At 38.9% G+C, this 49,488-nt stretch carries 49 protein-coding genes; 38 read left to right on the top strand and 11 right to left on the bottom strand.

The genetic code is table 11. The features are described from left to right. Nucleotides 1–253: 253 nt before the first annotated feature. Both LJD61_RS18975 and LJD61_RS18970 read left to right on the top strand, forming a co-directional pair. Nucleotides 254–382, top strand: coding sequence for a cyclic lactone autoinducer peptide (locus tag LJD61_RS18975; protein ID WP_255229151.1), 129 nt, complete (start codon nucleotides 254–256; stop codon nucleotides 380–382). A 54-nt stretch (nucleotides 383–436) separates the two neighbouring features. After that, complete coding sequence (locus LJD61_RS18970) at nucleotides 437–847, top strand: hypothetical protein (RefSeq protein WP_255229150.1); 411 nt, start codon at nucleotides 437–439, stop codon at nucleotides 845–847. A gap of 137 nt (nucleotides 848–984) precedes the next feature. Here the strand turns inward: LJD61_RS18970 and LJD61_RS18965 are convergent, their stop codons facing one another. Then, nucleotides 985–1,554, bottom strand: coding sequence for a hypothetical protein (locus tag LJD61_RS18965; protein ID WP_255229149.1), 570 nt, complete (start codon nucleotides 1,552–1,554; stop codon nucleotides 985–987). 345 nt (nucleotides 1,555–1,899) lie between these two features. Beyond that, nucleotides 1,900–2,619, bottom strand: a complete 720-nt coding sequence (locus LJD61_RS20630; protein WP_255229148.1) for a LytR/AlgR family response regulator transcription factor — start codon at nucleotides 2,617–2,619, stop codon at nucleotides 1,900–1,902. Nucleotides 2,620–2,719: 100 nt separating this feature from the next. Here LJD61_RS20630 and LJD61_RS18955 point away from each other — a divergent pair, with 100 nt between their 5' ends. The 4 genes from LJD61_RS18955 (at nucleotide 2,720) to LJD61_RS18940 (ending at nucleotide 6,761) form a co-directional block, all read left to right on the top strand. Beyond that, complete coding sequence (locus tag LJD61_RS18955) at nucleotides 2,720–2,968, top strand: sigma-70 family RNA polymerase sigma factor (protein WP_255229147.1); 249 nt, start codon at nucleotides 2,720–2,722, stop codon at nucleotides 2,966–2,968. A gap of 19 nt (nucleotides 2,969–2,987) precedes the next feature. Then, entirely contained in the window at nucleotides 2,988–3,224 is a 237-nt protein-coding gene (locus LJD61_RS18950; RefSeq protein WP_255229146.1) for a BhlA/UviB family holin-like peptide, read from the top strand. Nucleotides 3,225–3,356: 132 nt separating this feature from the next. Further along, nucleotides 3,357–3,758, top strand: a complete 402-nt coding sequence (locus LJD61_RS18945) for a hypothetical protein (RefSeq protein WP_255229145.1) — start codon at nucleotides 3,357–3,359, stop codon at nucleotides 3,756–3,758. Nucleotides 3,759–4,736: 978 nt separating this feature from the next. Then, complete coding sequence (locus LJD61_RS18940) at nucleotides 4,737–6,761, top strand: methyl-accepting chemotaxis protein (RefSeq protein ID WP_255229143.1); 2,025 nt, start codon at nucleotides 4,737–4,739, stop codon at nucleotides 6,759–6,761. A 77-nt stretch (nucleotides 6,762–6,838) separates the two neighbouring features. Here the strand turns inward: LJD61_RS18940 and LJD61_RS18935 are convergent, their stop codons facing one another. Together LJD61_RS18935 and LJD61_RS18930 are read right to left on the bottom strand one after the other, a co-directional pair. Further along, nucleotides 6,839–8,578 (bottom strand): GGDEF domain-containing protein, encoded by a 1,740-nt coding sequence (locus LJD61_RS18935; RefSeq protein ID WP_255229142.1) that lies wholly within the window; start codon nucleotides 8,576–8,578, stop codon nucleotides 6,839–6,841. A 149-nt stretch (nucleotides 8,579–8,727) separates the two neighbouring features. Further along, a complete protein-coding gene (locus LJD61_RS18930) occupies nucleotides 8,728–10,359 on the bottom strand; it encodes an alkaline phosphatase (RefSeq protein WP_255229141.1) in 1,632 nt (543 codons plus the stop codon). A gap of 235 nt (nucleotides 10,360–10,594) precedes the next feature. Here LJD61_RS18930 and LJD61_RS18925 point away from each other — a divergent pair, with 235 nt between their 5' ends. The 3 genes from LJD61_RS18925 (at nucleotide 10,595) to LJD61_RS18915 (ending at nucleotide 13,174) form a co-directional block, all read left to right on the top strand. Next, complete coding sequence (locus LJD61_RS18925) at nucleotides 10,595–11,818, top strand: ATP-binding protein (RefSeq protein WP_255229140.1); 1,224 nt, start codon at nucleotides 10,595–10,597, stop codon at nucleotides 11,816–11,818. 80 nt (nucleotides 11,819–11,898) lie between these two features. Then, nucleotides 11,899–12,483, top strand: coding sequence for an RNA polymerase sigma factor (locus LJD61_RS18920; protein ID WP_255229153.1), 585 nt, complete (start codon nucleotides 11,899–11,901; stop codon nucleotides 12,481–12,483). Continuing rightward, nucleotides 12,449–13,174 carry a DUF4367 domain-containing protein gene (locus LJD61_RS18915; protein WP_255229139.1) on the top strand — a complete coding sequence of 242 codons (726 nt, stop codon included), beginning with the start codon at nucleotides 12,449–12,451 and terminating at the stop codon, nucleotides 13,172–13,174. Before LJD61_RS18920 ends, LJD61_RS18915 begins: the two co-directional genes overlap by 35 nt. A 108-nt stretch (nucleotides 13,175–13,282) precedes the next feature. Here LJD61_RS18915 and LJD61_RS18910 read toward each other — a convergent pair whose 3' ends face one another. Further along, on the bottom strand, nucleotides 13,283–13,855 hold the full coding sequence (locus LJD61_RS18910) for an HD domain-containing protein (RefSeq protein WP_255229138.1): 573 nt from the start codon (nucleotides 13,853–13,855) through the stop codon (nucleotides 13,283–13,285). Nucleotides 13,856–14,142: 287 nt separating this feature from the next. On the opposite strand from LJD61_RS18910, the gene LJD61_RS18905 reads away from it, so the two are divergent. The 6 genes from LJD61_RS18905 (at nucleotide 14,143) to LJD61_RS18880 (ending at nucleotide 19,674) form a co-directional block, all read left to right on the top strand. After that, nucleotides 14,143–14,559, top strand: coding sequence for a hypothetical protein (locus LJD61_RS18905; protein ID WP_255229135.1), 417 nt, complete (start codon nucleotides 14,143–14,145; stop codon nucleotides 14,557–14,559). A 202-nt stretch (nucleotides 14,560–14,761) separates the two neighbouring features. Beyond that, entirely contained in the window at nucleotides 14,762–15,103 is a 342-nt protein-coding gene (locus LJD61_RS18900) for a hypothetical protein (RefSeq protein WP_255229133.1), read from the top strand. A 48-nt stretch (nucleotides 15,104–15,151) separates the two neighbouring features. After that, entirely contained in the window at nucleotides 15,152–17,116 is a 1,965-nt protein-coding gene (locus LJD61_RS18895) for a M28 family metallopeptidase (protein ID WP_255229132.1), read from the top strand. 143 nt (nucleotides 17,117–17,259) lie between these two features. After that, nucleotides 17,260–18,195 carry an ABC transporter substrate-binding protein gene (locus LJD61_RS18890; RefSeq protein ID WP_255229130.1) on the top strand — a complete coding sequence of 312 codons (936 nt, stop codon included), beginning with the start codon at nucleotides 17,260–17,262 and terminating at the stop codon, nucleotides 18,193–18,195. Then, nucleotides 18,192–18,935 carry an ABC transporter ATP-binding protein gene (locus tag LJD61_RS18885; RefSeq protein WP_255229129.1) on the top strand — a complete coding sequence of 248 codons (744 nt, stop codon included), beginning with the start codon at nucleotides 18,192–18,194 and terminating at the stop codon, nucleotides 18,933–18,935. The genes LJD61_RS18890 and LJD61_RS18885 overlap by 4 nt, the downstream gene beginning before the upstream one ends. Beyond that, on the top strand, nucleotides 18,922–19,674 hold the full coding sequence (locus LJD61_RS18880; RefSeq protein ID WP_255229128.1) for an ABC transporter permease: 753 nt from the start codon (nucleotides 18,922–18,924) through the stop codon (nucleotides 19,672–19,674). The genes LJD61_RS18885 and LJD61_RS18880 overlap by 14 nt, the downstream gene beginning before the upstream one ends. Nucleotides 19,675–19,687: 13 nt before the next feature. Here LJD61_RS18880 and LJD61_RS18875 read toward each other — a convergent pair whose 3' ends face one another. Then, nucleotides 19,688–20,653, bottom strand: coding sequence for a peptidylprolyl isomerase (locus LJD61_RS18875; protein ID WP_255229127.1), 966 nt, complete (start codon nucleotides 20,651–20,653; stop codon nucleotides 19,688–19,690). A 248-nt stretch (nucleotides 20,654–20,901) separates the two neighbouring features. On the opposite strand from LJD61_RS18875, the gene LJD61_RS18870 reads away from it, so the two are divergent. Next, nucleotides 20,902–21,399: a hypothetical protein gene (locus LJD61_RS18870; RefSeq protein WP_255229126.1), complete on the top strand. Its 498-nt coding sequence runs from the start codon at nucleotides 20,902–20,904 to the stop codon at nucleotides 21,397–21,399. A gap of 23 nt (nucleotides 21,400–21,422) precedes the next feature. Here LJD61_RS18870 and LJD61_RS18865 read toward each other — a convergent pair whose 3' ends face one another. Continuing rightward, nucleotides 21,423–22,136, bottom strand: a complete 714-nt coding sequence (locus tag LJD61_RS18865; protein ID WP_408615892.1) for an EcsC family protein — start codon at nucleotides 22,134–22,136, stop codon at nucleotides 21,423–21,425. 141 nt (nucleotides 22,137–22,277) lie between these two features. On the opposite strand from LJD61_RS18865, the gene LJD61_RS18860 reads away from it, so the two are divergent. Continuing rightward, nucleotides 22,278–22,736 (top strand): YbaK/EbsC family protein, encoded by a 459-nt coding sequence (locus LJD61_RS18860; protein WP_255229124.1) that lies wholly within the window; start codon nucleotides 22,278–22,280, stop codon nucleotides 22,734–22,736. A gap of 41 nt (nucleotides 22,737–22,777) precedes the next feature. On the opposite strand, the gene LJD61_RS18855 is transcribed toward LJD61_RS18860, so the two are convergent. Both LJD61_RS18855 and LJD61_RS18850 read right to left on the bottom strand, forming a co-directional pair. Further along, entirely contained in the window at nucleotides 22,778–23,542 is a 765-nt protein-coding gene (locus LJD61_RS18855) for an SDR family NAD(P)-dependent oxidoreductase (RefSeq protein ID WP_333783156.1), read from the bottom strand. Between the two features lie 88 nt (nucleotides 23,543–23,630). Beyond that, nucleotides 23,631–24,344 (bottom strand): hypothetical protein, encoded by a 714-nt coding sequence (locus LJD61_RS18850; RefSeq protein ID WP_255229122.1) that lies wholly within the window; start codon nucleotides 24,342–24,344, stop codon nucleotides 23,631–23,633. A 90-nt stretch (nucleotides 24,345–24,434) separates the two neighbouring features. On the opposite strand from LJD61_RS18850, the gene uvrC reads away from it, so the two are divergent. From uvrC to LJD61_RS18745, 21 genes are all read left to right on the top strand, one after another. Beyond that, nucleotides 24,435–26,294, top strand: a complete 1,860-nt coding sequence (gene uvrC / locus LJD61_RS18845; protein WP_255229121.1) for an excinuclease ABC subunit UvrC — start codon at nucleotides 24,435–24,437, stop codon at nucleotides 26,292–26,294. 68 nt (nucleotides 26,295–26,362) lie between these two features. Beyond that, nucleotides 26,363–26,626, top strand: a complete 264-nt coding sequence (locus LJD61_RS18840; protein ID WP_255229120.1) for a PspC domain-containing protein — start codon at nucleotides 26,363–26,365, stop codon at nucleotides 26,624–26,626. A 131-nt stretch (nucleotides 26,627–26,757) separates the two neighbouring features. Next, complete coding sequence (locus tag LJD61_RS18835; protein ID WP_255229119.1) at nucleotides 26,758–28,101, top strand: ABC transporter substrate-binding protein; 1,344 nt, start codon at nucleotides 26,758–26,760, stop codon at nucleotides 28,099–28,101. Between the two features lie 143 nt (nucleotides 28,102–28,244). Continuing rightward, nucleotides 28,245–28,949, top strand: a complete 705-nt coding sequence (locus LJD61_RS18830; RefSeq protein WP_255229118.1) for a coenzyme F420-0:L-glutamate ligase — start codon at nucleotides 28,245–28,247, stop codon at nucleotides 28,947–28,949. Then, entirely contained in the window at nucleotides 28,949–29,866 is a 918-nt protein-coding gene (gene murB, locus LJD61_RS18825; RefSeq protein ID WP_408615878.1) for a UDP-N-acetylmuramate dehydrogenase, read from the top strand. The genes LJD61_RS18830 and murB overlap by 1 nt, the downstream gene beginning before the upstream one ends. Before the next feature lie 123 nt (nucleotides 29,867–29,989). After that, entirely contained in the window at nucleotides 29,990–30,724 is a 735-nt protein-coding gene (locus LJD61_RS18820) for a PHP domain-containing protein (RefSeq protein WP_408615890.1), read from the top strand. Nucleotides 30,725–30,746: 22 nt separating this feature from the next. After that, nucleotides 30,747–31,613: an RNase adapter RapZ gene (gene rapZ, locus LJD61_RS18815; protein WP_255229115.1), complete on the top strand. Its 867-nt coding sequence runs from the start codon at nucleotides 30,747–30,749 to the stop codon at nucleotides 31,611–31,613. Nucleotides 31,614–31,631: 18 nt separating this feature from the next. Next, nucleotides 31,632–32,642 (top strand): gluconeogenesis factor YvcK family protein, encoded by a 1,011-nt coding sequence (locus tag LJD61_RS18810; protein ID WP_255229114.1) that lies wholly within the window; start codon nucleotides 31,632–31,634, stop codon nucleotides 32,640–32,642. A gap of 81 nt (nucleotides 32,643–32,723) precedes the next feature. Then, on the top strand, nucleotides 32,724–33,248 hold the full coding sequence (gene lepB / locus LJD61_RS18805) for a signal peptidase I (protein ID WP_255229113.1): 525 nt from the start codon (nucleotides 32,724–32,726) through the stop codon (nucleotides 33,246–33,248). Nucleotides 33,249–33,261: 13 nt separating this feature from the next. Next, nucleotides 33,262–34,215 (top strand): DNA-binding protein WhiA, encoded by a 954-nt coding sequence (gene whiA / locus LJD61_RS18800; protein ID WP_255229112.1) that lies wholly within the window; start codon nucleotides 33,262–33,264, stop codon nucleotides 34,213–34,215. A gap of 32 nt (nucleotides 34,216–34,247) precedes the next feature. Next, nucleotides 34,248–35,513: a glucose-6-phosphate isomerase gene (locus LJD61_RS18795; RefSeq protein WP_255229110.1), complete on the top strand. Its 1,266-nt coding sequence runs from the start codon at nucleotides 34,248–34,250 to the stop codon at nucleotides 35,511–35,513. Nucleotides 35,514–35,662: 149 nt separating this feature from the next. Continuing rightward, the gene (locus LJD61_RS18790) at nucleotides 35,663–39,175 is read left to right on the top strand and encodes a DNA polymerase III subunit alpha (RefSeq protein ID WP_255229108.1); all 3,513 of its coding nucleotides are present in this window, start codon (nucleotides 35,663–35,665) and stop codon (nucleotides 39,173–39,175) included. A 62-nt stretch (nucleotides 39,176–39,237) separates the two neighbouring features. Next, nucleotides 39,238–39,435 carry a hypothetical protein gene (locus tag LJD61_RS18785; RefSeq protein WP_255229107.1) on the top strand — a complete coding sequence of 66 codons (198 nt, stop codon included), beginning with the start codon at nucleotides 39,238–39,240 and terminating at the stop codon, nucleotides 39,433–39,435. 67 nt (nucleotides 39,436–39,502) lie between these two features. Beyond that, the gene (gene pfkA, locus LJD61_RS18780; protein WP_255229106.1) at nucleotides 39,503–40,462 is read left to right on the top strand and encodes a 6-phosphofructokinase; all 960 of its coding nucleotides are present in this window, start codon (nucleotides 39,503–39,505) and stop codon (nucleotides 40,460–40,462) included. 12 nt (nucleotides 40,463–40,474) lie between these two features. Further along, nucleotides 40,475–42,229 carry a pyruvate kinase gene (gene pyk, locus LJD61_RS18775; RefSeq protein ID WP_255229105.1) on the top strand — a complete coding sequence of 585 codons (1,755 nt, stop codon included), beginning with the start codon at nucleotides 40,475–40,477 and terminating at the stop codon, nucleotides 42,227–42,229. Between the two features lie 42 nt (nucleotides 42,230–42,271). After that, nucleotides 42,272–42,697: an acyl-CoA thioesterase gene (locus LJD61_RS18770; RefSeq protein ID WP_255229104.1), complete on the top strand. Its 426-nt coding sequence runs from the start codon at nucleotides 42,272–42,274 to the stop codon at nucleotides 42,695–42,697. A 58-nt stretch (nucleotides 42,698–42,755) separates the two neighbouring features. Beyond that, a complete protein-coding gene (locus LJD61_RS18765; RefSeq protein WP_255229103.1) occupies nucleotides 42,756–43,760 on the top strand; it encodes an aldo/keto reductase in 1,005 nt (334 codons plus the stop codon). Between the two features lie 173 nt (nucleotides 43,761–43,933). Continuing rightward, nucleotides 43,934–44,512 carry a DUF1003 domain-containing protein gene (locus LJD61_RS18760; protein ID WP_303740835.1) on the top strand — a complete coding sequence of 193 codons (579 nt, stop codon included), beginning with the start codon at nucleotides 43,934–43,936 and terminating at the stop codon, nucleotides 44,510–44,512. Then, entirely contained in the window at nucleotides 44,466–45,836 is a 1,371-nt protein-coding gene (rlmD, locus tag LJD61_RS18755) for a 23S rRNA (uracil(1939)-C(5))-methyltransferase RlmD (RefSeq protein WP_255229102.1), read from the top strand. The genes LJD61_RS18760 and rlmD overlap by 47 nt, the downstream gene beginning before the upstream one ends. Nucleotides 45,837–46,431: 595 nt before the next feature. After that, complete coding sequence (locus tag LJD61_RS18750; RefSeq protein WP_255229101.1) at nucleotides 46,432–46,869, top strand: helix-turn-helix domain-containing protein; 438 nt, start codon at nucleotides 46,432–46,434, stop codon at nucleotides 46,867–46,869. Next, nucleotides 46,844–48,034, top strand: coding sequence for a macrolide family glycosyltransferase (locus tag LJD61_RS18745; RefSeq protein WP_255229100.1), 1,191 nt, complete (start codon nucleotides 46,844–46,846; stop codon nucleotides 48,032–48,034). The genes LJD61_RS18750 and LJD61_RS18745 overlap by 26 nt, the downstream gene beginning before the upstream one ends. Nucleotides 48,035–48,446: 412 nt before the next feature. Here the strand turns inward: LJD61_RS18745 and LJD61_RS18740 are convergent, their stop codons facing one another. Next, a complete protein-coding gene (locus LJD61_RS18740; protein ID WP_255229099.1) occupies nucleotides 48,447–48,704 on the bottom strand; it encodes a hypothetical protein in 258 nt (85 codons plus the stop codon). Continuing rightward, nucleotides 48,705–49,307, bottom strand: a complete 603-nt coding sequence (locus LJD61_RS18735; RefSeq protein ID WP_255229098.1) for a class I SAM-dependent methyltransferase — start codon at nucleotides 49,305–49,307, stop codon at nucleotides 48,705–48,707. It abuts the gene before it with no gap. Between the last annotated feature and the right edge of the window lie 181 nt (nucleotides 49,308–49,488).

Raw genomic sequence — 49,488 nt, 5'->3', positions numbered from 1 at the left:
ATCACCATGTTATAAAAAAAGATCATTGAAGATATTATTACTATAATAGAGCTTTTTCTTCGGAAGCCAAGTTTTCTCACCACCTTTAATATGAATTATTATATCTTTATTTAATTATATAGCAGCTCTGCACAGAAATAATATAAAAACCATGTTAAATATGACATTTCCTATACCACTTATGCATAATGAGTTCAAAATGGGAAAATAGTGTGATATATTGCAGGTAAGATACATATGGGAGGTGGTTGCTTTGAGAGTAAAGCATAATCTTTTGAGCATGATAGCATGTTTGGCTCTATTTATGGCAAAGACTTCCGTGGGAACATGCTGCTATTGGGTGCTTTATCAACCTAAGATGCCGGACAAGCTAAGACAGTAGAATTGAGTGAATGAGTTAGAAAGAAAACGAATAATAAGGGAGGGAGATGATTAAATGAAAGGCTATAGAAAAATGTTGTTCTTTACTTTAGTTGTTTTTGTTACATTATTTACATTAACGAACTTAACTTTTGCAGATTTATTTTGCAGGATGGACATTAATCATGTATCACCTAATTATCCAGTATATTGCCCTAATAACGCAAGTGGAGATGGTCGCCATCAAGGCTTTTCTTCACTTACTAAAGCTAAGATAAATGGAACAACATATAATGCTCACGAATGGGATTGTGTATGTGGTTCAGTAATTATTACAGTATGGGATTTGGGTAATTATTACTTTTATCCAGATGATGCTACTTGGACACATACACCGGGTTTTCCATATATTCCTGGATCATACCAGTATTGGGATGTAAAAAAATTACGCAGCGGCAACCCAATAGATTGGAAATTTCCATATTAATAATAGGATGATTTTCTTAATATAAATTATCTGGAGCTAAATATTTAGTTCCAGATAATTTATTATGGACTTTAGTCTATTGAGCACGGAATCATGTGAAACAATAAACCATCTGTAAAGAAGTGGATGGTTACAACTCACTCTCTGATCTTTATAGCTGAATACTCGATAGGCTTATTATCATAATTAGTAAATAGGTCTGTTACTCTTTTGAAATCATCTTTTTTAGGACCATCCATTACCACATAATACTCCCTCAATTGGAATAACTTCCATTGTTCATCCTCTTCTTTAAAAATGTACATCCTATAGAGTCGACTTGTACTATCGTCTACGGGCGCATTAATAAAGACAATTTTACTTGTTTTTTTTGAATCCGTGCACACCTTAGACACATTATAAATTATAGGGGTTTTTACTGACGGCGCATAAATTCCTCCAATACTATTTATTTTATCTATTTTTTCTATGTATGATTCATAGAAATAAGAGTGGAGTATTTTTTTAGCATTTGCCTTGTATTCATCTAGTTCTAACTCTCTAAGCTGTAATGATATTAAATTTTTTTCATTATCAACGGCTGCTTCAATGACATTATCGTCTTGTGATATTGCTATTGGCTTTGAAGTACAAGCTGTTGCTATATAAGTCAAAAAAACTACTAGCAATAATAATTTTTTTCTGCTATTGTTGTTGCCTTTATGCATAAAAAGTCTTCCTTTCTATAATAAATTTATAAAGCCACATATAGTATACATTAAACAAAATTAGAAAAGAAGATTAAACACCATACTAAATATGACATTTCCTCTACCACTTAAGCATAATTAGTTCATAATAGTGCTTTAATCTGATATATTGCATATGTATAGTAAGCAGTATCCCCTTTATTCGAGAGCGCCTATCTAATTTCTATCTGTTCATAGCTATTTTGCTTATTTTGATATATATTCCAGCAGATAATCCCAACAGACCTTAGCTATTCCTGCTGAAGCATTTACTTTATTGTCTATTTAAAAGGAACAAATAAAGTTCTTATACGAGTGGAATCATTATGAGAAAAGTGCTTTTTCAAAAGCTTTTCTAATATAAGGCTTGTATTTCCTGCTTACAGGTATTATTAAATCAGATTCATAAAAGGCTATTTGATCTGGTTTTAGTTCTTTAATTTTGCTTATATTTACTATATATCCCTGATGGCATTGGATAAAAGTCTTCATATTTAATTTTTCGATAAGGGCTGTCAGTGTGCCGTAAAATTCATATGGCGCGACAATTGTATGTACTATTATTTTCCTGAAGCTTTTTTCAAAGCATATTATATCATCATATCTTATAACAATATTTGAATTTTTATTGTTAATAACTAATATTTCATGTTTTTCTTTGTAGGTTTTGATTTCGCTAACGCGAACTAATATATCTCTCATCAAGGTTTCAAAGCGGCTGAATGTAACAGGTTTGATCAGATAATCAAAAGATCTTACCCTAAAGGCATCTAAAGCATAATCCGAGTATCCGGTGATATATACTATGACCGCATCATCAAATTGCTCTTTTAATTTAATTCCGGTTTCAATACCATTTAACCCTTCCATTTTGATATCTAGAAAAACTATATCAGGCTTAACCGTGCTTATCTTATTTAAAAGTTCTTCACCACATGTTGTATAAATAATATTTGTATCATCCAATCTCATGGAATCTATATAAGAGCTAAGAGTATCAATTTGCACAGAATCATCATCACATAGAAAGATGTTTAAATGCACATTTGCTCATCCTTTCCTTCCTATATTATACCATTTAAACATATTAAAAGGAAATATAATGAAAGTATGATGCTAAACATGACATTTTAGAAACTGTGTGATGAATCTAAAAGAATCTTTAGAATTAAATTTAGCCATGATATTGGATGAATCATACTATGAGCATGAAAGCAAAATATTTGTTGAGGATTTAATAAGTTATTTGCCAAGCCTGCAAAGAAGAGTTATAAAAGAAAAGTTTTTGTACGGGTATTCTTATAAGGAAATTGGGGACAGGCTAAACATTTCGCGACAAGTTGTAAACGGTATAAAGAACAGAGCTTTAAACAATCTGAGAAAGCTAATTTAAGAACAGGAGGTTGAGAGATATGGAAAATGAAATTATGAAAATTGCAGCATCCCAAGGAATATGGGCAGCTTTAAGCATTGTTCTTATTTTATATATTTTAAAGGCGCAGGAAAAACGTGATTTGAAGCAGGAGGAAAGAGAGGAAAAGTATCAGACGATAATATCAAATCTTTCAGAAAAATTCAGCATAATGGAAGAAGTAAAAAATGATGTAAAAGAGATTAAAGATTTTGTATTTAAAAAAGATAAATTATAAAAATTTTATAATAAAAGTGACATTTACATTTTAGAGTTAAAAGCGTCTTTGATGAGTGTATAACAATTAACCGGTTATTGCTTATATAAAATAATTCAATTATAAATTAAAATGAAAAGGAGAGAATTTATTATGGGATGGACATTAATAGATAGTAGTTATAAAGACTACACCGCTGCACAGATTGCAATTAAGATTAATAAGGAGAGACAAACTAATTTTTCTACTCTAGCTGCCGCTTTTGCTAGTGTTGCTATAGGGTTTTTAACCCACGATTTTTTCAATCAGCATGTACTAGACATTAAAAAGAGTGTAAAAAGTATTTTAGCCGCAATTGGAATCATAATAAGTATAGACTCAGCAGCTAATGCGCTTTTAAATAATTATGATTCTGCGCAATTAGAACCAATACTTGAGACAATTAACAATCAAGGTGGAAAAGTAAGAATATACACAGAAGTTTATGAATATTCAACTGGAAGTGGTAATAGTCAAACTTGGAAGACAGAAACAATTTATGAATACATAGGATAAGACCTATGTAAAGGAGCTGCTGCAAATAACCTAATAGATTAATTTGCAGCAGTTCTTTTTATAATTATAGGAGAGCCTTAATTTTCTGCAAATCTAAATTATTTAAGAGTATCAGGCTAAATAGAACATAGATAGCTTTAATAATTATTATAGTACGTAATAAGCATAACTATCGTATTAATTAGAACCATTATGAGAAAAATAATCATTAAAGCAGTTAAAATTATATTAAAATATTTTGATTTAATTTTTAAAAATTTAATAGAAATATTTCGTACAATACTGATAAAAAATACTATAAATGCATATATATATGTCTTTTTAAGCATTATTTGCAAGAATTCATTTACATACAATGGTCGACGCCATACTATAAATCCAAGTATTATAAATAAGATAATTTGGCATATATAAATTATGTCTGATAGTAAAGATGATAAATCCAGGTTTTTTTTTGAATTCATTATTTTACCCCCCGTTATAAAATAAGTACGCTCTCGAAAACTCTGAGAGCCTGAGTGATATATATTTCAAGGTTCAAAATTTCTGCTTCACCCCTACTTTTTCGACATAATTATCTTCAATTTTACCAGGGGCTTTAATTGAATCCCATTCATTAGTAAAAGTATTACCGGTAAATAAATAAAAATAGCCAAAAGCCATTTAGCTAGATTCAAGAAAACCACCTCCAATTAATACTTTTTAAAATGCATAGGAAATTTTAAAAATGTATGCTCCTCTTAATTATACCATAAATTCCATATAGAAATAAACTTAAGTATCATGCTAAATATGCCATTTCCTTTGCCGTTTAAGCACATCCTGACCTATTTGCAGCAAGGCCTTTTCCGAGGGGGCGGTAATAAGATGCTTAATCAATTAACATGGAGTTTAATAGGACTTAATATGGAATTAACAATGCTTAGCTATACTCATATATAGATGACAGGCATTAAGTATGAGCAAAGGACTGATGAGATGCTTAAGGGAGCAAAAAGATTTTCTGATATATCTATCAGGTTTAAGATATTGATAGTCGTTATAATTTCAATTCTTATTCCGGTAGTGCTTTCCACATATACATCCCGGCACATCGTATTACAGAAAATAAGCGATGAATGGGAATCCAGGCTATCAAATGGCTTGGACTCGGCAAGGTACTATTTTGAAGATTATCAGCAAAAGGCCAAAGATAATGCCTCCATACTTTCAAGCTTCTCAGAGCTGCGCAAATATACGATGGAAGGCAATAACCTTAGCGCTTCTCAATTTTTAGTTCAGTTAACAAGCGAGCTTGGATTGGATTTCGTTATGATAGCAGATGAGAATAAGAAACTGATATCGAGAACAGATCAGCCGCTGAAATCCGGTGACGATCTTTCTGATGACTTCATGGTTAAAAGCGGTCTTGCCGGCTTTAAGGCAGTTTTAATACAACCAACGCAAAACGCCATATGCATACAGTCGGCGGCCCCCATGAAATCAGATATTGTTGCTACCGGAGTGAAGACCATAGGCACGGTAATAACACAATACAACCTTGACAAAAGATTCTTGGAGCATATAAAAAGGTTAAACGAATTGGAAGCTACATTATATCTAAAGGATAATATCGTATCTACATTTTTAGATGATAAAGCAGATGACTATAATGAGGTGAAAAACTCTCTTCAAATAGATAAGAACATAGAAGAATACCTGCTCAATGATCAAAAAGTCCGGTTTGAGAGTAGGCAAATAAGAAATAAAGATTATTATTTAGCTTATGGGACGCTATTGAATACAAAAGGGGAGGTTGTCGGATTGTTGTCGGTAGCCGTTCCTCAGGACAACATAGTAAAAGCAAAATCCGATATGAATCTATATTTTGGGATTATAATATCTTTAGGATTGATAATAGGATTGGCTGCGGCAATATTTATATCAGGAAAAATTGTAAAGCCCGTAAAAGTACTCGTCAATGATACAAGGTTTGTTGCCAATGGAGATTTGAATTATATGTCTTCTATTAAAAGTAATGATGAAATAGGACAGCTTTCTGAAGAATTCAACAACATGGCTGTTTCTTTAAAAAGTTTAGTAAAGCAGATTATAAATACGGTAAATACGACTGCATCATCGTCTGCAATGCTGAGCCAGTATATAGATGAAGTAAGGAGTATATCCGAAAGCATTGAAATAACTTCAGAGGATATAAAGTCAGGCTCTAAGGAACAGTCAAGCTACCTGGAAGAGGCTAAGGGCGAACTGGATGATGTTTTACACTCTGCTGTAGAAATATCGGATCAAACGGTGGAAATACTTGATTATACGAATAAAGCCAGGAAAATAGTTGAACAAGAAGCCGCAACATTAAGAGCGCTTAATGAGAATATGAACTTTACAAAGGATACCATCTTGAATATGGAAGCAAGGGTCGGCAGCTTTGGGACGAATTTAGAGCAAATCAAAGGTGCTACTGATCTAATAACTTCAATAGCAGCCAAAACTAAGCTTCTTGCCCTTAATGCGGCCATTGAAGCTGCAAGAGCAGGAGATGCAGGCAGAGGCTTCGGCGTTGTTGCTGCAGAGATAAGACAGCTTTCCGATGAGTCCCAAAATTCAGTAAAAAGCATTGAAGCAGTAGTCCAAGACTTGTTTTTAGAAATGAAAGCAACTGCAGAAGTGGCGGAGAAAAGCGTTGAACAATTTGAATCGAGCAATGATATAGTGATCAAAACTGAAAATTCTTTTATTAAAATCGTAGAAAGTATAAACAGAATTAATGATATGATCGGAGAAATTTCAAGAAAATCAGAGTTGCAAGCTCTTAATACAGATAGAATATCAGCATACATGAATGACATAAATGCCATATCAAAGAAAAGCTATGATCAATCTCAAACATTGTATGAAGGCTCTGTAAGCCAAACCAAAGGTTTAGTCAATGTTTCGGAAGAATTGGATGATCTATTGAAAAGCATAGAAGATTCACACGTTGCCGTTAAAAAATTTAAAATATAGCTAATAAGAAAGCTGCTCAATGTTGGTTTTCTCTTCTTCCTTCCCCCTCCTATATGAGCAGCTATTTTTTATTTCTGTCAATATATAAAAAAGTTGCTTTCCCATTTTATTTTGCATTTCTTTTTCAGGATGCTAAGCTGCCTTGACACCTCTACAGGAGATTTAAATTTATGCTTTTTGTTATCAACTACAGCGATGGAAAGAGAAATAATGGGAAATTTTTCTACTGTACCATGCCTGTTTGTTGACATGATGTATCCATTATTTTTATCAGCTTCAGTGTAATAATTTTTTACTCTGTTATCGAATACCTGCATTATATCGCTGCAGGTTTTTTCAATATCATCTAAAGCGACTATAGCAACGAAGTCGTCTCCCCCAATATGTCCTATAAAGCTTTCATAAGAATTTGAACTTAAGCATTCCTTAATGATATTAGCAGTGAGCCCAATGATCCTATCCCCATTTTCAAAACCATATGTGTCATTATATGCTTTAAAATTATCCAAATCAAAATATATGATATATTTATCTTCATCCAAATCCAGAGTTTTTTTGATATTCTGTTCGATTAAGAGGTTCCCCGGCAAACCCGTTAAAGGGTTTAATTGCTTGGCAGTGTTAAGCTCCAATTGGGTTATATGCTCCAACAAGCTTTTTACAGTAGTAATTCCATAATATTTATTATTTTTTGTTATGATAATGTAATCATATAAGTTTTCCTCTCTTCTGTTTATAGCTATATTTGAAACTTGAGCAAGAGCCGTGTTGTAATCTACAATAAGAGGGCTATTATTCATGAGAAGCTTGATGGGGCGATTCATAAAAATAGCTACTCCATATTGAGTTCCCAGCTTTGAATAGAAGTCATTTCTCATTAAAAGCCCCGTGGGGACCCCATTTTCGACAATCGGCAGCCCTTGTATATCCGTATTAGCTTTGAATATGTCATTGACCGCGCTTCCTGTTGCGCATGGATTTATGGGGCTGTCGAATCTGGCTATTTCACCTATAGGTATGTTGTGCATATTATTGACATATTGATTTTGATTTTGTGCCTGCTTTTCTGTTATCATGCTCTTTACGCCGGGGCTTATTTGCAGAAATTCAGGAGAAGGTTTTTGAAGCAGATACCCCTGGCCATAATGTATGCCGAACCTGATCAAGGTGTTTAACTCATCCGGGGTTTCGATGCCTTCTGCTATAATTTTCATATTTGACGAATTTGCAAATTCCAGCAATGCCTTTACCAGGGCTTGATTCAATGCTTTTTTATCAATATTTCTGATGAGGTCCATATCAAGCTTGATGTAATGAGGATGTGTTTCGGCAAGCATCTTGAGGCCCGAATACCCTGAACCTGTATCATCTATGGCAATCCTGAAGCCTTGATTTATATAGTTGTCTATTGATTTTTTAAATGTTTTATAATCTTCTATGCATGTGCGTTCTGTTATTTCAAATATTATATTTGCAGCATTTATACCGGATTTTTCTATAAATTCCTTTGTAAATCCGCTTTTAAACTTTTCATCATTAATTATTTTGGGATCGACATTGATGAAAAGCATTTTTGAAGGGACAATATTCTTTGCTTTTTCAAGTGCCTTCAGCCTGCAAAGATATTCAAGCTCCCAGATCATATTATGTTCTTCGGCAGCCTTAAACATCATGTCAGGTCTTTCTAAAGGGCTTCCTGCGGGCCCTCGGCTCAGGGCTTCATAACCTAATATATCGCCGTTTAATAGTGATACTATTGGTTGAAATACCGTTCTTATGTTTTCTGTTCTTATTATATCTTCCAGGATTTGTTTCATTTCGTATCCCCCTATCTGTTAGAAAATATAGCATATAGTGTTCTGGGCAAATATTTTTGCAGTAATTGAAAATGCCTCTTCATTGATGAAAAGGCATTTTCAGCATTGTAAGCCTTATATATAAAAGCATTAGAGGGAAATCTAATGCTCTATTTTTTTAATAGATCTAATGCTGATTGAGGCACATAAAATCTTCCGTTAATATAAACAGCTACTTCTCCATTTAAGTCAACGGTTTTATTATCTAATTTGGCTGTGCTTTGATTTGCTTTTATAGTCAGGGTTTTTCCATTTTCATCAAGAGTCAATACATTATCGGAGATTGAAGCGCCTTTTCTTTCTGTTACGTCTACAAATAATTTTTTAGTTACTTCTTCTAAGCTTAATCCGAGTGAGGAAGCCACAAATTTGGAAACATCAGTATTTTCATTGACTCCTATTAGAGGCGCTTTGCTGACTTTTTCCGGAGTGTAGAGGTATACAGGCACATCTTCACCGGTATGTCCACCTGTAGTATAAGCGATATAAGCTTTTTGATTCATTATTTTGATGAGATTGCTGCTTGTCGGCTCAGTCTTGAAGATTGTGATCAAACGGTTTACCTTTGCGTTATTGTAGGTGTCTCTGTCTTTTGAAGTAATATCGGCTGGTGTATAACCGGCAGGGTTAATGCCATAAGCCTTCAGGACTTCATCAACATTTGATTTATCTTCTTTGAGCAAAGCCATGGCACCTTCTGCAGTTTTTGTTGCGCCTTTTAAAGGAGTCAAAATGCTGAATGGTGCGGAGTCATATCCTAATAAATCATAACTGCCTATAGAAATGCCGCTGTTTCCATGGTCTGTTACTGCAACAACTATTGTATTGCCATCCTTTTTAGCAAAATCAACTGCTGTTTTAAAAGCCTCATCAAAAGCTAAAGTATCGGTAACAATACCTATAGTATCATTGGCATGGGCTGCCCAGTCTATTTTGCTGCCCTCGACCATGAGGAAGAATCCATCTTTATCTTTGTTGAGCACATCGATGGCTTTTGCCGTCATTTCTGCAAGGGAAGGTTCTTCACTTGCTTTTCTGTCTATATCATAAGAAAGATTATCTGTTGAGTTAAAAGCGTTGGAAAAATTACCCCAGAGCTTTGCAGCCTTTGATTTTTCCATTTCAGCTTTGTTGTTTACTATTTCATAACCCTTAGCTTTTGCTGTTTCAATAATATTCAACTCTTCCGGTTTTACTTTAGAAGCTCCTGTGCCTAATAATACGTCGATATCCTGGTTTAACATCTGCTCTGCGATTACGGCATAATTACTGCGTTTTTCTTCATGGGCGCTGAATGCTGCCGGTGTAGCATGCATAAATTCAGATGTCGCAATGAGCCCTACTGCTTTTCCTTTTAACTGTGCTGCTTCAAGCAAAGTAGCCTTTGGAGTTTTGTCCGGATCAATGCCTAATACACCATTAAGGGATTTATGACCTGTTGCGTAAGCTGTTCCTGCAGGAGCTGAATCTGTAATGGGGCCCTTAGCCCAGGTGGTAGTTACAAGCCCTGTAACAAATTGATCCATGAATAATTTTTCAGAACCGCCTTCGTTTCCGCTGAGTAAATATCTTGCAATAGTTGTGGCGTTGACACTCATTCCATCGGGAATAAGAAAGATTGCATTTTTAACAATGCTTGATCCTGAGGTGGGAGCTGCTGCGCTTACATTTGCTAAGCTTAGAGAAAGCAGCATTACTACTAATGTCATGACAGCAATGAATTTTTTTGTTGATTTTATCATTAATTATTTCCTCCTCATAATTTGATTTGATATCTTAAGTCAAGATTAATTCATTAATGCAAAGGAGATATTAAGACAGTGTTAAATTCAGGTAAAATTATTCTATATAAAGACACTTACTCAATACAATAGAAAAGAAAGCTTAAAAAAGGTGCAGAAGAATCTCGGAATGCCTTGACATATTACCAATATACGTCTATTTTAATATTAAATATTAGGATGGACGGTGATTGTTATGAATTATATAGAAAGAAGTATGGAGAATACGTTGCGAAAGGCCGCTAAAATGTTTTCAGTGATTTTAATTACTGGAGCAAGGCAGGTTGGTAAAACAACGTTATTAAGGCATATGGCAAAAGATATTCCATATTTAACGCTTGATGATCCATTGCTTCTCCATAGCGCGGTTGAGGAAGCGGGCAGTTTCTTCAAGGCCACGCAGCCGCCTGTCATTGTTGATGAGATACAGTATGCACCGAATCTTTTTCCATATATTAAGATGATCGTAGATGAAAGTAAGAAAAAGGGGCAGTTTTATTTGGCGGGTTCACAACAGTTCAGGATGATGAAGAATGTGAGCGAAAGCCTTGCAGGAAGAATTGGTTTGCTCAATCTGCCGGGATTATCGCTGCGAGAGATTAAAAGCGATCAATTTAACGAAGCGTTTATCCCGACAGCAGAGTATTTTGATAAACGAAAAGCAGCTTGTGAAAGTTTAAAGTATATGGAGATATGGGACATAATACACAAAGGTTCAATGCCTGCAATGCACGCTGAAGACATGGATTGGCAGATGTTTTATGCTGCCTATACCAAAACCTACCTGGAGCGGGATGTAAGAGAATTGACTAAGGTTGGCGATGAACTGAAATTCTTGAAGTTCATGACCGCTATCGCCGCCAGAACCTCTCAAATGTTGAATTTGAGCTCTATTGCCAGTGAAGTGGGAGTCAGTGTACCAACTGCAGATAGATGGTTGTCAATCTTGATTTCATCAAATATTGTGTATTTGCTTCAACCTTATTACAACAATATAACAAAGCGGGCTATAAAAACGCCGAAGTTGTATTTCCTTGATACAGGACTTGCAGCATATCTGACAAAATGGAATACTCCTGAAGTGCTTGAAGCAGGAGCCATGGCAGGAGCTTTTTTTGAAACATTCGTAGTCGCAGAGATACTAAAGAGCTATTATAATGCAGGGATTTTAGAACCAGCATTGTATTATTACAGGAATAAAGACCGGAGGGAAATTGATATCATCATCGAGCAAAATGGCATGCTTTATCCAGTTGAGATTAAAAAAACAGCAAATCCGAGTAAAGAGCATATAACAAGCTTCTCCGCTCTAAATAGGATTAATGGAATAAAAGTAGGAACAGGCGGAGTTGTTTGTATGTATGATAAATGTGTGCACATAGACAAAAGCAATGTAACAATACCTATAATGTATTTGTAGAAAAGTATTGAGACTTTTTCCTGATTTACCCGTCTTAATTTGTAAAGAAATGATACGGAGTGCGAGGAGGCTGTAATGTGATGCTTTTTCTGGCTGCCATAGAGGACGAGCAGGATAGAAGCAAGGTTGAAGCTTTATATGCAAGATACAGCAAGGATATGTTTAAAGTAGCATACAGAGTATTGAAGGATTATCAATCGGCTCAAGATGCGGTACAAGCTGCTTTTATAAATATAATCAATAATTTAGAAAAAATAAGTGAAATAGACTGTAACAGAACAAGGGCTTTTGTTGTTATTATTGTTAGAAACATTTCTATTAATCTATATAGAAAGGGGAAAAAAATCTGTAATATGGAATTGGAGGCTTTGGATGAGATCTTGCCGGATGACGGAAAGGCTGTTGAGGAGATAGTAATCGATTCAGAGATGCTCAATTTGATAGCTTCAAAGATTAAAGAACTGTACCCCCCGCATTCTGACATCATATCACTCAAATATTTTTATCAGTACACTAACGAGGAAATAGCCGCTTTGCTCAATATAACTGAGGAAAATGTGAGGACTAGGCTCCATAGAGCAAGGCAAAGTTTTTTTAAGCTATTATCACAGGATGGGGAGTTGTGTGAAGATGAGCGACTTTTTAGAGCAAAAAGCAAAAGCTAAAGCGAGAATGCTTGAAGCTATTCTTGGATATGCCGGAGCCTGCCATGTGGGAAATATAGCAGAGGAAATACAGCAGGACAAGGCTGAAGAAGAGCCTGCCTTTTCTTCTGAGCTGGATGAAAAAATCAAAAGCATAATAAATCAATACAATAGAAAAGAAAGCCTGAAAAAGTTCAGGGGAATCTCAGCCAAGCTATTGAAGAGCGCGGCAGTAGTATTTTTTATATTATTTATAGGCTCTTCAATCCTATTATTCAGTGTTGAAGCTTTTAGAGTAAAAGCTATAAACTTCATTATGGAGATAAAAAAGGAGTATACGGAAATTAGAACAAAAAGCCCCGGGGAGGACGCCGCGCTAAAAGAAATATATCTTCCGGATTATATACCGGAGGGCTTTGAAATATCAAAGACTGAGGTATTCTCGGCCTCAAAGATTATTCATTACTCAAATGATAAAGGTCAGGTAATTGCATTTGCCCAATATAATAATGAAAATGCCAGTTTAAGAATAGATACGGAAGAAGCAAAAGTAGAAAAAATCGTTATAAATGGCTCCGAAGGTTTGCTGGTAGAAAAAGAACAGCTTATAACAATCCTTTGGCATAACGATAATTTTTCATTTTACCTAAAATCAAAAACAGATAAAGATTTGCTCATAAAAATTGCAGAAAGCATAAATTACAAAAAATAAAATTTTTTAGAAAAGATATGAGTATGCTCATCAATACCTATAAGTATAAAGATTGATTAATCCCAGCAAAGAAGAATCGTAAAATAAATTAGCACTCTCAAGTATATATCATTCTTTATACCAGTCGATTTCTTTCTTCAGTAAAATTAGAAAATCTTCTGCAAATTTCTTTTTCTCGTTGTATACTATTTTCCCAAATGGGGTCTTACACTCTATCATATTGTAATAATGGGTCTCTAATATATCAATTATTTCTTCAATAGTTTGCCCTCTTGTACCAGCACTATTAAATGCTCGTGCTAAACCATAAGAACCAACAACTTCAATAAAATTAGAGTCGTGTACTATTTTTTCTTCAATCCTCTGTGGAGATTTGCAGTGACGTTTTAAGCATTCAAAGTAAATAGTTATTTTTTCGCCAGAGAGACCTAATCCAAGCAAAAAGTCAATTGTGTTTCTTTTAAATTCAGAATCAGTCTCTAACTTTCTGCTTAATCCATGGAAACATTGTAAAAATGCCAATAGATAAAAGTCAATATCTTCATCGACACCATAATCTATTATTTTATTTGATGTGTTGATTATTCTTTCTATATGTTCAAAATTATGAGCCGCATCCTTTGAAGTATAATGCTCTTTTACATAATCTTTAAAAGGTTTTAAGTAATTATCCTTAGTCATTTGCAAATCCTCCTTTGGATAAGAATACCAATTCTATCATTTTTATATTATATACTTTTTATTAATAAAAAATCAATACTATTGTTTATCAGAGCCAAAGATTAAAATCAATGCTTATAACAGGATGGAATCTGAATTCATGCAGAGTATAGCAGGCAATTAAGAGGCTGTAAAATGGACTTGCATAAATTATGAAAAATAAAGTTTTTTATAAAAAAACTGTAATAAACCACTTTTCTGATTTGTTTATTTGTATGAAGGACAAATTAGAAAGGTGATTTTATTTTATGTTTAGAAAAATTATAGCTATTATTACGATTATTGCAGTAATATCTTTTATTCCCATTACATGTTTGGGTGATGAGAGCCTTAAAAGTATTATACAGCCTGATTGGACTTACATCGAAACCTATCTTAATTATTTTGATATTTCCTCAGTGGGAAAGGCGACAGTAGAAGTCATTCTTGAAGCCCATGATACAGACGAGCTTAAGATTCAAGTAAATCTGCAGCAGTATAAAAACGGAGGGTGGACTACAATAAAAAGCTGGTCTAATACTTCTAAAGACATATATTGCGCAATGGGAGAAGCTTGGTATGTGGTGAGCGGCTACAGCTATCGCTTGGTTTCTACCGGAACTGCATACAAAAATGGGGTGAAAGTCGAGCAAGCAACCTATACAAGCGAGGCATACGAGTATTAAAGCTTTAATTAAGAGGACGCAAACAGCTTTTAAAGAAATGGGGGTGATTCCATTGGGCATGTTGCTTATTGGATGCTTCATCAGCTTAAGATGCGATGAAAGTTTAAAGGCTAGTTAATACCTATTTTTATTAGTAGAAATGTAAGAGGTCATTAACTATATAAGCAAATGAACTTTAATTAAAGAGAGGAGACAAAGGCAAATGAGGAAAAATACTTTTTTATTAGTTCTGGTAGTATTGCTATTAGTATCTACTATGTCTGGCATATTATCAGCTGACGGTTATGGGGCCGATTGCGAGGCAGACAGAATTGGAGCACTAAGAGCTCCTGCATGTGACTTTTGTGGTAGTGTAATGAGACTGGCGAGTGTAAAACCTGGTTCCTGGCTTTTTGTTTCAGCAAAGGCCTGTCCAGAATACTATCAATGCATTATCAGGGAGTATCAAAGAGAAGTGGATTATTATTATGAATGCCCAAACTGCGGATACTCTTTAAGAAATACTAATATAGAATATAAGGAAGAGCATTCGATAGTTCACTAATGCTAAATAAATTGCCCCTGTAGATTTTCTGCAGGGGCTCAAAAAGTTATGAAGGAAGGTCTAGTCATGGGGAAAAGAATAACGCTCCTATCAATATCGATGTGCTTTATATTATTTCTAACTGGTTGTAATGCAAGCCCTCAAAATTTCATCGAGATAAATAAGATTGAGAATGAGGATGACACAGTCTATGAGGCACTGCAATATCTTATCTCTGATGAATGTGACGGAAGGTTGATAGGAACGGAAGGCAATAAGAAAGCCAAGGAATACATAGTAAGCAGGTTCAAGGATTTTTCAATAGAGCCGTATAATAATAGTTTTTATCATCCTTATTTACAGCAAATATTGGTGATAGATTCAGATAAAATGATATTAGAGCTAAAGGATACAAAGAACAATATAATAAAATTTGAGTATGGTAAGGATTTTATGGACTCTTCTATTTGTCCTGGAACTTTAAGATTGCCGATAGGCTTTGATGCTGCTGGCGAAGAGGACTGCATTCTTGTCGCAAAGGGGCATAAAGATGATAATATAAAAAAATCTAATGTCAAAGGGATATTGATATCAACAGAGAGATTAAAAAAAGGCAATAACAGTGATGAAAAGTATGGAGACAGGAATGTTTTTAATATAACAGAAGAAGTATATGAGATATTAAAGAGTAATCCGGGCGGAGAGGTTCATATGAGCTCCTCCGGTGAATTGAAAGAAATAGAAGAAAACAATGTAATAGGCATAATAAAAGGAAAGGATAGTAGCAAGGCTTTCCTGATTACTGCTCATTTAGACCATGTAGGAAGTATTGGAGAAAGCATATGGAAAGGAGCCTATGATAATAGCTCAGGGGTTTCTATTTTGCTGGATACGGCGAGGAGAATAGGAGAATACTCAAAGAATAATGAACTTCCTAACGATATAATATTTTCCGGCATAAATAGCGAAGAAACTTTTCTTTACGGCAGTAAGATATTGAGGGAAGAAATCTTCAAAGATTATGATTTTATTGCAAATATTAATATGGACTGTATAGGCCATAAGGGTGAAAAAAAACTATTCATAGATTATCAACATGATTTGCCGGAGATAAAACTCTTAACTGATAAACTGAATTCTTTTTTCAATGATTCCGGAATAAAAAGCACTCCGGCATATGCAGAATACATAAGTGACCATGCTTCATTTCCTGTAGGAATAAATATTACAACAGGCTACAAGGATATTCATATTTTAGAAGATACTATAGACATATTGGATATTGATTTTATGGAAAACATCAGTGAAATGCTGGCCAAATTTTTGATTAAAACTTCTTCAGACAGCATTATACTCGGAGAAAAGCATGATAAAATATATGATGCCATAAGAAGAGAAGCAAAAAACATGAATTTCGGCGAATATAAATTTATTGAAGTAGAAAATAAAAACTATTATGTAATGGGGAGTAACCTGTCCGGAGCCAAGGATGAAGTAGATCAGCATTTTGGCAATAGTTTCGATTATATACCGGATAAGCTTGGAGATTTAAAGCTGGATAAAATAGAGATCAATGCGTTCAGAAGCAATTATTTTAATACGCCTAAGGCTGATGAACATCAAACAAATATGATATACAAGAGGAAAGGCTTGATCAGGGATATTAATAATATAAATATTTTTTATCAAAATAGTGATAACTACGATAAAGTGATTATACAATTTGATAGCTTCATTAAGGATAATGATATAGAGAGGGATGTTGAAGAAGAGATTAGTGGTCAAGCTTTTGAGGACAGGCCATTTATAGAGACTAAGAACAAATATTATTTAAATGCAGCCATTGAAGCCGATGGGTATGATGAATTGACAGTCAAGCATGAAGTAAGCGATAAAATATTTATAATCAGAATATATGGAAGCAGATTAGAAGATAAGCTGGATTATATACAAAAGCAAAAAGTTGAAAGCTTCATAAAAGAAAATAATATTGATGATATAATACTTGCCCTGGTAAAGACCTTGAGTCAATAGCAAAAAGCGTAAGTATTGTATAAAGTCTTGCTCTAGGCTGCTGAGATGGGGTTTTGAATGGACAAAATTAATAGTAGATGAATCGCAGTTTTAGTTGTAAAATACTATTATGGCAAAATAATTATCAGGAGGATATACATATAATGAACATTAGAAAATTATTGGCTGTAGTATTGGCACTAAGTCTTATATCCTTAGTAGGCTGCAGCAACAGCGGCACTCCGCCGCAGGCTGTTAAGCCGGAAGAGGCTAAAAACCTTTCCTTAAAAGTAGGCCTTATGCCCGCTGTAGACTCAGCACCTATGTTTATAGCAGAAAAAAAGGGCTATTTCAAGGAATTAGGATTAGATGTGGAGCTTATAGTTTTTAATAATGGACAGGACAGACAAAGTGCACTTCAGACAAATTCAATAGATGGCGCAATGACTGACCTCATCGCAGTTGCGGCCAATGTGAACGGGGGCTTCGATATCAAGGTAACGACTACAACTTCCGGAATGTTTCCTGTTTTAGTTAAAGCAGGATATGAGGAGAAAAAGGATATTAAAGTGGCCATGATGGAAGTGAGCGTCACAAATTTTCTGATAGATGAATGGCTGGGTGATAAATATAATATAGAAAAGGTATTTATAAATGAGATACCGGCACGCCTGGAAATGATAAAAAGCGGCAAGGCAGATATGGGATTATTTCCGGAGCCTATGGCATCCATGGGTGCCTTAGGAGGCCTTGAAAAGAGAATGTTTGATCCGGAGGACGGATATTGCCCTGATGTCATGGCCTTTACCGGCAAGGCATTGGCAGAAAAATCCGAGGCTGTTGAGCTGTTCCACCGGGCATATGATAAGGCTGTTGAAGATATAAATAAGGATGAGAATAAAGCAAGAGAGATATTGATAGAAAAGCTGAATTTGAAGCCGGAAATCAAGGAAAGCATTGCTCTGCCTCAATTCAGCAAAGCGTCACTGCCGGATGCAGCCTATTTGGAAAAGGTAATCACATGGGTTGAGAATGTATTGAAGAAGGATATGCAAGTAAAACCGGAAGACCTCGTTGTAAGGGAGTTCGTGAAGCAATGATCCGCATAAAAAATCTGCATTTTTCATACGGCCCGGATGAGGCATTGCATGATATCAACCTCAGCATAAAGAAAAATACCACCTGTGCTATCATAGGGCCATCCGGATGCGGAAAGACAACCCTGCTATATTTATTGGCAGGGCTTCTTAATATTAAAGAAGGAGAGCTTCTGATCAACGGTGAAAAATTGAAAGGGAGCAGGAGAAAAACAGGGGTAATCCTGCAAGACTATGGGCTGCTGCCCTGGAAAAACGTATGGGATAATGTAGCTTTAGGATTAAAGGTGCGGGGAATAAATAAGGCAGATATTCATGAAGAGGTAAATCAAATACTGAATGAACTGGATATTGGAGATCTGAAGGCTAAGTATCCCGCACAATTAAGCGGAGGCCAGAAACAGAGGGTCACCATAGCCAGAACCCTCGTTACAAAGCCGGATTTGCTGCTTTTGGATGAGGCTACCTCTGCGCTGGACGCTATGACCAGGGAGAATGCTCAGAACCTCATTTTGAAGCTCTATAAGAAGAGGCCTGTTACTATTGTGTTTGTAACCCATAGCATAGAAGAAGCGGTGTTTTTAGGGCAAGAGATTGTCGTTATGGAGAAATCAAAGATTAGAAAGATAATTGACAATCCCTATTTTGGTGATGCGGAAATCCGCTCCAGGATTGATTATTACAACATATGTCTTGAAGTAAGAAGATGGCTTGAGGAAGGTAGATCATATGAAGATATTTAAGAGAGGTATAAATGATAAAACCGTTTATGGCATTTTGATGGTATGCTTTCTATGGTATATGCTCCATATCACCATAAAATCAAACGTTATACCCGGTCCCTATGAAACGGTAAAGCGATTCATAGCTTTGCTGCCAGGTGTATTGTCGATGCATCTGCTGGCCAGCTTTGGGAGAATAGCAGCAGCTATAGCCGTATCGATGCTTCTGGGGGTTCCGTTGGGGCTTTGGATAGGCATGAACAATAGGGGAGATGCTATAATTTCCCCTATTGTATATATACTATATCCCTTGCCCAAAATAGCTTTCCTGCCTATATTCATGATTTTATTGGGCATCGAAGATTTATCTAAAATCACGCTTATTGTCACTATAATCATATTTCAGATACTTATAGCAGTGAGGGACGGGGTAAAGGAAATACCCAAGGAGCTCTTTTATTCCGTATCATCGCTGGGAGTTTCAGGAGTGGGGATATACCGGCATCTGATCATGCCCGCAGTGATGCCCAAACTGATTTCCGGGCTCAGGATAAGCTTAGGAATAAGCATTTCAACCTTATTTTTTGCTGAAAACTTTGCAACTACTTACGGTATCGGATACTATATAATGAACGCCTGGACAATGGTGGATTATCTGGATATGTTCTCGGGCATATTAGGCTTAAGCCTTCTCGGGCTTTTCCTTTTGACGGCTTTGGATATTGTGGAAAGAAAGCTTTGCCCATGGATTTTCCTCTAAAAAAATGGAAAACCTATAGGTTTTCCATATACGTTATTACTTCGGACTTTGATTTTAACTCTTCAAAATAGGAAGTAAAATATTCATTTTTCTTATTGGAAAGCAGCTCCTCTTTAATCTGAGTCTTAGTCTCATCAAAGCTTAGCACTTTTTTATCCTCTACTTTAATGATATGAAATCCGTAGTCGGATTGCACCAAACCGCTTATTTGACCGGGCTCCAGAGAAAATGCAGCCTCCTCGAACTCGGGAATCATGTCACCGGCGCTGAAGTAGCCTAAGTCGCCGCTATTTTCTTTTGCACTGGGATCAATGGAAAATTCTGCAGCCAGCTTGTTGAAATCTTCACCGGCTTTCGCTCTTAGTAAAATTTTTGTTGCCTCTTCTTCGCTCTCTATCAAAATATGGCTTGCCTTAACACTTATAAAGCTGCTTTTCATAGAGTCATAGGCTGCTCTAAGTTCATTTTCAGGCACATCCATCGATTTGGTGACTTCATTGATAAAATTACTGATAATCATTCTCTTGCGAATGCTGTTTACTACATAATCGGCTGTGATGCCCTGGGCAGCAAGGTAATCTTTATACTCTTTATCTGATTCGAACATCTGCCTGATATATTCGACTTCCTCATCAACCTTATCTTGGGAAGCTATAACTCCTAAATCAGCAGCTTTTTTCAACAAAATTGTTTCATCGATCAAAGAGTTCAATAGCTCCTCTTTTGCAAAATCTATATACTTTTTACCGCTGACTTCTTTTTCCCATATTTCCGGTCCATAATTTTGCTCTTGCTGGACCTTAAATATATTAAACATATCATCATAATAAGACTTTTTGATTTCCTGGCCTGCAGCCTTTGCTACAATAATATCATCTGATGCCTGGGCAGTACCGATAGAACTGCAGCCGGTAAGCATAACAGATATTGCCAGCATTGAAACAACTAACACCATGGATAGGCTTCTTTTCTTATTCAACAAATCATCTCTTTTCTTTTAAAGTAATAGCATATTGCCGGATGTCGGATAAGTAATATTATAAGCCATTTCACCTGCTATGTAAACAGTACAAGCTTGATACAAATAAGGTTATAAGGCTTTCAATAAAATATTTTGAATACAAAATATTTTAAAATGTATTTGATATGATATTTATGATAGAATAATAATATAACGTATCGGTTGTAATAACATAGTATTTTTCAGTAAAAGATAGGAGAGATCGAATGAACAACTTTTTGAAGAAAATGGTAGACCAAGGCTTTATGACAGAGGGTCAAGGAAATTATATAGAAGAGTCGATAATGAGAAAAGACTGCCTGATAATTTCCGGACACAGAGGCTGGGGCATCCTGCCGCTTATGGCTGCCGCCGGTGCAGTTGCAAAGGGAAGCTTTAAAATCAAACAGGTGAAGGGTTTTGAAGATCTTAAGGAGGAGACGGATTATTTTCTTATAGCCGATCTTGCAGATATAGACTATGCAAAGCTCATTGCAGATGCTATCAAAGCACCCAATTCTTCATTTATAGGCCTTAAAGACCCTGACCATCCCTATTCCATACTTAAAATATTAGGGGACGTTTATAAAGCTGATGGGCCTACGGCGAAGGTCCTCCAAGTCCTTGAATGTGCAAAAATAAATGATGAAAAAAAGCTTTCTAAGATAACTCAAATAACTATGAATGAAAATGGGAAATTGGCCAAGGTGGATTTCAAAGAATAAATCCACCTTTCCCCAATCGGGCTCTATAAAATCCTCATCCTATAAGAGTTCATTGCAGTGATTCCAAGCTTATCCAAAAGCTTGGAATTGGTATAGGCTCCCACAATTGCTCCTATTCCGGGCACCATCTGCAAAAGCTTCGCAATATCTATATAGTCTCTATATTCTTGTTGAAAACCTCTCCAATCAAAAAGCTCTAAACTGCTGGGCAGGGCTTTGGAGAGCTCATTCCAGTTTTCCATTTCATAAAAGATTTTATTTGCTGCAGCCTGGCTTGAAAAAGCGAGCTGAAATATTTTCAAAATGTATAATCTTTCTTTGTAGTCTCTGACATCAAAGCCATAGATGGATGCGACATCATATAAAAATTTGATTTTTATGCTGAGAAGCAGGGGAAAGTCTGCAAAGCCCATCAGTACTCCTCCTGCACCTGTACCTGCGCCTTCAATCATGGCGGTTTTTTTATAAAAGCTTATCTTTTCCTTGACCAGCTTCTCTCTTTCTTCAAAGGACATAAGCATATCAGGCTTTCTGGTCATATATTCCGAACCCGATAGCACGATTCTGACCATATTTTTTATAGCAGAAGTAAGAATTTCATGATATTTATCAGGCAGCATGCTGTTGATCTTATTTTGAACGCCCTTTGAAGCCTTATTGATTATAGAAGGCCTTTTCTTCATTCTTTTTTTCCATTCATTCAATTCTATAGACGCGGTTATATAATAGGTATCTATTCCAAACACCTGCCTTATAACAGAAAGTATAATAATACGATATCTTTTAATATTCATAAGCCTGTGGTTAGCCTGGCTTCTATTATATTGTTGTATTATAATGATATTATAATACAAAAGTATAAATATCGGAGGATAAAAATGAGTATAGAAAGTGTAAAAAAACAATTTAAAGATGAGGGGCTTCCCCTGGAAGTAATAGAGATGGATACGAGCACGGCTACGGTGGAGCTCGCTGCAGCGGCGCTTGGAGTTGAACCGGCAAGAATAGCGAAGACTATGGCATTCAGGCTCAAAGATAGGGATATATTGCTGCTGGCGAAAGGTGATGTAAAAGTAGATAACAGAAAATTTAAAGACAATTTTGCTGAAAAGCCGAGATTCATCAGCTTGGATGATCTGGAAGAGGCTACGGGGCATCCGGCAGGCGGAGTATGTCCCTTTGGACTGATCAAGCTGCTGGATATCTATCTGGATGAGTCCCTTAAGGTTTTCGATTATGTATTCCCTGCCGGGGGAGGAGCAAACACTGCCGTGAAGATCAGTGTGGATTATCTGGCGGAAGTGACAAAAGGCATATGGGTAGATGTTTGCAAATAATAAGCGCCCTGCAGGTTAAGCCTGCAGGGCCAATAAATATCCTAAAATGCAGTCCAGCCGCTGTCTGCAGTTATGCACTGACCATTGACAAAGCTGGAATCATCAGAAGCCAAGAATAATGCTATAGTTGCAATCTCCATGCTTTTTCCGTTTCTTGGATTTCCGCCTATGTTCGCCATAATGACACCAATGCCTTCTTGATTTGCATTTTTCATGAAATCTCCTGTGGCAATTTCTGTTTCTACACCGCCGGGGCATATAGCATTACATCGGATGTTCTTCTTAGCATACATGTATCCGGTATTTTTAGTCAAACCTACCACCGCGTGCTTGGATGCAGTATAAGCAGCTCCAGCCCTTGCTCCATATAAGCCGCCTATAGATGCAACGTTGATGATATTTCCGCTGCCCTGCTTCAAGAATATTTCTACTGCTTTTCTGCTGCTGTAGAAAGGTGCAAATACATTTAAATTAAAGACCTTTTCCAGCATCTCATCCTTTACATCGCCCACAGGGCTGAAATCATCCATTATGCCTGCATTATTTACCAGAATGTCTAGTCTGCTGGAGTCGCTATATGCAAAATCGATGATCTTTTCGGCGTCTTCTTTTTTCGTCAAATCTGCGCCATATGGAATTATTTTTCCTGCAAAATCTTTTGAACTGGCGGCTAATTCTTCAAGCCTTTCTACCCTTCTTGCCACAGCATAAACAGTAGCGCCTTCCTTTGCAAACAGATGGGCAATATCCCGGCCCATTCCGGCACTTGCTCCTGTAACAACAGCGATTTTACCAGCTAATTTCATAGTACATCCTCCTAACATCGTATAAATTTTAACAATGATGCTTGTAAGCTATATTATACATTATTTCTTAAATTTTGGAAATAGCCGTCTATCCGTTGTGCTTGGCACCGCTCAGCTTGCTCTCCGGCACGTGGTTCTGGAGCAGAAGCCCTCTTATCTTCTTGATTTCATCTTCCGGAGCAGTGATGGTTATGGGGCCAAGGTCGTAGGTCTGATAAAGGGTTATCTTTTTTTTCATATACCTGAAGCCTTCAATTCTTTCAAAGGGGTAAAAGCCCGAGGAACTGGGATAGTTTGCGCTGATTGGGAGCTCGAGGCGCAGATCATATCCGGTTACTGCCACTCCTTTATCCGTTACCACAATCTTCATTGATTTATTAAACAAATTAAACAATATTTCTGTTATAATAATGAATATAAAAAGCAAGGCTATGCTCCATAGGGTATATTTATTTAGCTTTTCTCCTCTAAAAAAAGGATAAATTACAGGTATTGAGGGGAAGACATATATTATCAGCCTGTCAACCAGCCTGAAAGGATTTATAGGATACTCCCCTATAATATTATAATGACCAAGCTTTTTCATCTGTCTTTGGGTATATTTAAAGCGGAAGATGGCTTGGGAAAAAACCAGCAGCATAGTGCTTAGCATTATATTCAAATAACCTGCGATCACGGGCATTAGCCCTGCTTCATTCTGTGCGGCAGGGGTGATTCCCAGTATCATATTGAAAACAACCGAACCTATAAGAAAAACAAACAAAGAAAGTATAAAAGCTATAAGCTTCATAGAATTAGACAAGTATAACACCTCCATATCAGATAAAATGATTATATATAAAATTTAAAAATAAATCAAACAAAGCTTTAGTATAAGAAAAGGGGCAAGCTCATGATAAACCTGGAAGAAAAACTAAAAAACCTCCCTGACAAGCCGGGCGTATATATAATGAAAAATGAGGATAATCATATTATTTACGTTGGGAAGGCGATTAATCTCAAAAATAGAGTAAGGCAATATTTTCAAGCTTCAAGAAACCAGCCTCCCAAGGTTTATGCTATGGTGGAAAATATTCGGGATTTTGAATATATAATCACCGCCAGCGAATTGGAGGCATTGATACTGGAGTGCAATCTGATCAAGAAGCATAGGCCCAGATATAATGTGATGCTCAAAGATGACAAGCAATATCCCTATATAAAGGTCACTCTCAATGAAAGCTACCCCAGAGTTCTTAAAGTCAGAGAAATCAAAAAAGATGGAGCCAAGTATTTTGGACCTTATACAGATGGAAGGGCGGTAAACCAGACCATTGAGCTGGTTTCCAAAATATTTCCCATAAGGAGCTGCAGTAAAAACATTGAAAGGGTTGCAGGTAAAGAAAGGCCCTGTCTTAACTTTCATATAAAAAGATGCATAGCGCCCTGCACAGGGAAAGTGAGCAAAGAAGAATATAACAGGATTGTTAAATCAGTCTGCCTTTTTCTTGAAGGAAAGCAGCAGGATTTGCTTGAGGATCTCCAGGGAAAAATGGCGGGATATGCGGAGAGCCTGGATTTTGAAAAGGCTGCGGAGCTGCGGGATCAGATCGACTCGCTTAAGAAAATCAGTGAAAAACAGATAATAATATCCTCCAGATTGGAGGATCAGGATATAATTGCTTATGCTGAGCATGGAGAAACCGTTTGCATCCAGGCTTTCTTCGTAAGAAAAGGAAAGCTGATCGGAAGGGAAACCTTCTTCTTATCCGACTTTGGAAACAGCGACGGAAGTGAAATAATAAGCAGCTTTTTGAAGCAGTTTTATAGCAAGGTCTTATATATACCCAAAACCGTACTCGTGCCTGATGAGTTTGAGGAAAAGGCGGTGATTGAGGAATGGCTGGGAGAAAAACGGGGCTCAAAGGTCAGCATCATTGCCCCTCAGAGAGGGGACAGAAGAAAGCTGGTGCAGATGGCTCGCAGCAATGCGGAAGAAAATCTGAGGCTGGAGATGGAGAAATCCGAAAAAGCGAAGAAAATCTCAGAAGCCTGCAAGGAACTGGCAGGTTATCTGAATATCGGTGAGGATATCTATCGGATTGAAGCCTTTGATATTTCAAATATCCAAGGAGTGGACAATGTGGCTTCGATGATAGTATTTGAAGGCGGCAAGCCTGCCAAGAAAAATTATAGGAGATTTAAGATAAAGGGCTTTGAAGGTCAGGATGATTATGGGAGCATGAGGGAGATACTATGGAGGAGATTCACTCATGGCATCAAGGAAAGGAATAAGCTTGACGAAGAAAATGAAGACTATTCCCATGGAAAGTTTTCTGAGTTTCCTGACCTTATTATGATTGACGGCGGTTTAGGCCATGTGAATGCTGCCTCAGAAGTATTGAAGGAGTTGAATATTTCAATACCTTTGTGCGGCATGGTAAAGGATGACAGGCATAAGACCAGAGGCTTGATTTACTATGAAAATGAGATAGCGATACCTGCGAGAAGCGAAGCTTTCAAGCTGATAGCTGTTATGCAGGATGAAGCCCATAGATTTGCCATAGAATACCATAGAAGCCTGAGACAGAAAAAAATTGCAAAGTCAGCTTTAGATGAGATTGCAGGAATAGGTCCAGGACGGAAAAGAGCATTGTTCAAGCATTTCAAGGGAATTGAGGATATCAAGAAGGCATCGATTGAAGAGTTGGCGGCTGTAAAAGGCATGAATAGAAAGGCAGCAGAAAATATATATAATTTTTTCAATAAATAAGACTTTTCCAACAGACTGCCGTATATAGTTACAGAAGCACCTAAAAGCGCTAATTGGAGGTAAATGATATGAATAAAAAATTGTATAAATCGAGACACAATAAGACTTTGGCCGGGGTATGCGGCGGCTTGGCCGATTATTTTGATATTGATGTGACCATAGTAAGGCTGATCTGGGTTGCCTTCTTCTTCTTGAGTGCAGGCTTTCCAATCCTTCTTGCATATATCATAGCGGCATTTATAATACCCGAAGAGCCGGCGGACAACTACGATCAAAACAATCCCTATGCAAATGTAAATTATAAGGTAGAGAAGGATGAACAGGACAGGTAGAAATACCTGTCATTTTGTTTTTTGTGCTATTTTTTCTGCTACCGGAATATAAATTATGGAGAGAATATGTATGCTGTGCGAGCAATCCAGGCTCTCGAAACTCGAAACACGAAGCCAAAGGGAGTGTTTTAATGAAGATGAAAAGAGCTGTGACTCTTTTTTTATGCATTATAATGATCATATATATCTTTGCAGGACCGGCTATATTTAAGCGATATGCCGTAGACTACAGAAAAAGCTATGAGCCTAAGCCTAACGAACCGGAGTGGAAAGGAATCATAAGATTCTGGGATTATCCCAACCTGGACACGACCACCGGCAGCAGATTCGGATGGATAGAAAAAAGAATTCGGGAATTTGAAAAAAAGAATCCGGGAGTCTATGTAGAATTCAGGCCCCTGGATATACAAAACGGCAGGACCACTTTGATGGCGGCTGCAAAGATAGGGGCATATCCTGATATTGCTCCTGTGGGCAGCGATTGGTTTTTTATTTCTTCCGGCCTTTTGGATGCTTTGGACGAGTATATCACCGATGCAAACAAAAATGATTTGGATAAAGAGGCATTGGAATCCATAAGCTATAGAGGCAATGTCTATGGCATACCCTGGGCCGCCAGAGGCTATACTTTGCTGCTGAATAAGCGAATATTTGAGCAAAGAGGAGCAGAGCTTCCGAAGGATGGCCAGTGGACTTATGAGGAGTTTGTCGATAGCCTGAAGAAGCTCACCCATAAGGGAGACAGAAAAGGAACAGGCAGCACTTATGGGCTCAACGGCTATATTAACCCGGGATGCTATAACCTTACAGGCATTTTGATGAGCGATGGCGCCCAGTTCATTGATAGCAGCGGAAATTACACATTCAACAGCCCCATAGCGTTAAAAGGCTTGCAAAAGCTATATGAGCTCAAGCATAAGCATGGGGTCACCCACCCGCAATTCGGGGAGATGAGCAAAGGGCAGGCCTTCAGCACTTTTCTGTCGGGAAAATGCGGAGTTTTGCTTGCTGATGCCTGGATGGTGCAATACATTAAGAACATAGGCAGCCAATATGGAATTGATTTCACCGTAGCGGCTTATCCCAGTGGAGAAGCAGAATTGCCTGTATATATGAATGATATATACTATTCATATGGTGTGTTTAAACAGGAAGACCCGTTGAAAAGGAAAGTTTGTGCAGAGCTTATCAACTATATTACCGATGAAAGCTTCACTCAGGACTTAACGAAATTCGGCTACTTTTCTCCAAGAAAATCAGGCAGCCTGATATATGATAAAGATGATGCTATGTATGCGATCAACAGGGGCCTAAGCTATGCTGAAAACCTGCCAAGGCATAAGAATTGGCAGGAAATAGATGCAGTTATACAATATAATATCAAAGAAGTGCTTAACTCCGGAAAATCTCCTGAAAAAGCATTGGAGGATATGAAAACCCAGGTAAATAAATATTTTTCATATCAGAATGATTAATACATAGAATATTGTCAAATAATTATATAGATACCTGGTAGTATAATGTTGTATAATTAAGTAACAATTGTTTACTGTAATAAAGCATAGGTGAATTCGTTATCAGTTAGAACAACAGGAAATAGGTAATCGGAGGAGATAATATGTCGGAAGAGAAAAGCAGAAAAAAGGAAAAGCAGCCTGTTATTGAATATAATAATAAGAAGTACATAAGGATACCGGTTAAGACTCATGTAATAATGAAAGAGGATAATATTGCTGATGTGGTAAAGAAATATACCCAGGAGGTTTTAAAGGAAGAGGATATAGTGTTTATCAGTGAAAAAGCCGTGGCCATAACTCAAGGCAGGGCTTTCCCATTGGATGAAATCAAACCAAGGCCTTTAGCCAGATTTTTATCTAGGTATGTCACCAAGACAAAAGCCGGCATAGGACTGGGGATACCTGAGACTATGGAGATGGCTTTGAGAGAATGCGGAGTTGTTAAGATACTTTTTGCCGCTGTTGTAGGGTTTTTAGGAAAGCTTATAGGACGAAGAGGAGATTTTTATAGGATAGCCGGATACAAGGCTTCTTCTATTGACGGACCTACACCAAACACATTGCCGCCATATAACAGATATGTAGTTTTGGGGCCGGAAAACCCTGATAAGATTGCAAGGCAGATAAGCGAAAGCGTAAAGGCTGAAGTTGCGATAGTCGATATAAATGATCTGGGAGGAAATATATTGGGAACTTCCAGGGAGACGATGGATAGGAAAGGGCTTTTAGGCATATTGAAGGACAATCCTCTGGGCCAGTGCTCGGAACAAACCCCAATAGGGATTATAAGAAGACTGGAAGATTAATGGTATATGTCAGAGGAGGATTAGTTTTGCAGCTTAATGATTTATTTTCTAGTGTAAAGTATGACGAGCCAATGAAAAATCACACCTCTTTCAAGGTGGGAGGAAATGCGGATATTTTTTTTGAACCTGAAAATATAAGGGAACTTGTTGAGTTCATCAAATATGTGAAAGAGAATAGCATACCATATATCTTGATGGGCAACGGAACCAATATGGTTGTGTCTGATGAAGGAATACGGGGAGCGGTTATAAAGCTCGGCGATAAAATGTCTGCTGTTGAAATAATAGAAGACAGACTCATTGCCCAGTGCGGAGCCAAACTGCCTGAAGCGGCAAAGATAGCCGCCTGCAGCTCCTTATCCGGCATGGAGTTTGCCAGCGGCATACCCGGTTCTATCGGAGGAGCCCTATCCATGAATGCAGGGGCCTATGGCGTCGAAATGAAAGACATAGTGGAAAAAGTAGAGGTGCTGGATTCAAACCTTGAATATAGGGTTCTTCAGAATAAAGAAATGGAATTTGGATACAGGAAGAGCGCGGTTGATAAATACGGCTATACAGTATTGGGATGCACCTTAAAACTTAAAAGAGCTAATAAAGCGGATATCAAAATGCTTATGGACGAATATTCGGACAGAAGGCAGAGCAAGCAGCCATTGAACATGCCAAGCGCGGGGAGCGTTTTTAAGAGGCCTGAAGGCTATTACGCCGGCAAGCTTATCGAGGATGCCGGATTGAGAGGCTATACCATCGGAGGAGCCCAGATTTCCGAGAAGCACTGCGGCTTTATCGTAAACACAGGCGATGCTGCCGCAAAGGATATATACAATCTGATCAAGCACATACAAAGAACCGTATATGAGAGATTTGGGGTTAAGCTTGAGACGGAAATCAGGCTGATAGGCAGGTTTGAATGAGCATAGGCCACAGGGCGGAAAGTTCTCTGTGGCTTTCTCATTTCATGCCGCATTCAAAATTGCCTTTTGATAATACTAAGAGTAGTATATAATTATATTAAACATGAAGAGGTGTCGCATGTGATAAAGCTCTTTGCAGATTATCATACTCATACTATTTACAGCCATGGCACGGGAACAATAATGGATAATGTTACAGCGGCAAGAGAAAAAGGCTTGAAAGAAATAGCCATTACGGATCACGGCTTCAGGCATTTCAGTTTTGGCGTTAAGAGAGAAAATATGAAAAAGATGAGAGCCGAAATAGATGAGATAAATGAAAAATATAAGGATTTTAAAGTCCTCCTCGGCATGGAATGCAATATAATCAGCAGAGACGGGCACATAGATCTGGATGATGAAGCGATGAAATATATGGATATCGTGCTGTTGGGATATCACATGATGGTGATATTAAAGGGAATCCCTAGCTTTGTTAATATTTATGGAAAGAATTATCTTTCACGGATTAACAAGGCTATGGCAGAGGAAATGAGGCAGTCCAATACAGACATAATGATAAATGCCATAAAGAAGTACAAGGTAAATATTATTACACATCCCGGCGCCAGAATATCTATGGATACAGGACGTTTGGCTGAGGCGGCGGCAAAAGTGGGCACTGCACTGGAGATAAATTCAAAGAGCAATATAATGACTGTGGATTATCTGAGGGCTGCTGCAGGCCATGGCGTCAAATTTGTGATCAACAGCGATGCTCATACACCTCAGGATGTAGGCAATTTCAGAAATGCCGTAGAGCTGGCAGAATCGGCAGGATTGACCGGTGCTCAGATCATCAATGCATATGATTCTTAATCGCTCTTAAGGAGGAGATATATTGAAATTTGTTATAATAACCGGCTTATCAGGGGCAGGGAAAAGTCAAGCCGTTAAGTTCCTTGAGGATTTAGGTTTTTTTTGCGTAGATAATTTGCCTCCCGCACTTATATCAAAGTTCGCTGATATATGCAGCCAAAGCAGGGGCAGTATAGAAAAGATCGCTATAGTTACGGATATCAGAGGAGGGAAATTCTTTGACCAGCTCCAATCAAGCTTAGATGAACTTGAGAAAGGAGGCTTTTACTATGATATCCTGTTTTTAGAAGCTTCCGATGAGACACTGATAAAGAGGTTTAAGACCAGCCGAAGGATGCACCCGCTGGCAGGCGACGGAAGGATAATAAGGGGCATAAAGGCTGAAAGAAAAAAACTGGAGGAAATAAAAGCGAAAGCTACTTATATAATCGATACTACGAATATGAGCACTTCACAGCTGAAACAGGAGATAGTGCATCTTTTTGTGGAAGGAGGAAAGAATGAGAAGCTTATAGTAAATATTATTTCCTTCGGATTCAAATATGGAATTCCTTTGGATGGCGACCTGGTTTTTGATGTAAGGTTTTTGCCGAATCCATATTATATCGAATCCATGAGAAGGCACAGCGGGCATGATGAAGATGTGCGCGAGTATGTGATGAAATGGCCTGAGGCCTCAGTATTTATGGAGAAGCTCCTGGATATGGTAGAATTTTTGATACCGTATTATATAAAGGAAGGTAAAAGCCAGCTGGTGATAGCCATCGGCTGCACCGGCGGAAGGCATCGCTCCGTCACCATTTCCAATCTGCTCAGCCAAAAGATGAGGGAGAAGGATCATAGAGTGATAGTGGAGCATAGAGATATAGATGAAGAAGGAAACTGTTAGTGATGGGGGAAGATGATTTTGGAAAGGAAGGGTCCTGGAGGTTTGATTAAAAATAATGGTTGGGCTATCGGAGGCCCTAAAATAGTGGCTATAGGCGGAGGGACAGGTCTCTCCACACTGCTGCGGGGTCTTAAGGCATATACTTCAAATATAACTGCCATAGTTACTGTAGCTGATGACGGCGGAGGATCGGGAATACTCAGGAATGATCTGGGCATGCTCCCTCCCGGAGATATAAGAAATTGCATTCTGGCTTTGGCCAATACGGAGCCCATTATGGAGAGCTTGATGCAGTATAGGTTTAAAGAAGGCAGCCTGCGTGGCCAGAGCTTCGGCAACCTCTTTATTGCAGCTTTGAATGATATATGCGGAAGCTTTGATAATGCCATAAGAGAGATAAGCAATGTTCTTGCTGTTACAGGCAGGGTTGTGCCTGTGACTTTGGAAGACATCACTCTTTTCGCCGAATTAGATGATGGAACTATTATAAGAGGAGAGTCCCAGATACCCATAAGGCAGATCAGCAGCAATAAGAAAATAAAGAGAGTGTATCTGGAGCCCGCAGAATGCGAAGCCATGCCTGAAGCTTTGAAGGCTATAAAGGAAGCTGATGCGGTGATCATAGGCCCGGGCAGCCTCTATACAAGCATCATACCGAATTTCATGGTGAAGGGCGTGGCTAAAGCTGTTCATGAAGCGGCTGCGATGAAGATATACATATGCAACATGATGACGCAGCAAGGGGAGACATTGGGATATGATCTGTCGGATCACATCAATGCTATAAATGAACATGCAGGACATGATATAATTGAATATGCAATAGTAAACTCGGGCAGGATACCTGAAGATTCAGCCTTAAGGTATATGGACGAGTATGCTAAGGCGGTGGAAATAGATTGGGACAATATAGCGGCAAAAGGAATCAAAGTCGTGGGAGACGACTTTGTAAGGATCGACAAAGGATATGTAAGGCATGACTATAATGCACTGTCAAAATGCATATTCACGCTGATAAACCAAAAATGATTCTACTGTAATAATTTTCCAAGGAGATATTGCAATGGAATCAAAATCAGTATTTTTTAAAGTAAAGGGAGAGAGATGACTTTGAGCGAAAGTATGAAGAATGAGATAATATCATGGATAAAGCTTATTGCAACTGCTTTTTTGATTGCATTTGTTCTAAAAACCTTTGTTTTTCAAATTGCATATGTTAAAGGCCCTTCTATGGAGCCCACCTTATACCAGGGCCAAATACTTATAGTTTCTAAGCTGAGCTATAGGATGGGGGCTCCTAAGAGAGAAGATATAGTGGTCATAAATGACAATCTCGAGCACAAGGATCTGATAAAAAGGGTTATTGGTCTTCCTAAGGAAGAAATAGATATAAAGGATAGCTCTGTATATATAGACGGAAAATTGCTGGAAGAAAGTTATATAGAAGTACCTACTTATGAAAATGACTTCAGCAAAGCGATAGCGCCGGATAACAAATATTTTGTTTTAGGCGACAACAGAGTGGAAAGCAGGGACAGCAGGTCTGATTCTCTTGGCTTTGTAGATAGAAAGAATATAATAGGGAAAGCAGTATTTAGACTATGGCCTCTGAATAAAGCAGGCACAATCAAGTAAAGGTGGTGCTTCCATGTCTTTTTCATCAAAGGTGAAAAATGAAATTGCTAAGATCGACGATGAAAAATCCTGTTGTCAGATAGCGGAACTGTCTGCCTTGATAAAAATGAACGGTACCATACAGATTCTAGGCAGAAACAAGATAGGTATAAAGCTGACTACAGAAAATGCAGCTATAGCAAGAAGAATTTTTTCCTTGATAAAAAATAATTTTGATATTCAGACTAGAGTGTCCATGACAAAAAATAAGCAGCTGAAGAAGAATTACAGCTATACTCTTTTAGTAGATTCGGATGGGGCATCTGAGAATATTTTAAAAAAGCTCTCCATAATGAATGAAACTGCAGGAGGCTATAAAATAAATTATAAAATACCGGCGGCTATCATAAAAAATGATTGCTGCAAAAAAGCTTATTTGAGAGGTGTTTTTTTAGGAGGAGGTTCTATAAGCGATCCTGAAAAGACTTATCATCTTGAGCTGGTGACAAGCAATGAGATTTATGCAGAGGATATTAAAAATCTCATAAATTGCTTTGGATTGAATGCAAAGATAGTAAGCAGAAAAAGCAATTTTGTGATTTATCTCAAAGAGGGAGAAAATATTGTTGATTTTCTTAATATAATAGGCGCTCATAGTGCATTATTAGATTTAGAAAATGTTAGAATATATAAAGAAATGAGAAATAATGTTAACAGAATAGTCAATTGCGAAACTGCTAATCTGAGCAAAACGGTAAATGCAGCCATGCGGCAGATAAACAACATCAAGTATATAAAAGAAAGCATGGGACTCAACAAGCTGCCTAAAAACCTCAGAGACATTGCAGAAGCGAGGCTGCTCTATCAAGATGCGAGCCTTAAAGAATTAGGGGAGACCATAAATCCCCCCGTGGGCAAGTCCGGGGTCAATCATAGGCTGAGAAAGCTTGATGAGCTGGCTGACAAATTGAGGGAGAGAAAGTTCTGATAAAAAATATATTTTCTTCAGGAGGGTATCTATTGAAGGGTATAAAAATAGGATATTCAGAAGGTTATATTCAGAAAGAAGCTTTGAATTCATATGCTGATAAGATTGATTCAATCCATAGAATTCTCCATAGCCAGGCCGAATACGGCAAAATGCCTTTGGGTTGGCTGGACTTGCCCATAAAATACGATGAAAAAGAGCTGGAGAGGATAAAAAGTACAGCCCGCAAGATTAAAGACAGCTCACAGATATTTGTATCCATAGGCATCGGGGGCTCATACCTGGGAAGCAGAGCAGCGGTAGAATTATTATCTGCTGATTCAACTCAAATATTGTTTGCCGGAAATAATATGAGCGGCGCCTACCTGCAGTCTGTAATAGATGCTATTGGGGATAAAGATTTCAGCCTTTGTGTCATATCCAAATCCGGCACGACCCTGGAAACAGCTTTGGCTTTCAGTGTTCTCAAAGAACTGCTGGAGAAACGTTATGGCAAAGAAGAAGCCAGGACAAGGATAATAGCTGTGACGGATAGAGATGAAGGTTCCCTGCGTAGGATGACTGAGAGGGAAGGCTATGAAAGCTATGAGATTCCCGGAAATATCGGCGGCAGGTATTCTGTTCTGACCCCTGCGGCTTTGATCACCATGGCAGCCGCAGGGATAGACATCGATGCAATATTGAAAGGAGCGGGAGAAGCCTATAGGGTATATGATAACCCGAGGCTCGGGGAGAATGCTTGTTACCAATATTCCGTGCTGAGAAACCTATTATACGGGATGGGAAAAGGCATAGAGGTGCTGATAAATTATGAACCTTCTATGGAGTATTTTGGGAAGTGGTGGCAGCAGCTTTTCGGAGAAAGCGAAGGCAAGGCCGGAAAAGGCATATTCCCGGCAACCTTGCAGTTTACCACGGACTTGCATTCCATGGGGCAGTATCTCCAGGAAGGAAGCAAAAATTTGTTTGAAACTATAATCAGCGTGGAGAATCCGCCTGCGGATGTGAGCATACCCTTTTGTGCCGATGATTTGGACGGACTGAATTATTTGAAGGGCAAAACGCTGGGCTATATAAACAAAGCTGCCTATGAGGGCGCTATGAAGGCTCATGAAGAAGGCGGAGTGCCGGTGATATCCCTGCAGATACCTTCTCTGGATGAGCATAGCTTTGGACACCTGGTATATTTCATGCAAAAAGCCTGCGCTGTAAGCGGTTATTTATCGGGTATAAATCCCTTTGATCAGCCGGGCGTTGAGATGTACAAGAAAAATATATATAAATTATTAGATAGTTAACACTGAACTAACCCGCCCTAAGACTCCGCCGCTATAAGCGGTGAGTGCTAAGGGCGGCTAAGTCCAGCATGGACTCGACTAACATTCAGTGGAGTTGAAACCCCACTGAATGAAGTCTCGTTCAACAAGACGTGAAAGGAACGGATATTATGAGAGATTTTGTTCACCTTCATGTTCATACTCAATACAGTCTTTTAGACGGTGCCGGCAGATTGGACAAGATAATGGAGATGGCCAAGGAATTAGGAATGAAGTCCATCGCCATAACCGATCATGGGGTCATGTACGGCGTAGTGGATTTTTATAAGCAAGCCAAGAAGTACGGCATAAAGCCTATAATAGGCTGTGAGGTATATGTGGCAACAAGAGGGATGGAAGACAGAGATCCGAAGCAGGACAGTGACCAGTACCATCTGGTGCTCCTGGCGAAGGATGAGACTGGTTATAAAAACCTTACAAACATTGTATCTCTCGGATTTGTCAAAGGCTTTTATTATAAGCCCAGAGTGGATATGAAGGTTTTGAGGCAGTATTCCGAAGGGATAATTGCTATGAGCGCCTGCCTTGCAGGCTCAGTGCAGCAATTCATATTAAAAGGGGATTATCAAAGGGCTAAAGAAGAAGCCCTGGCTTATTTGGATATCTTTGGTGAGAGTGATTTCTATCTGGAGCTGCAGGATCATGGGATAAGAGAGCAAGCCCTGATAAATCAGGAGCTGGTCAGGATGTCCAAAGAGACGGGCATACCTTTGGTGGCTACCAACGATGTTCACTATATAAGGCGGGAGGATGCCAAAGCCCATGATGTGCTTTTGTGTGTGCAGACAGGCAAAACTGTAGATGATGAAAATAGGATGAAGTTTCAAACCGATGAGTTCTATATAAAGTCGCCGGAAGAAATGTATGAGTTGTTCAAATATGCACCGGAAGCCATAGATAACACAGTAGATATTGCAACGAGATGCAATTTGGATTTTACTTTCGGTCAAGTGCATTTACCCAGATTTGACGTTCCCGAAGGCTATACCTCGGATTCCTATCTCAGGCATATCTGTGAAACAGGGATGAGCAAGAGGTATGAAACGATCACTGATGAGCTCAGGGATAGGATGAACTATGAACTGGGCGTCATAGAGAAGATGGGCTATGGGGATTATTTCCTCATCGTATGGGATTATGTCAGATTTGCAAAGGAAAAAGGGATAATGGTGGGCCCCGGGAGAGGCTCAGGAGCTGGGAGCATAGTAGCTTATGCAATCGGTATAACAGACATTGACCCCATTAAGTATAATCTGATATTTGAGAGATTTCTCAATCCTGAGAGAATAAGCATGCCGGATTTTGACGTGGATTTCTGCTACGAAAGAAGGCAGGAAGTCATAGATTATGTAGTAGAAAAATACGGCAAGGAGAGAGTTGCACAGATCATAACCTTCGGTACAATGGCAGCCCGCGCTGCCATAAGGGATGTGGGAAGGGCATTGAATATGCCCTATGCTCAGGTGGACAGCGTGGCTAAAAAGATTCCCATGGAATTGGGCATGACTATAGATAAGGCTCTGAATGTCAATGTGGAGCTGAGAAATCTTTATGAGGATGATGAGAACATAAAGCAGCTTATAGATATGTCCAGGGCTTTGGAAGGAATGCCCAGACATGCCTCTACCCATGCTGCGGGAGTGGTTATAGCAAAAGAGGCCGTTACAAATTATGTGCCTCTTCAGATGAATGAAGATGTGCTTACCACCCAGTTCCCTATGACTACCCTGGAGGAATTGGGACTTTTGAAGATGGACTTTTTGGGTCTCCGCACTCTGACGGTCATAAGGGATACGCTGGAGATAATAGGAAAGCAGGGCCTGAATGTGCCTGATCTTTCGAAAATTGATTACAATGAAAGCAAAGTATATGAGATGATATGTGAAGGGGAAACCTACGGTGTATTTCAGCTTGAAAGCGGCGGAATGACTCAGTTTATGAAGGAGTTGAAGCCAAATTGCCTGGAGGATATCATAGCAGGCGTTTCCCTATATCGTCCGGGGCCTATGGATCAGATCCCCAGATATATAAAGAACAAGCATAATCCAGAGCTGGTCAGGTACCTGCATCCCAAGCTGGAATCCATATTAAGCGTCACCTATGGCTGCACTATATATCAGGAGCAGGTAATGCAAGTGTTCAGAGAGCTTGGCGGGTATTCTATGGGAAGATCCGACCTGGTTCGAAGGGCCATGTCAAAGAAAAAAGCGGATGTAATGGCAAAGGAAAAAGAAAATTTCATAAACGGGATCACTGATGAGAATGGCAGCATCATAGTTCCGGGCTGTGTCAGAAACGGCATAGATAAGGGTATCGCCGAAAAAATATTTGATGAGATGGCGGAATTTGCAAAGTACGGCTTTAATAAGTCCCATGCTGCCGCATATGCAGTTGTATCATATCAAACCGCATGGCTGAAATATCATTATCCTGTGCAATTTACCGCAGCCCTCATAACCAGCGTCATGGGAAACAGCAGCAAGGTGGCGGAATACATCCTGAACAGCAGGAAGCTGGGGATAGAAGTCCTTCCGCCGGATGTGAATGAGAGCGATGTCAACTTTGCAGTTAAAGATAACAAAATAAGATTCGGCCTGGCAGCGGTAAAGAATGTGGGCATAAATGCCATCAATTCTATAATAGAAAACAGAACCGAAAAAGGTATTTTCGAAAGCCTCCATGATTTTGTCAACAAGGTGGACCTGGGCGTAGTCAATAAGCGTACCGTTGAAAGCCTTATCAAATGCGGTGCCTTTGACAGCCTGGGCGTATATAGAAGCAAGCTCATGGCAGTATACGAAAGGCTCATGGATTGTGTTCATGATCAGAGGAAGAACAATATAGATGGTCAGCTATCGCTGTTTGATGACAGTGTTTGTGATATATCCATAAATCATGATATTTACCCGGCCCTGGATGAGTATCCTAAAAATATTATGCTGGCCATGGAAAAAGAAATGCTGGGCCTTTATATCAGCGGCCATCCGCTTCTGGAATATAAAGAAGAGCTGGATTACAGAACAAGCATCAATACAGCGGAATTGATAAAAGAGCCTTCGGAAAATATGGATATTGACGAGGGTATTCTTGAACTGGACGAGAAAAGGGTCATAATGGGAGGCATATTAGAATCAATAAAGACGAAAACTACAAAGAATAACAGCATGATGGCTTTTGCACAGCTTGAAGACTTATATGGATCTATAGAGATGATTATCTTTCCCAAGACCTATGAGAATTATAAGGAACTGCTCAAGCCTGACAATATAATTCTTGTAGAGGGCAGGATAAGTATAAAAGAAGAGGAGAGTGCAAAAATAATCTGTGAGAAAATCTCCCTTTTAAATAAAGATGATAAAAGCTCGCTTAATAAGAACAAACTGTTTGGAAAGCTGTATATTAAGATCGATTCGGAAAAAAACCCGGGGCTGCTGAACTCAGTAAAAAAGATTCTTGAGAAAAACAGAGGTGATCAACCTGTCTACGTGGTTGATGAAGCCAGAAAGGCCAAGCAAAGCTCAAGGGTTATGCAGGCACCGCGAAGCATATGGGTCACAATCAACGATACCCTGCTTGAAGAACTAAAAAAAACTTGTGGAGATCAATGTGTTGCCTTGAAATAATTTAAGTATTACATTAAACTTAGGATTAGGGAATAGTCCGTGAACTAAAGGAGGCATCATGTATGTGGACAGTAATATATATTGCTAAAAACAAGAAATTGGCCGAAAAGACAGAACAGCTTCTGACGCAGGAGGGCATGCTTACGAAGATTCAGCCTGTTAGCAAAGGGGCTGCTCAGGAAGATGGGTATTTTGAGGTTTTGGTGCCGGAAGGAGAAGCTGAGGAAGCACAAAACATAATATATGAAGCAGGGTACTAAACAAAAACACCTAGGTGTTTTTGTTTTTTATCCGTTCAAAAAATAAAAAAATAAAGGGGGAAACTTGATGAAGAACATTGCCGTATTGACAAGCGGAGGAGATTCTCCGGGCATGAATGCAGCCATAAGGGCCGTTGTGAGGACATCCATATATAACGGGGCAAAGATATATGGTATAAAAAGAGGATTTAACGGGCTTATACACGGAGATGTTATAGAGATGAACCTTTCGTCTGTGGCGGATATCATTCACAGGGGAGGAACTATACTGAGAACTGCCAGATGTGAAGAATTCCAGACTGCAGAGGGACTGCAAAAAGCAGTAAATATTGCGGATGTGTTTGATTTCGACGGCATAATTGTAATTGGCGGCGACGGTTCCTTCAGAGGCGCCAGGGAGCTGTCAAAGAAGGGCATAGCCTGCATAGGAGTGCCGGGGACTATAGACAACGATCTGGCTTATACTGATTTCACAATAGGCTTTGATACGGCGGTGAACACAGTGCTTGATGCCATAAATAAAATAAGGGATACCACAACATCCCATGAACGGATAAGCATAATAGAGGTAATGGGCCGAAACTCCGGAGATATTGCCCTGTATTCAGGCCTGGCGGGAGGTGCTGAAAGCATCATAGTGCCGGAGGTGGAATACACCTGTGACGATGTCTGCAAAAGGCTGCTGCAGGGTAAAAACAGGGGAAAGCTGCACAGCATCATACTGCTGGCTGAGGGAGTGGGAAAGGCGACAAAGCTAGCCGAAGAAATACATAATAAGATCGGTATGGAAGTAAGAGTAACAATACTGGGTTATCTGCAGAGGGGCGGCAGCCCTTCGGCTTTTGACAGGATTCTTGCAAGCAGGCTTGGCGCAAGAGCCGTGGAGGCATTATTGCAGGGCGAATCCGGCCAGGCAGTCGGCATCAGAGATAATAAAATCATAAGCGAAGACTTTGGAAAAGCGCTGGAGATGAAAAAAACCTTTAATACGGATATGTATGAGTTGGCGAAGATACTATCAATATAGCGGGGTGAGATGATGAGAAAAACTAAAATTGTGTGCACCATAGGTCCGGCCAGTGAGAGTGTCGAAATGTTGGAAAAGCTTATGAAGGCAGGCATGAATGTGGCCCGGCTGAACTTCTCCCATGGGACCCATGAAGAGCACAAGCTGAGGATAGACAATATAAAAAAAGTGAGACAGCAGCTTAACAAGCCGGTGGCCATAATGTTGGATACAAAAGGCCCGGAAGTCAGATTGGGCAAGTTCAAAACGGGTTCCGAGGAATTGGTCGTCGGGCAAAGCTTTACCCTTACAACCAGGGATATCGAGGGGGATAACAGCATTGTAAGCATAAGCTATAAATCTTTGCCGGACGAAGTGAGCAAAGGCACAAGAATCCTTATCGCAGACGGCCTGATCGAACTGACTGTCACGGATAAGAATGAAACTGATGTATTCTGCCGGGTAGTGAACGGCGGTACTGTAAGCGATAGAAAGAATGTGAACATTCCGGGGGCGACCTCAAAGCTTCCGGCAGTCACGGACAAGGATATCGATGACATAAGCTTCGGCATAGACAATGATATAGATTTCATAGCGGCCTCTTTTATAAGAAAAGCCTCTGATGTCTATGAGATAAGAAGAATACTTGAACAAAGGCATGCAGATCATATCCAGATAATATCTAAAATAGAGAATCAGCAAGGCGTGGATAATTGTGAAGAAATCCTGCGGGTTTCAGATGGTTTGATGGTAGCCAGGGGGGATCTGGGCGTAGAAATACCCACTCAGGACATACCCCTTGTGCAGAAGCGGATGATAGCAATGGCTAATGCTCTGGGCAAGCCGGTGATCACAGCGACTCAGATGATGGAATCTATGATACGCAATCCAAGGCCTACCAGAGCTGAGGTTACAGACATTGCAAATGCAATATTTGACGGCACTGATGCTGTTATGCTTTCAGGGGAGACAGCAGCAGGAAAGTATCCCTTTGAGACTGTAACTACTATGGCAGCCGTAGCGGAGAGAACAGAGACTGCTTTGGATTACAGAAAGAAACTGGTGAAAAGTGATGGAAATAATGATATAACAGTTACCAATGCTATAAGCTATGCGAGCTGTGCGGCTGCTATGGATCTGGGAGCCTCCGCCATAATCACTCCTACCCAATCCGGCTCCACAGCCAGAATGGTTTCCAAGTACAGACCCAAGGCCCCTATAATTGCGGCAACTCCGGATGAAAGAGTGGCCAGAAAATTGAGCTTGAGCTTTGGCGTTGCTCCTGTAACAGTAATCCCCACCGACAGCACAGATGAGATGATACAGCATTCTGTAGATAAGGCATTGGAAGCAGAATTGATTGCCAATGGCGATTTGGTTGTTATTACTGCAGGGATACCTGTCGGTGTAGCCGGGACCACCAATTTGATAAAGGTCCATGTAGTAGGCGAGATCATTGCTAAGGGAATGGGCATAGTCAATAAAGCCGCAACAGGCAGAGTTTGCATCGTTAAAAATGGGGAAAAGGAAATAGATAAAATAAATGAGGGCGATATCTTAGTAGCTGAGGCTACAGATATTGATATGATACCTTTCATGATGAAAGCTGCTGCTTTTATTGTGGAAGAAGGCGGCCTGACTTCACATGCCGCCATAGTAGGTCTGGAGCTTGGAAAGCCTGTAGTGGTCGGAGTGGAGAAGGCTGCTGATATTTTGACAGACGGCCAGATCGTCACGGTTGACGGCAGCAGGGGCCTCATATACAGAGGCAGGGCAAGGGTACTGTGATCGCCTTTGATGGACTCTCATTCAGGAAAGACAGGTGAATATATGATACATGAAACAACCCTTAGAGCCAGATATGGAGAGACAGACCAAATGGGTATAATCTACCATCCTAATTATTATGTCTATTTTGAAATGGGAAGAACTGAATTTCTAAGGGAAATGGGAGGCATGTCATATAAGGACATGGAGGACGCGGGAATCATGCTTCCAATAGTTGAAACCCACTGCAGATATAGGGTGCCGGCTAAATATGACGACTGCCTGATTGTAAAAACCGGCATAAAGGATATGACAGTAGCCAGGATCTCTTTCAGCTATCAGCTTGTAAGGGCTGAGGACGGAGAAATTCTGGCAGAGGGCGAGACGGTAAATGCCTTCACAAATAAAGAAGGAAGACCTATAAATCTGAAAAAATTTAATCCTGAGATTTATGACAAGCTGTTTTCTTTTAAAACCAAGGCGGTGTAGAGGGAATGCATGCGTTCCGCACGTGAGTATAAGCAGATAATGGAGGGATCAGTGAACAATGCAATATAATTTGCTGGGCAAAACAGGAATGAATGTCTCAAGAATTGGTTTTGGAGGCATACCCATTCAGCATGTAAATGAAGATGAAGTAAAGAAGATCGTCTCTAAATGTATAGGGGCAGGCATCAACTTTTTTGATACTGCGAGAGGCTATACAGTGAGTGAGGAGCTTTTGGGGAAAGCCTTCCAAGGGAAAAGAGACAGAGTATACATAGCAACCAAAACCATGGCTAGAGATAGGGACGGTATGATGTCCGAAGTGGAAATATCACTGAAAAATCTTCAAACAGATTATATAGATTTGTACCAATTTCACAATGTGGGCTCATTGGATGAATACGATAAGATCATGGGCAAGGGCGGAGCCTATGAGGCTTTAGAAAAGCTTCAGGAAGAAGGCGTTGTGAGACACATAGGGATCACAAGCCATAAGCTTCCCATTATGGAGAAGGCCCTGGAGACGGAATGCTTTGCCACCATTCAATTCCCATTGAGTGTTGTAGAAAGGCAGGCAGAGGAAATATTCAAAACAGCCCATGAGAAAAATATAGGCACTATTGCGATGAAGCCAATGGCCGGAGGTGCCTTAAGAGACGGCAGGAAAGCTTTGAAATTCATATTGGAAAGCCCATATCTTAGTATTGCGATACCGGGCATGGATTCCCTGGACCAGGTATCGGAAAATGCAGAAGCCGCAGATGGAATAGCATTGACTGAAGACGAGCGCAGCGAGATAGTTAAAGTTGCAAAAGAACTGGGAAACACTTTCTGCAGGAGGTGCGGCTATTGTATGCCCTGTCCCCAGGGAGTGGATATCCCCATAATGTTTCTTATGGAAGGATATTACAGTAGATATGATCTCAAGGATTGGGCAGTAACAAGATACAATAATTTCAAAGTAAAGGCAGATGCTTGTAAAAAATGCGGCATATGCGAAACCCGATGCCCCTATGAGCTTCCCATAAGAGATATGCTGGAAAAAGTAACTGAAGTGTTTAAATAGAAAAATTCTGTCAATAATCAGAATGTAACTGATTCTAATTTTTAGCACCGATACGGTGCCCTTTTTTTGCCTAGTTATTCAACTCTTGAATAAACCCATCTCTATATTGAGAAAAATAAGAAAGGCTTCAATTGTTAACAACATACACAGAAGAACATATAGAGGTGAGACTATTGGATACTAAGGATATTTCTCAGATACTTATCTCCGATGAATATGAAAGAGAGCAAAAAATTCATGATCTTATAAAAGACAGGCGGTCATTGAATATAAACATTGAATTGAGCAAAAGGCTTACAACGGGACAGAAGGCCGCAGACAAGATGGCTGTATTTACGGGGAGCTGGAAATTCATCATAATATTCTCAGCTATTGTATTAGCTTGGGGTATAGCAAATACCAGATTGATTTTAGCAGATCCCTTTGACCCCTATCCCTATGTTTTCCTCAATCTCATACTGGCTTGTATTTCCTCAATACAGGCCCCTGTCATAATGATGAGTCAAAACAGGGAGGCTCAAAAAGACAGGCTGAGAGCAGAAAACGAATACCTCATTAACACGAAATCTGAAATAATACTTGAAGATTTGCATTTGAAAATAGATAATATAATAAATCGACAGCATCTATTGGAAGATGAAATGGAAAATCTGATGGGTCTTATAGAAGATTTGAGAAAAGAAATTGTATTAGGGAGAGAATTGAATGGAGAGAAAACCAACCGTAGAGAAGAATCGGATTTATATAATTAACATAACGGGACAAACGCACGAAGGCTTGGGAGTGGGTAAAATCGAAGGCTATACAGTATTCGTGGAAGGAGCTATTTCCGGGGAAATAGTAAGGACGAAGATTGTAAAGGTGCTGAAAAATTATTCCTATGGAAAGCTGCTGGAAGTGCTTGAATCATCACCATATAGAACTGAGCCGCCCTGCCAGATAGTGAAAAGATGCGGCGGTTGCCAGATACAGCATATGAACTATGAGGGCCAGCTGGATTATAAGACAAGACTTGTTAAAGATGCTGTTGAGCGCATCGGAGGATTAAAGGGCGTAATGGTTCACCCTGCCATCGGCATGGAGGACCCCTGGTATTATAGAAACAAAGCTCAATTTCCTGTGGGAATAAAGGACGGCAAAATACATATCGGCTTTTATGCCGGAAGAAGCCATGAAATAATAGATACAGACGCATGTATGATTCAAGATGGAATAAATGATGAAGTGATTGAGGTCATAAGAAATTTCATAGAGGAGCATAACATCAGCATATATGATGAAAACACCGGCAATGGCTTGATCAAGCATATAATGACGAGAAAAGGCTTCAAAACCGGAGAAGTCATGGTATGCATAGTCATAAACGGTGACGATATGCCCTATGGTATTGAATTGGTGGAATCGTTAAAGCAAAACATTAAAAACTTGAAAACAGTGGCCTTGAATATAAATAAGAAAAATACAAATGTGATATTGGGATACAAGAATAAGGTCATATATGGAGAAGGCTATATATATGATTTCACAGGAGAATTCAAGTTTAAGATATCTCCTCTCTCCTTTTTCCAGGTAAACCCTGTACAAACAGAAGCCTTATACAATAAGGCCCTTGAATACGCGGGCCTTAAAGGTGAAGAGACGGTCATAGATGCCTATTGCGGCATAGGAACCATATCCTTATTCCTCAGCAAGAAGGCTAAAAAGGTATATGGAGTGGAAATAGTCGGACAGGCCATCGAGGATGCCAGGACGAATGCTGAGCTCAACGGGGTTGATAATGTGGAATTTATACTGGGAGAATCAGAGACTGTTATTCCCAAGCTATATGAAGAAGGTGTCAAAGCAGATGTGGTCGTAGTGGACCCGCCTCGCAAAGGCTGCGATGAAAAGCTGCTGCAGGTTATAGCAAAAATGGCACCTGAACGAGTAGTGTATGTAAGCTGCAATCCCTCAACCATGGCAAGAGATTTGAAGTATTTGTCGGAGCGGGGGTATGCGGTAAGAGAAATCCAGCCTGTGGACCAGTTTCCACAAACTGTGCATGTTGAGACAGTTTGCCTTATGTCAAGAAAGTAGTCTTTAGAAAACGGCTTAAAATCAAGGTTTGTAGGGGCTACAACAATCTTATCTACTCAAGTCTAGTGTGTATATGGAAACATATCGACGGTGAAATAGGCGTCCATATAGGTGCAGACCAGAGGTTGGGTTGAGGCGACAGGATTGATGACACAAAAATGAACCTCTAGAATAACGACAGGGTGTGCAAAGAGTACACTGCGGCAGGATGAAAAATCCTCTAGTTTTTTTGTTAGATTTTGAATTGTGTTTTATAAAGGAATTGATAGGCTCATTTGAATTTCATTCGCCATGAAGACAAGTAAAGTGTTCGAATCGGAACGCTTAAAAAAACAAGTAGACTTGCTGACATTCACACCTAGTGTGTCAGAATGGGTCGATAAAACAAATGCGATTATTCCTAAATTTATATAATAACTTTTACATAACAGAACATTAATAAATATAAAATCGAAAAGAATAATTGATGCAACTGAAAATAACAAAAATTCGTAAATTCTGACAAGTGTGGTTGGTTGTGATCTGCGTAACTAAACATTATAATATTCATAGAACTAAGAAATGTATGAAATGTACGAATTTGAGGTGAATAGATATGTTAAGTGAGAATCTGATTGTATTAAGAAATCTCAAGGGACTTTCCCAGGAACAGATTGCGGAACAGATCGGTGTTTCCCGACAGGCTTATGCAAAATGGGAGAAGGGAACTTCTATCCCGGACGTGGAAAAATGTATGGTACTGGCGGATTTTTATGGGACGACTATTGATTCGCTGATGCGTGAAAACTCTACTGATTCAGGATTGAAGTTACCGCCTGCTCCCAAGGGAAAATATATCTGGTGTACGGTTACCATCAACGACAGGGGACAGATTGTTATCCCGAAAGAAGCACGTGATACCTTTAATCTGAAAAGCGGCGACAGGCTTGTGGTGATGGGATCAGATGGTGAAGGTATTGTACTGCAGAAGGCAGAAATTTTTGAAGAAATGCTTCGGAGGATAATGAGTGCTGCTGGAAAGGCTGGTGAGTAAGATGAAGATTGCATGGTTTTGTATTCCTGCACACGGTCATACCAATCCTACTCTAGGACTTGTGAAAGAGATGATTGATGCAGGACATGAGGTGACTTATTTTTCTTTTGAGAAATTCAGAGAAAAGATTGAGGGTACGGGAGCGACATTTGTTCCCTGCGATGCATATGATCTTGATATCGACGCAAAGGAAGGCGGCAACAGAGTAGGAAAGGATCTTGCTTTCTCCATCGAGTTGATCGTTGAATCCACTTTGGCAATGGATGGTCTGATGGGTCGGGTAATTCCGGACATGAAGCCAGACCTGATTGTTGCGGATTCCATGGCTTTCAGTGGTAAATTGGCGGCAATGAAGTTTGGAATTCCTTATGTTTGTTCCACTACCACGTTTGCATTTAACCGATACTCTGCGAAATACATGGATCAGGGCATGAGAGGTTTGTTCAGCACGCTTCTTGCTCTGCCAAAAATCAAAAGACAGTTGAAAAGGCTTCAAGAGATGGGATATCCGGTAAAAAGCTTTTTAGAACTGATTACAAATGACAATGAGACCAATACGATTGTATATACGTCGAAAGAGTTTCAGCCCTATGCTGAGACTTTTTCTGATAAATACTGCTTCATCGGTCCATCCATTCGTCCAGTGAAGAATCCTATGGAAAAGGCTGCAGAGAAGACGGTGTATATCTCCATGGGTACGGTTGTAAGCAACAGGGAGATGTATGAGAACTGCGTGGAAGCGCTTCGGGAAACGGACTATCAAGTGATTGTATCCATGGGTGAGACGACCAATGAATTCACGAATCTTCCTGAGAATATACAGGTGTATGATTCTGTGGATCAGATGGCGGTATTGAATATTGCGGATGCATTTGTCACACACTGCGGTATGAATTCTGTATCAGAAGGATTGTATTTCAAGGTTCCGCTGGTTCTGTCACCACAGACACCGGAGCAGTGGGCTGTGGCAAAACGCACGGAAGAACTGGGGGCAGGTGTGATGCTGCCAGCTTCCGGAAGGTCAGTGGAGGAGATTAAGAATGCCATCAAGAAGGTGCTGAATGATGGTGCTTATAAAGCAGCGGCAACCGAAATCTCGAAAGGGTTCAAAAGATGCGGTGGAGTAAAAGAAGCCAGAGCATTTCTGGAGAAAATCGTGAAATAGAGCCAAATTTCAGTTTATCGATAAACCCTTTAACGATAGTAGTTATCGTTAAAAAGTGCAGTGGATTATGTTTCCACGAACGTGCATGGCGATATGACATTCATTCTGTCGTGTCGAGGCACGTTGAAGTTATAGTGAAGCTAGGGAAATAGTAGAAGCTAGCAATATCAATGGTTTGATAGGATATAAGGCATTGAATTGACAGATGACATTCAATGCCTGGCTTCAATGATAACTGTCGGATGGTTCAAAAAAATGTTTGATTCTCCAGAAGCACTTGCTAATATTGGAGTAAATATTAGAGAAATAATAACTTTACTAAAAGCCCGTGGCTCAAGTATTGATATATCAACTAGATTCTTTGCAAATACTACTTCAAGATTACTAGGCTTTGTATTAAAAAGTATTGTTTTTAAAGAAGAAAATCTGATAAATAAGATGCTGAGGCTCCTATTCCAACCAACGAACTTATGGCGGATAGCATTAACATAAAAGGCAAACTCAATCCTATTCCTGTCATGGCAAGACCACTAATTCTGCCGATAAATATTCTGTCCACCAAATTATATAAAGAATTTATAATCATAGCAGCAATAGCAGGAAGTGAAAATTTGAGTAATAGTCTGCCGACAGGCATGGTAATAAGTGTATCGTTATCTGCATTCATCATTTACATCTCCCTCTTAACTGCTAAAACAGTATATATAGCATCATTAATTTTTGTCTTTTTAACAATTTCAAAGCCAATTAACGACAATGTTTTTTTGAGCTCTTCTGAGCTAATACGAATTGACATGGGTGGTCCTTCTATTATTAAATCATCTTTTTCATATTCTATACATAACAAGTGCCCTCCTTTTCTTAGTACCTCGAAAATAATAGAGAGTACTTTTGTAAGTGAGCTTACTTCGTGTAGTATTAAGGAAGCCATAGCAAAATCAACACTGTTACTTTCGATGCTTAGGTCCTCGATATAATCTTGAATCAGCATAATATTTGTAAGTCCTTTTTCCCTAGCCTTATCTTTGATTACTCTGAGCATACGTTGATCAGGATCTATAGCATATACTTTGTTAGTTGTACTTTCTGCCATTGGAATTGTAAAAAAACCAGTGCCAGCACCGACATCGAGTAAAGTATGATTTTTTTTAATGGGCATTTGTTGAATCAGTAATTCAGGTGGTATGAGACTTTCCCTTTGCTTACTATCTAAAAAAGCAATTTTGGTTAAAAACTTTTGATCTTGTTGATTGCAATGAAGAATATGATTCATAATAAAACCTCCTATAAGATATAATGCAGACTGTAAATATCCCTAATTGTTTTAAAAAATGAGCAGTTATTATAACTGCAAATGTTTTTAGCACATCTTTTAGACAATGTTGTAAAAATATTTTTCCTTAAGGTAGTTTACCATTTTATCTTCGGCATCCCTCATAACCTTTTCTATATGG

This window comes from Lutispora saccharofermentans, assembly GCF_024363565.1.
Lineage (GTDB): Bacteria > Bacillota > Clostridia > Lutisporales > Lutisporaceae > Lutispora > Lutispora saccharofermentans.
The sequence above is the reverse complement of the archived record's forward strand: the minus strand, read 5'-3'. Positions and strand labels throughout refer to the sequence as shown.

Excerpts from the sequence above, each read along its gene's own strand:
- LJD61_RS18860 (WP_255229124.1), top strand. The coding sequence starts at position 22,278 with ATGAGTATAGAAAGTGTAAAAAAACAATTTAAAGATGAGGGGCTTCCC.
- LJD61_RS18880 (WP_255229128.1), top strand. The coding sequence starts at position 18,922 with ATGAAGATATTTAAGAGAGGTATAAATGATAAAACCGTTTATGGCATT.
- LJD61_RS18900 (WP_255229133.1), top strand. The coding sequence starts at position 14,762 with ATGAGGAAAAATACTTTTTTATTAGTTCTGGTAGTATTGCTATTAGTA.
- LJD61_RS18830 (WP_255229118.1), top strand. The coding sequence starts at position 28,245 with ATGTCGGAAGAGAAAAGCAGAAAAAAGGAAAAGCAGCCTGTTATTGAA.
- murB (WP_408615878.1), top strand. The coding sequence starts at position 28,949 with ATGGTATATGTCAGAGGAGGATTAGTTTTGCAGCTTAATGATTTATTT.
- LJD61_RS18970 (WP_255229150.1), top strand. The coding sequence starts at position 437 with ATGAAAGGCTATAGAAAAATGTTGTTCTTTACTTTAGTTGTTTTTGTT.
- rlmD (WP_255229102.1), top strand. The coding sequence starts at position 44,466 with ATGGAGAGAAAACCAACCGTAGAGAAGAATCGGATTTATATAATTAAC.
- LJD61_RS18940 (WP_255229143.1), top strand. The coding sequence starts at position 4,737 with ATGCTTAAGGGAGCAAAAAGATTTTCTGATATATCTATCAGGTTTAAG.
- LJD61_RS18945 (WP_255229145.1), top strand. The coding sequence starts at position 3,357 with ATGGGATGGACATTAATAGATAGTAGTTATAAAGACTACACCGCTGCA.
- LJD61_RS18920 (WP_255229153.1), top strand. The coding sequence starts at position 11,899 with ATGCTTTTTCTGGCTGCCATAGAGGACGAGCAGGATAGAAGCAAGGTT.
- LJD61_RS18790 (WP_255229108.1), top strand. The coding sequence starts at position 35,663 with ATGAGAGATTTTGTTCACCTTCATGTTCATACTCAATACAGTCTTTTA.
- LJD61_RS18885 (WP_255229129.1), top strand. The coding sequence starts at position 18,192 with ATGATCCGCATAAAAAATCTGCATTTTTCATACGGCCCGGATGAGGCA.
- uvrC (WP_255229121.1), top strand. The coding sequence starts at position 24,435 with ATGATAAACCTGGAAGAAAAACTAAAAAACCTCCCTGACAAGCCGGGC.
- LJD61_RS18855 (WP_333783156.1), bottom strand. The coding sequence starts at position 23,542 with ATGAAATTAGCTGGTAAAATCGCTGTTGTTACAGGAGCAAGTGCCGGA.
- LJD61_RS18925 (WP_255229140.1), top strand. The coding sequence starts at position 10,595 with ATGAATTATATAGAAAGAAGTATGGAGAATACGTTGCGAAAGGCCGCT.
- LJD61_RS18955 (WP_255229147.1), top strand. The coding sequence starts at position 2,720 with ATGAATCTAAAAGAATCTTTAGAATTAAATTTAGCCATGATATTGGAT.
- pfkA (WP_255229106.1), top strand. The coding sequence starts at position 39,503 with ATGAAGAACATTGCCGTATTGACAAGCGGAGGAGATTCTCCGGGCATG.
- LJD61_RS18740 (WP_255229099.1), bottom strand. The coding sequence starts at position 48,704 with ATGATGAATGCAGATAACGATACACTTATTACCATGCCTGTCGGCAGA.
- LJD61_RS18765 (WP_255229103.1), top strand. The coding sequence starts at position 42,756 with ATGCAATATAATTTGCTGGGCAAAACAGGAATGAATGTCTCAAGAATT.
- LJD61_RS18895 (WP_255229132.1), top strand. The coding sequence starts at position 15,152 with ATGAAGGAAGGTCTAGTCATGGGGAAAAGAATAACGCTCCTATCAATA.
- LJD61_RS18905 (WP_255229135.1), top strand. The coding sequence starts at position 14,143 with ATGTTTAGAAAAATTATAGCTATTATTACGATTATTGCAGTAATATCT.
- LJD61_RS18835 (WP_255229119.1), top strand. The coding sequence starts at position 26,758 with ATGAAGATGAAAAGAGCTGTGACTCTTTTTTTATGCATTATAATGATC.
- LJD61_RS18770 (WP_255229104.1), top strand. The coding sequence starts at position 42,272 with ATGATACATGAAACAACCCTTAGAGCCAGATATGGAGAGACAGACCAA.
- LJD61_RS18735 (WP_255229098.1), bottom strand. The coding sequence starts at position 49,307 with ATGAATCATATTCTTCATTGCAATCAACAAGATCAAAAGTTTTTAACC.
- LJD61_RS18910 (WP_255229138.1), bottom strand. The coding sequence starts at position 13,855 with ATGACTAAGGATAATTACTTAAAACCTTTTAAAGATTATGTAAAAGAG.
- LJD61_RS18915 (WP_255229139.1), top strand. The coding sequence starts at position 12,449 with ATGAGCGACTTTTTAGAGCAAAAAGCAAAAGCTAAAGCGAGAATGCTT.
- LJD61_RS18950 (WP_255229146.1), top strand. The coding sequence starts at position 2,988 with ATGGAAAATGAAATTATGAAAATTGCAGCATCCCAAGGAATATGGGCA.
- LJD61_RS18785 (WP_255229107.1), top strand. The coding sequence starts at position 39,238 with ATGTGGACAGTAATATATATTGCTAAAAACAAGAAATTGGCCGAAAAG.
- LJD61_RS18965 (WP_255229149.1), bottom strand. The coding sequence starts at position 1,554 with ATGCATAAAGGCAACAACAATAGCAGAAAAAAATTATTATTGCTAGTA.
- LJD61_RS18840 (WP_255229120.1), top strand. The coding sequence starts at position 26,363 with ATGAATAAAAAATTGTATAAATCGAGACACAATAAGACTTTGGCCGGG.
- pyk (WP_255229105.1), top strand. The coding sequence starts at position 40,475 with ATGAGAAAAACTAAAATTGTGTGCACCATAGGTCCGGCCAGTGAGAGT.
- LJD61_RS18890 (WP_255229130.1), top strand. The coding sequence starts at position 17,260 with ATGAACATTAGAAAATTATTGGCTGTAGTATTGGCACTAAGTCTTATA.
- LJD61_RS18935 (WP_255229142.1), bottom strand. The coding sequence starts at position 8,578 with ATGAAACAAATCCTGGAAGATATAATAAGAACAGAAAACATAAGAACG.
- whiA (WP_255229112.1), top strand. The coding sequence starts at position 33,262 with ATGTCTTTTTCATCAAAGGTGAAAAATGAAATTGCTAAGATCGACGAT.
- LJD61_RS18750 (WP_255229101.1), top strand. The coding sequence starts at position 46,432 with ATGTTAAGTGAGAATCTGATTGTATTAAGAAATCTCAAGGGACTTTCC.
- LJD61_RS18870 (WP_255229126.1), top strand. The coding sequence starts at position 20,902 with ATGAACAACTTTTTGAAGAAAATGGTAGACCAAGGCTTTATGACAGAG.
- LJD61_RS18930 (WP_255229141.1), bottom strand. The coding sequence starts at position 10,359 with ATGATAAAATCAACAAAAAAATTCATTGCTGTCATGACATTAGTAGTA.